Genomic DNA, 54,392 nt, shown 5'->3' with positions numbered 1-54,392 from the left:
GTCAGGCAATTGCAACAAAAAGTGTTGCTGCCGCACGCGCGCCTTGGACTCAGTCAAATCCGCGCACGCGCTCCTTGTCCATGCGCGGCAACTCCCAATGGAAGCGGATCGCCAGCAGGCGCACCGCAAAGCCCAGCAGCAGCGAAGCGAGCGTGGCGATACGGCCATCGATCTGCCAGTGCAGGATCAGGACGTACATCGTGCCCGTCAGCAGGGACACGCTGGCATAGATTTCACGCCGCAGGACCAGCGGAATCTCGTTGCAGAGCACATCGCGCAGCAGTCCACCGAAAACGCCGGTGACCATGCCCAGCATCACCACGATGGCCGGATGGAAGTTGTCGAAGCTGCGCGCGATGTCGCAGCCGATAATGGTAAAGGCCACCAAGCCCAGCGCATCGACCACCAGGAATGCAGACTTGAAATGATGCAGGGCACGCGCGGCCACCGCTGCGACGATGGCCGCGCAGATGGTGAAGGCCAGATATTCCGGATGGGCTACCCAGCCCAGCGGATAGTGGCCGATCAGGATGTCGCGCACGGTTCCGCCACCCAGTGCCGCCACCGTCCCGATGAGGCAGATGCCGAAAATATCCATGTCCTTGCGGATGCCCATGAGCGCGCCCGAAATGGCTTCGGCGCAGATGGCGATGAGGTAGATGGTATGCAGCAGCATGGCAGGGTCCGGGCTGGGCGGTAGTGGCGAAGCCCGGATTATTGCATGGCGCGTACCCGACACCATGCTGCGGCACACCAGGTCAGGCTGTGGTATCGATGATGTTGCCGATGGCCTTCACGCCCGAACTCACGCTGTCGGCCACCGAGTGCGCGGCCGAGGAAACGGCATCGACCGTGGTGTCGTAGGCGCTTTCAATTTCGTCACCGACTTCGGAGGCCACGTTCTTGATCGGCTGGATGATGGTGTTGTAGAAGCTGCTGTTGCCGGAGGAGACCGAAGACACGCTCATGTGAAACTCCCTTGTAGTGGTAGGCAGCCGGCATCCCCCTCTGCTGAGGAGGATGCGGACAGGAGTTCATCATAGGCAAGCGCGCCACCCGTGCAAAGATGCTGGCACCTGCGCAACGGGTAAAGAAATGCAATGCCTTGTAAAGCGGTGTAGGCGCACATATGGGCGGCCACGCCGCACCTTCTTACCGGGCCAATGCCAGCGCTGTTTCCTTCTGGTGTGTGGCGCTGATCGCTGTGGCCGAAGCAGGCGAGCGCGGGCCGCCATGGGTGATCTTGAACACCGACATGGCCTGGCTCAGTTTGATCGACTGGTCGCGCAGGTTCTCGGCAGCGGCGGCGGCCTGTTCCACCAGCGCCGCATTCTGCTGGGTGGTTTCGTCGATGGCGTTGACGGCCTGGTTCAACTGTTCGATGCCGCCGCTCTGCTCGTTGCTGGCGACCGTGATTTCGGCCATGGTCACCGCCATGTTTTCCACCGCGCCACCGAGGTCGCCCATGGCTTGTGCGGTTTCCCGCACCAGCTGGTTGCCGCTCTCGACTTTCGCACGCGAGTCGTCGATGAGGCCCTTGATGTCCTTGGCGGCAGCCGCCGAGCGTTGGGCCAGCGTACGCACTTCCGAGGCCACCACGGCAAAGCCGCGTCCCTGCTCGCCGGCACGCGCGGCTTCCACCGCGGCGTTGAGCGCCAGGATGTTGGTCTGGAAGGAGATGCCGTCGATCAGCCCGATGATGTCCACGATCTTGTGCGAAGCTGCATCGATTTCTTCCATGGTCTTGCCCATGCGCTTGACCGACTGGCTACCGCGTTGCGCGATGGCCGAGGCCGATTGCGCCTGGCGGTCGGCGTTGGCCGCCGAGTCGGCATTCTGGCGTACGGTGGCAGCGAACTGCTCCACGCTGGAGGCCGTCTCTTCCAGCGCCGAGGCTTGCGATTCGGTGCGGCCGGACAGGTCCATGTTGCCGCTGGCGATCTCGCCGGTGGAGATGGTCATCGATTCGACGTTGCGGCGCACGTCGCCGATGATGGCGCGCAGGTTCACGTTCAGTTGCTGCAGGGCTTGCAGCAGCAAGCCCATGTCACCGCGCGCATTGGTATCGATATGCAGGTCAAGGTCGCCGCCGGCCAGGCCATGGACGGACTTGATGGCACGCTGCAAGGGCGCCACGATGCTCGCATGCAGCACCGCCCACGATCCCAGCAGCAGGGCGGCACCAGCGAGGGTGCCCAGCCATACTGCATAGGGGCTGCCCCCGGCCGATTGCACGGCACTGCCGGCCACCGTCCCCCCGAGGATGAACATGAGCGTGAGTGCACTCATCATCCACCCCAGCCGCTTGGCCACCGGGAGATCGCGCAGGCCTTGCAGCCAGCCCATCAAGCCGGTCCGCGCCACTGCGCCGCGACGGATGCGCAGGCCGCGCGCCTGCCCGGCGACGAAGGTGCGATAGGCGCTGTCGGCCGCCTGTACCTGTTCCCGCGAGGGGCGCGTGCGCACCGACATGTAGCCGACCGCGCGGCCGTTCTCGCGCACCGGCGTGACGTTGGCCTGGACCCAGTAGTAGTCGCCGTTCTTGCAGCGGTTCTTGACCAGGCCGTTCCAGGGCAGGCCTTCCTTCAGCGTGGCCCACATGTCGGCGAAGGCCTCGCGCGGCATCTCGGGATGGCGCACGATGTTCTGCGGGGCCCCGATCAGTTCGGCTTCGTCGAAACCGCTGATTTCCACGAAGTAAGGATTGACGTAGGTGATGTTGCCCTGCAGGTCAGTCTTGGAAACGATGGACTTGCCATCCTCCAGCAGCCGTTCGGTGGTGGTGATCGGTAGATTCGTGCGCATCCTGGTCCCCCATTGCCCTGACCGTTGCTGACCTTGCGAGGTCACGGTCCTGCCTCTGTTGTAGAAAGCCGCCGCGCTTCGTCCCCCGGGCGTGGCGACCCCGTTTTCATGCCGGGCCGCTTGCAGCCTGGCGTGCAATTGCGAGTCGGTGTCATGGCGTTCCATGGCATTTCCGCAGGAGATGCACGACGCGAGCCTGTATCCGGCTTGGGCGGCGCGACACGGAAACCACGATGACCAGAATCTAAACGCTGTACTTCGCTTTCAATCGGTCAAAAAGGCGGGGCTTTCCACGGGTGAACCGGAAACAGGTCCGGCATTCCTGCCGGGCGGGGCAGGGGCGATGATGGAGGGAAATTGTTTCCGCCCATCATCGGCCCGGCAATACCGTGGACGCTTATTGGCGGGGCTGTACCTGGAACAGCACGCCTTGGGGTACCAGTTCTACCGAGAGCAATTGGTCGGCCACGACCTCGGTCATGCGCTGGCCGGGGTTGTCCAGGGCGACCGTGGTGAGGCGGGTAATGAGGGGCAGCAGCTTGTCCTCGCTGCCGGAGATGAAACTGCGCGCGGCACTGGAGGCGCAGATCAGGAATTCGTCACGGGCACCGGGGACCTTGTTGGTCATCATCACGCCCACGTTGCGCAGTTCGCCCTTCTTGTTGAGCGTGCCGATGAGCGTGGTCTGGGCCGGGCCGACCTGGGTGTCGAGCACGTATTCATATTTGCCCGGATGCAGGCGCGACGGGTCCAGCATGTAGAGGTGGGCCATGTGCTCGGGCTCTTCCACTTTCATGTCCTTGAGCACGTCGGCCAGCCGATTGTTGAAGCGATCGGCGAACTGCTTGGGGGTGAGGCCCAGCGTGGTCTGCGCCGCTTCGTGGGCCGCCAGTTCCTGGTCGATGTGGCGGTCACAGCCGGCGGCCAACAAGGAAGTGGCCAGCAGGGTGCAGGACAAGAGACGCAGCGGGGATCGTAAAAGTGTCAGCATGTTCGTCAGAATGTCGCGTGTTTCGCTACATTGTGCATCATTTACGGGGCGCTTGGACCTGTCGCAGATCAAGCGTGGAGGCCGGTTTGTGTGTGTTGGTGATAAAGTACCTTGCCGACAACAAGGCAATACGACAACATCCGAACCGACGCCAAGCCATGACAGCTTCCCCTTCCGGCCAGCCCCCAGTCGCCGTCCAGTCCGATCTGCACGAACTGCGTGAGATCATCCGCCACTTCTCCAGCGAGCGCGACTGGCTGCGGTTCCATACGCCCAAGAATCTCGCCATGGCCCTCTCGGTGGAGGTGGCCGAGCTGGTGGAGCACTTCCAGTGGCTGCCTACCGGCGCCGATCATGAGCTCGACGATGCCGCCCGCGAAGGCATCCGCCATGAGATGGCCGATGTGCTGGTCTACCTGATCCAGCTGGCCGACCACACCGGCGTGGACCTGCGCAGCGCCGTCCTGGAAAAGATGGAACTGAACCGCCGCAAGTACCCGGTCGAACTGGCCCGGGGCAACGCGCGCAAATACAGCGCCCTGGCCGGTTCCGCCGCCGATGCAGACGCAGACGCCGGGTCCGGCGACCGCTGACGCAGGCCTCATCCTTGCTTGTCCTCCTCACACGTTCGCTGCCCGGAGCCTGCCGTGACCAACTGGAATGACGGTTACGTCGTCGACATCGCCTACACCTATGGCTACTACCCCGGCATGAATCCGGCGCGCCTGCCGCTGGCCTTTGCCTTCCACGGCCTGCAGGCGCCGGCCATCCAGACCGCCTGCGAACTGGGTTTCGGGCAGGGCCTGTCGACCAACTTTCACGCGGCAGCGTCCACCACGCGCTGGTGGGGCAATGATTTCAATCCACTGCAGGCGGCCTTTGCCCAGGAACTGGCGGCTGCCAGTGGCAGTGGCGCGCAGCTGGAGGATTCCAGCTTCTCGCATTTCTGCCGGCGTGACGACCTGCCCGATTTCGATTTCATCGCCCTGCATGGCATCTGGAGCTGGGTCTCCGAAGACAACCGCCAGATCATCCTCGATTTCATTGATCGCAAGCTCAAGCCCGGCGGCGTGCTCTACCTGAGCTACAACACCCAGCCAGGCTGGTCGGCCTTCATGCCGCTGCGCGACCTGCTGGTGCAGCACACGCAACTGGCCGGCAACGAGGAGCGCGGCCTGCCTACCGCCGCCCGCATCGAAGCCGCGCTGGCCTTTGCCACGCGTCTCTTCGAGACCGATCCGGTGTATGCGCAGGCCAACCCCTTCATGCGTGATCGCCTCAAGATGCTGCTGCAACAGCCCCGCAGCTACCTCGCGCACGAATACTTCAACCGTGACTGGCATGCCGAGCCCTTCGCCGAGATCCATCGCCGCTTCTCGCAAGCGGGCCTGCAGTTCGCCTGCCCGGCGCACTACATCGACCATCTCGACATGGCCAACTTCACGCCCGCGCAGCGCCAGTACCTGGCCGAGATCGAGGACCCGGTGCTGTACCAGAGCACGCGCGACTTCATGGTCAACCAGACATTCCGGCGCGACTACTGGGTACGCGGCGGCCAGGTGCTCGATGAGCGCCAGCGCGTGCAGGCCCTGGCGCTGCAAAGCGTGGTGCTGTTGACCGAACCGGACAAGGTGCCGCTGACAATCCAGAACGTGGCCTCCGAAATCACGCTCAACCGCCTCATCTATGAGCCCATCCTGCAAGCCCTCTCGGACTACCAGCCGCACACGCTGGTGGACCTGGCGGCCTCGCTGGCACATCGCAACCTGAACCTGTCGCAGGTGATCGACTCGGCCCTGATGCTCATCGGTACCGGCCACGCCGCCCCGCTGCCGCCCGAGCCCGATGCCGCCACCTTCGCCCAGATCGCCGGCCGCACCGCCGACCTCAATGCCTACCTGCTGCAACTCGCGGCCATGGTGCTGCCGGACAGCCAGGAGGGCGACATCAGCCACCTGGCCAGTCCCCTGACCGGGGGCGGGGTGAAGGTGGAGCGGGTGGAGCAGTTGTTCCTGCTGGCGCGCGAGATCTGCGGCGACGATGTGGAAGCCTGGCCGGCCCAGGCCTGGCAGCATATTGCCGCCCAGGGCAAGCGGCTGGTGCGCGATGGCGTGCGCCTGGAAGGGGAGGCCGAGAACCTGGCCGAACTGGCGACCCAGGCACGGCTCTTCGCGCGCACCCGGCTGCCCTTGCTGCGGGCCTTGCAGGTTGCCTGAACCTGCTGCGCTGCGCCACGGATGAGCTTGCAGTGCATGATTTTTGGGGAATCCTCACGCCCGGCCTGACAGCCGCGTGACAGCGCCCTGACAAGGCAGCGGGATCGCACTGCCTGGCTGCAATCGCGTTGCATCGCAGCGCACTAGCCTGTAGCATTTCGCGTGGCCGTATTGCCGGCCATCACTGCCGTGCCTCTCTTTAAGGAAAGTCGGTCTCCAGCTTATGCCCCTGTCTCGTCAACTCCAAACGCGCCTGACCGTGTCCGGCACCGCTGCCGCGCTCCTCACCGCCGTCGTGCTCACCGCCATGGCCCTCAATGGCAGCACGCAGGGCCTGGTCATGGCCGCCGTGGTGCTGGTGCTGTTGTCGGCCTTGCTGTCCTGGCTGCTGGCCCGGCAATGGCTGCAACCGCTCGCGGCAGTGGAGGCAGGCATGCAGCAACTGCAGGAAGAACACAAGCAGCTCGTGGAGCAGCGCGACGACGCCCGCACGCACCTGGAAGAAATGGAAAAGACGCTGGCCCGCGTCGGCCTGGAAGATGCACTCACGGGCCTGGCCAATCGCCGCCAGTTCGAGCGCGGCCTGCTGGAAGAATTCAACCGTGCCGCGCGCACCAACCTGTCGCTGGCCATCATCATGATCGACATCGATCTCTTCGATGAGTACAACGCCAGCTATGGCCGCATGGCCGGTGACAAGGTCTTGCGCCGTGTCGGCAGCGCCATCCGCGATACCAACGTGCGTCCGGAAGACCTGCTCTCGCGCTTCGGTACCCAGGAGATCGCCGTGCTGCTGCCCGGCTCGCGCCTGGACGGCGCGCTGATCGTGGCCGAACGCATCCGCAAGTCGATCGAGCAGCTCAACATCGAACACAGCGCCAGCCCGACCGGGCGCGTGACCATCAGCATCGGCATCGCGGCAGTTGCCCCGCAGCGCCAGGTCGACGAACCCGAGACCGTACTGCGCGAATCGGAACAGGCCCTGGCCCTGGCCAAGGCTTCCGGCCGCGATTGCATCCGCACCGCCGAGGACCTCAAGCAGGCCTGAGCCGCTGTCCCCCCAACGCAGTGCTGCAACGACAAATGCCGCCCGGTGCTCACCCACCGCGCGGCATTTTTCATGGTTCTACAGGTCGCTGCCGGACTCAGGGTTGCTCGGGCCCCGGCACGAGGAACTTGGACTTGGCGCAATACATCTTGGCGTTGGTATCGTTGTAGACGATCTTGCTGCCGGCCTGCGATTGCCGCACCGGATAGGCCGAGTCGTCCTCGGGCGTGAAGCGGATGCCCAGCGCGCCCTTGATGGCATCGGTCAGCTTGACCGGGGTGGTATTGAAATAGGCACTGATGAAATCGGCCTGGCTGTTGCTGTCATTGACCAGGAAATCGGTGGCCTGCATGCCCCACAGCGAGACATTGGTGGCCTTGAACCAGTAGGCTCCGCCCTCGGTCTTGTAGGGCGGCCCGAAGGCAGCCACCAGGTAATCGTAGAAATACTTGCTGTTGAGCTGGTTCAGGCACAGCAAGGCATTGCCGACCTCGATGCCAAAACTGGGTTGCGGCGCGGCCTGCGCAGCGGGTGCGGCGGCCACGGCACCGGCCAGCGTCAGCACCAGCGCGCGCAGGCGCGGGCGCAGGCGAGTGCACAGGCGAAATGCGATCTTCAAACGGACTCCCGGAAATTGCCTCTTGGCATGTTATCGGTACGGCACGCGGGGCGGGCCGGGGAGTCGATTGTAGGGGGGATTTGGGATTTTTTCCAAACAGCAGTCTTTTTTGCCGCCCGGCGGGAGGCCCTAGCGCTTGCCGCGCAACACCCGGTCGCCGCGCGCCGAGCGGCCTTCCTGCGGCGCTGCGCTGGCGGCCAGGTGTCCCAGGCCATCGAGGAAGGACGCGATGCCGGTGCCCTTGACCAGGACGCAAGGTTTGCCCAGCTTCTTGCAGGTGCTCTTGACCAGGTGATAGGCGTTGTGGCTGATGTTGCCGGAGGCGCAGATGACGATATCAGCCGCTGCCAGCATGGGCGTGAGCCGGTGCAGGTTGTCTTCGCGGCCGCCGTCGTGATGCAGGAAGCGCCCGGCGCGGGTTTCGATCTCGGCCCGGTAGTGATTGCGCGCGCCGGTCAGGCCGCCTACGCAGAGCACACAGCGGTCGCCAAGCGACAAGGCGATGGGGGCAGCCGTGGAGGCGGAAGCGGAGGCAGCAGCACGCATGGGGGGACTCGCAGGAAGTGAGTGACGGTCCCAGCCTAACTGCTGTCTTGCCGCTTGCGAACGAATCAATCCGCAGCAGCATATGCGCTTTGCGTTGGCGCCAGCCGGGTGCGGATCAGGCCGCAGGCGGCACGGCGGCGCCCGGCGGCGTGGCCGGGATCGCCGAGGTTTGTTGTGCGCGCACCTGGCGCTGCATGGCCCGCACGAAGTCCGGCAGGCGGCGACCATTGCGGTCCGGATAATGGCCGTGTTCGCTCATCTGGCGGACACGGTCCAGGCGGAAGGAACGGAAATCGTCACGGGTTTCGCACCAGGCGGCCAGCAGCCAGGTGCCGCCGAAGAAGGCCAGCGCCAGTGGCCACACCACGCGCTGGCTGCTGCGCTGCTGGGCATCGGTGTAGTGCAGCAGCAGCTTGTGGCGGCTGTTGATGGCCTGGCGGATGGCTTCCAGCCGTTCGCCCTGGCCGCAGTCGTCCTGCATGGCGGGGGCAAAGAGCGGTGTGGCCTCGACGAAATCACGCTTTTCCTTGGGCAGGGCCAGCACTACCTTGGCCAGTGCCGAAGCCGCCGAGGCACCCAATTGCGGGCCGCCCCAGGCCTGCACCATGCGCATGCCGATCACCAGCGCATCGATTTCATCGGCATTGAACATCAGCGGCGGCAGGTCATAGCCGGGCTTGATGCGGTAGCCGACCCCGGCTTCGCCATCCACCGGCACGCCCGACAGCGACAGGTCGCGGATGTCGCGATAGACCGTGCGTTCCGATACCGACAGCCATTGCGCCAGCTGGCGCGCCGTGGTGAGACGGCGTCCGCGCAGGTACTGGGTGATCTGGAACAGGCGATCGGCTCGACGCATGGCAGGGACGGTAAAAAATGATGCGGGCCATTCTGGCACGCATGCTCCCGGCCCGCCACGAACTTCGATGCTGCTGTGCAAGATGCGGCCATGGCATTGCCTGGCGAGCCGATCCGACTCGTTCAGTGCATCGCGTGCAAGGCGAGGCGATTGCCTTCGCTGTCGATGAACTGGGCGATGTAGCCGATATCGTTGGGCAGCTGGAAGCGTTCCATGGTGACCTCACCACCGGCGGCCTTGACGCGGTCGAGCACGGCCTGGATCGAGGGGCCGGCATCGAGGTAGATCAGCGTGCCCTGGCGAGCGGGTTCCAGCCAGCCGGGGCCGGTCAGGCAGCCGATGGACTGGCCATCGTCACGCACGAAGATGGCCATCGGACCTTCTTCGGACAATTGCTCCTGGCGCAGCCTGGTAGCGAAGACGGCTTCGTAGAAGCGGGTGGCGCGCTGCAGGTCCTTGGTGGCGATCTCGAACCAGTTGACTTGGGTTTGCATGGTGTTCTTCCTTTTCTTGTGAGGGGAGCGTTGTCTATGCCGGCTGGCATGGAACGCATCATGCGCGGGGGCTACTGACACCGTCCTGTCAGTAGCCCTCGCGCCCCCGGGAAGAAACGGTCAGCAATCAGCGCGTGGCCGCCGCTGCAACGCCCTCCTGCTGCGGCTGCCCGCCGGTTTGTTCATCTTCGTGGCCAGCGGCATAGCGCCGCGCCAGCACCGCGCACAGCATCAGCTGCATCTGGTGGAACAGCATGATCGGCAGCAGCACCACCGCTGCACCGCTGCCGGCAAACAGCACCGACGCGATAGGGATGCCCGAGGCCAGCGACTTCTTGGAGCCGCAGAAGACCAGCACGATTTCATCGCCGCGCGGCATCTTCAGGGCGCGGGCACCATAGGTCGTCACCAGCAGCACGGTCCCCAGCAACACCGCATTGACCAGCACCAGCAAGGCCAGCTGGCCCGGCGGGAACAGGTGCCAGACGCCCTGTGCCACGGCCACGCTGAAGGCAGCATAGACCGACAGCAGGATGCCGCCGCGATCAACCACATTGACGATGACCTTGTGGCGATTGATCCAGTCGCCGATCCACGGACGCATCAGGTTGCCCAGCACGAAGGGCAGCAGCAGTTGCAGCAGGATGCTCAGCACCTGCGACATGCCGTTGGCTTCGTGATGACGATGTAGCAGCAGCGTGACCAGGAGCGGCGTGATGACGATGCCCAGCAGGTTGGAGGCCGTGGCACCGCAGATCGCTGCCGGCACGTTGCCGCGTGCGATGGAGGTAAAGCCGATCGAGGATTGCACGGTGGAGGAGAGCGTACAGACGAACAGCACGCCCATCCACAGTTGCGGCGTCAGCAGGTCGGGCACGGCGCTCTTCAAGGCCAGGCCCAGCAGCGGGAACAGCAGGAAGGTCGAGGCCAGCGTGAGCAAATGCAGGCGCGGCTGCTTCAGTCCGGACAGGGCCGCCTCGCGCGAGAGCTTGGCACCATGCAGGAAGAACAGCAGCGAGATGGCCGCATTGCTGGCGATGTGCATGAAGTGCTCGAAGCTGCCGGTGGCCGGGAAGAAGGTGGCCAGCAGCACGGTGCCGATGAGCAACTGGGTGAAGCGGTCGGGGAGAAAGCGGTTCATGGCGCGCTCGCGGAGAAAATGAAGGGACGATGAAGGAAAGATTCGGGTTTGCCCTCATGATAGGAAAGCGCACGGCCATCGGGAACCCCTCTGATCGCGTTGACTGTCATCGGAAAGTCCGATGATAATGACCGCATGCTCAATCCCCTCTGGCTCCAGACCTTCGCCACCGCTGCGGCTTCGTCCAGCTTCACCGAGGCGGGGCGCCAGCTCGGGCTGACGCAATCAACCGTCAGCGACCACATCCGCCGCCTGGAAGAGAGCCTGGGCCGTCGCCTCTTCGTGCGCGATACGCATTCCCTGGCGCTGACCGCCGATGGCGAAAGCCTGCTGGTCCATGCGCGCCTGATCCTGCAGGCGCATGCGCGCGCCGAGGCCCAGTTCAGTGCTCCGCGCCTGCGTGGACGGGTTCGCTTCGGTACTTCTGACGACCTCGCCATGGGTCCGCTGCCGGACATGCTGGCCGCCTTTCGCAGTCAGCATCCGGAGGTCGAACTGGAAATCACCATCGGTCTCACCAGCGAGCTCTATGCCTCGCTGGACCAGGGCAAGCTGGACTTGCTGGTGGGCAAACGGCGCGCCGGTGAATCACGCGGCCACAGCATGTTCTCCACGCCCATGCAGTGGCTCACCCGGCCCGATACCCTGGTCGACCTCACCGAACCCTTGCCCCTGATCCTGCTGCCCGAGCCCAGCATCACCCGGGCGGCGACCTTGCAGGCGCTGGGCAAGTCGGGTCATCACTGGCGCATCGTCTGCACCAGCGGCAGTCATGCGGGCTGCATGGCAGCGGCGCGTGGCGGGCTGGGGCTGGCGGCGTTGCCGCAGCATCTGGCCTCACGTGACCTGGTGGTGCCGTTGAATCATGCGGCGCTGCCGCGGCTGCCGGATGTGGAATATGTGGCGCTCACCGCGCGGCGGCTGTCGCGGCCGGCCGATACGCTGTACCAGATCCTGATGGCCAGCCGCTTGAGTCGCGGCTGAACGGTCAAGCGCGAGCGGGTTTCAGGCAGCCTCGACGATCAGCGCCGGGGCATTCAGGGAACGGATGCGGCGGTCCACGAAATAGCCGCCGGCTTCCATGTAGCGCAGGTAGTGGCGTGCGCACTGCGTGCAGCGAGCGATATTGCAGCGGTTGTACGGATACCAGGCCGGCGCGACAGGCGCCTCGGGCGAGGCGTAGCGCGTGCCCTGGGGATGGTATTCGGTGAAGGTGGGTTCGTCGTAGGGATCGGCAATGAGCGTGGCCACGTCCACCAATTGCGTTTCCGGCAGCGACAGCGGCAGGCTGATCCAGCCGCTGCTGTCGGCCGCGCGGCAATTGCACTCCACGGTGATGGCCGCACTGTCGGCTGCCAGGGCGCGCAGTTGCGCCAGGTCCGGATGGGGGAGCAGGTCTTGCATGAGCGGGACCGGTCAGTGCGCCAAGGCGCAATGCCCTGTGGATAAGCGAAGCGTAAATGCTATAAACGATTTATCCACAGGCTGTTTGAAAATGAAAAAAGAAAAGAACAAAAAATAAAAACGGCGAACACTATTTTTTCGGGTTGTAGCGGATATCGCCTTCAAACAGCTGTGCGGTGCCGCCGCCCAGGTCCGATTGCACCGGCCACACTTCATGCCCGATGCGCAATTCCGTGCCTTCGTGAACGGCCTTGGCCACGATGATGCGTGCGTCTTCGGCGGCCACCATGCCTTCCTTCATCTGGCTCACTTCTTCCAGCAGCACCTTGACCTCGTAGGCCAGCGCCTTGCGCTTGTCGCTGGTCTCATGCAGCAGTTCGGGGGTGGCTTTTTCGGGATTGAGCTTGTAGTAGCTCTGCTGCTTGATGGTGCGATCGAGCTCGGCCACCTTGCGGGTGTATTCCTGTTCCTTGATGGCGATCTTCTCTTCCAGATACGGATCGAGGCCGACCTGGATGCGCGTATGCGTGGTGGTGGAAGCACCGATCACGTTGGCGCGGATCACGTTGGTGGCTTCCACGCGGCCGCCGATGATGTGGCCGGTACGTGGATTGCCCTTGCCGACGGTGATCTCGTTGCCCGCCAGCAGTTCGCAGTGACGGGCGTTGCCCAGGACCAGGATGTCCTCGGCCGCTTCGATGTGGGCACTCTCGGCAAACATCACCTGCACCGATTTTTGCGAACTGATGCGCGAGGCAATGGCGGTGGTGCCGGCCTGCGCGGTCACCCCTTCGCTGTGGCCGATCACGCCGCCCTTGACCGTGACACTGCCACCGGCCACGATCTCGGCCGCTTCGACGGTGCCATTGATCACCACGTCGCCGCCCACATTCATCTTCATGCCGGTGAGCACGTCACCCGAGACGCGCACCGTGCCTTCGAAGCTCAGGTTGCCGGTGGAGAGGTCGACGTTTTCCACATCCAGCACCGGATTGACCTTCACGCCGTTCTTGATGACCGTAGGCTGGCCCGGCACGATGGCCACCAGCAGGTTGGGATCTTCTTCACTCGGTTCTGCACCGATGCATTCCTTGGCGAAAGGCACATCGGCAATCGGCCGTGCCGGCACCTTGCCGCCACGGATGTCGATGCCATCCTGGCCCGGCACCGGCGGCGTGCGGCGCATCAGCGGGTCCCCGACCTTGACCAGCAGGATGTGGCCCATGTCGGCATAGGAGACCACGGCATCTTCGTCGATGTCGGCCAGCTCTTCTTCCTTTTCTTCCAGCAGGCTCTCGAAACGGGCCGGCTCGGCAGGCGTGGGCATGAGGCCCTGCGCCACCACCAGCTTGTTGCAGAAACCGGCCGAGAGCGCCCCGCGCAGTTGCTCGTGCAGGATGCCGTAAGTGATGCCGGCGGCGCGGATGGCGTTGACCACTTCCACGCTCTTGGCGCGGCCACCGTAGGGCGGCACCAGGGTCAGCGAGGCCATCATCAGGTCATCGGACACATCGAGCGAGAATTCGCCATCGCGCCGTTCGGCGATGACCTGGGTGACGGGTTCCTTGGCATCCTCGGCCTTGCGCACGAAGCCATTGAGGACCGAATCCTGGAAAAACAGTTTGGTCAGCCCATGGTCTGTCATGGCCTGTTTCAGGAAGGCCAGCGTCAGCGGCGGGAAGCCCTGCACGGGTTGCCAGGTGGCGCTCAGTTCGCCGCTGGCCCTGTCGAACGCAAATGACAGCGGTTGCGGGGTTGCTTGGTTCATGCTGTTCCTCGATGTAAGGCTGCACCCGGTCTGTCTCGGATCGCTCGCGTGTCATGGCAACAGCCATGGACGCGGGGATGTCTGGTCCTGCTATGGAGGTGCGGGCCGTGATCCGGCGCGTTGCTGACCGCACCGGCAAAAAGGCGGCGGCAGTCCCCCTGACGCAATACGGATGACATTGTAATGTGGCAAGATGATCCAGTAATTTGTTCGATAGCACAAGTTTTGCCAATTTTGGCTCTAGATTAGGCTCTTATCGTTGGTTTTATGTTAAGTACCCAAATAGAAGACTTCAAGGGGGAAGATCCTCGCGATGATGCCTTGAGTGCGGCCCGTTATCGGGCCGGCCGCACCAGTACGCTGGTGAGCATCGTGGTCAATATCGCGCTGGTGATGCTGCAGGTGACGGCGGGCGTGTTTTCCGGATCGCAGGCCCTGATTGCGGACGGCATTCATTCGCTCTCCGATCTCATTTCCGATTTCGTGGTGCTGCTGGCGGGCCATCACAGCCGCAAGCAGGCCGACGACGATCACCAATATGGTCACCAGCGTTACGAAACGGCGGCCTCGCTGGCACTGGGTGCATTGCTGCTGGCCGTGGGCCTGGGCATGCTGGTGTCGGCTGCGCAGAAGATCCAGCACTACGGCCATACGCCGCCGGTGCACGTGGCGGCCTTGTGGGTAGCGCTGGCGGCCTTGCTGGCCAAGGAACTGCTGTTCCGCTACATGCTGCGCATCGCTGAGCGTGTGCGCTCCAGCATGCTGGTGGCCAATGCCTGGCACGCGCGTTCGGATGCGGCCTCCTCCTTGGTGGTGGCGCTGGGCATCGTGGGCAGCCTGGCTGGCTTCACCTTGCTCGATCCGGTAGCGGCGGCAGTGGTGGGGTTGATGGTGGTGCGCACCGGCTGGGGATTTTTCTGGAGCGCGCTGCATGACCTGATGGACCGCGCCGTGTCGGCAGAAGAAGCCGAAGCCATTCGCACCACCATCCTCGCCACGCCCGGGGTGCAGGGACTGCATGACCTGCGTACGCGGCGCATGGGCGATCTCACGCTGGTGGATGTGCACCTGGAAATCGATGGAGGCATCACGGTCACCGAAGGCCATGCCATTGCCATCGAGGCGCGGCGCCGGGTGCTGGCGGCGCATCATGTGCTGGATGTGATGACGCATGTGGATCCGGTGGGGCAGGGTGGAGCGCACTGATCGTCACAATATCTGCCTGGCAATACATTGTGTAGCGTACGCCGCATCATTCTGACGAAGCCGGCACGACAACTTGTCTAGCGCGGCCGTCTTCGTTTAAAATCCGGGCTTCTCTTTGGGGAGTAGCCAGCTTTCGGGTCATCCGGAAGAGCCCGTGTCAACATTCTCGGCAGCATCGATGCCGTGGCGCGGGTAGCCATCCAGGTAGGCGAGACCATAGACGTATCCTGCGGCCAGGCTGGGCGCGCAGGCGCGTCCATGGACTTTTCGCCCGGCCAAGGAATCCCCGCTCATGAATTTCCCCGCTCTCCTTCTCCTCGCGCTGGCGATGTCCACCGACGCTTTTGCGGCCGCCATCGGCAAGGGTGCCGCCATGCAGAAGCCCCGCTTCCTGCAGGCATTGCGCATCGGCCTGCTGTTCGGCGTAATCGAAGCCATCACGCCCTTGATCGGCTGGTTCGCCGGTTCCGTCGCGACCAAGTGGGTCTCGCAATGGGATCACTGGATCGCCTTCGTGCTGCTGCTGGTACTGGGCGCGCGCATGATCCACGAAGGCTTGAGCGACGACGATGAGGAAGAAGACGCCGGCATCGCCCCGCAGAAGCAATCAGTGGTCATGCTGGCCCTCACCGCGGTGGCCACCAGCATCGACGCCATGGCCGTGGGCGTGGGCCTGGCCTTCATCGACGTCAACATCCTCGAAGCCGCGCTCCTGATCGGCCTGGCCACCACCACCATGGTCACCATCGGCGTAATGGTCGGCCGCGTGCTGGGCCACCTGATCGGCAAGCGTGCCGAGATCATCGGTGGCGTGGTGTTGATTGGCGTGGGGGCGGCGATCCTCTATGAACACATGAGCCGCGTCGGATAAGCCAATTGGCCTGATCGCAAGAGGCAGGGTTTGACTGCGCCAAGCTCAGGCTACGTTTGCAGAATTCTTTTCAAGCCAAGCGAAGCGCTCCTGCCCAGTTGCGGAAACCCGGTACTCGTCAAGTGCGGAAGAAACCGACTTGACGATGAGGTTCATGTCTTCCATCAGCATAAGATGATAGGCAATTTTGCGTCGATGCCCCTCCTCAGTTTTGGTGATCGACATTATCGAGTTGATGTTATGAAAGACGTTTTCATCTAGGACCAGAGCCTTGAGAATACTGTCTTGGAATGTAATGTCCTGCTTCATCAAATGGCTCTCTGTGAATTGTTTTCAATTTGCCGCAGTCCAGCGCTCTAGTGCGCAATTCCGGTTGTATTGAATCCTTGAATTTTCCGCGAGCACGAAGGTCCGATAGCTTCGCTCTTTGGCCATTGCGGCAACCAGCATCTGGTAAGGCTGATTTGTCAGTCCTGTAAAGCTTATTTGAATCACTGCCGATGCGTTGGCACCAAACTTGTAGTGCTCAGGCCAAGGAGCGGCGACGAAATTCACGTCGCGGAATCGGGCGCTCGGGTGATAGCAATGAAGCGTTTCCTTCGCGAAGTCCGCCAGGCTCGACTCGATATTGGCGGTATTGACCGTACCGGGCGTATTGTAGCTTCGCGCCGCCTGATCTACCGCCTGAGGATGTTGTAACGCAAGACTAAGTATCAGCGACAGTGGTTCCACTTCTTCCCCCAAGAAAATCATATTTATTTTCTTGGAATGTAGCAGCGATGAAGTCGCGGTGGAAAGCAAAAAATGCTTAGTTTTTGCGATGTTGCCGTCGATCGTAAATTTCGTTCCGCGCGGAAATTTTATTGTGCAAATTTTTAGTGACGTTGTTTCTAAGCTCTATCAACTGTTTGATATAAGGCGCGCTATTAATATTCAATAGATATTAATAGCCATCGAATTATATATTGGACAAACACTCCCCCCGAAGGCACTCTTGTGCTCCCTTTTTCCCTAAGCAGCCCTGAGGAGACACCCATCATGCCGACCTACCGTTCCTATACCACCACCCAAGGCCGCAACATGGCCGGCGCGCGTGCGCTGTGGCGTGCCACCGGCATGAAGGATGGCGATTTCAGCAAGCCCATCATTGCGGTCGTGAACTCCTTCACCCAGTTCGTGCCCGGCCACGTGCACCTGAAGGACCTGGGCCAGCTGGTGGCGCGCGAGATCGAGGCGGCCGGTGGCGTGGCCAAGGAATTCAACACCATCGCCGTGGATGACGGCATCGCCATGGGCCACGACGGCATGCTGTACTCGCTGCCTTCGCGCGACCTGATCGCCGACTCGGTCGAATACATGGTCAACGCCCACTGTGCCGACGCCATGGTCTGCATCTCCAACTGCGACAAGATCACCCCGGGCATGCTCATGGCCGCCATGCGCCTGAACATCCCCGTGGTCTTCGTCTCCGGTGGCCCGATGGAAGCCGGCAAGTTCATCAAGACCGTCAACACCGACAAGAAGGTCATCAAGCTGGACCTGGTCGACGCCATGATCCAGGCCGGCGACAAGAACATCTCGGATGCCGACGTGGCCGAAGTGGAACGCTCGGCCTGTCCGACCTGCGGTTCCTGCTCGGGCATGTTTACCGCCAACTCGATGAACTGCCTGACCGAAGTACTGGGCCTGTCGCTGCCGGGCAATGGCACCGTGCTCGCCACGCACGCCGACCGCAAGGAACTGTTCCTGCGCGCCGGCCGCCTGATCGTCGAACTGGCCAAGCGCCACTACGAACAGGACGACTACAGCATCCTGCCGCGCAACATCTGCACCAAGGAAACCTGGGAAAACGCCATGGCCCTGGACGTCTCCATGGGCGGCTCCACCAACACCGTGCTGCACCTGCTGGCCGCAGCCCACGAAGCCAAGGTGGAATTCACCATGGCCGACATCGACCGCATCTCGCGCAAGGTCCCCTGCCTGTGCAAGGTGGCGCCGATGACCAACAAGTACCACATCGAAGACGTGCACCGCGCCGGCGGCATCATCGCCATCCTGGGTGAGCTGGCCCGCGCCGGCCTGCTGGACACCTCGCGTCCGACCGTGCACAGCAAGTCCCTGGGTGAAGCCATCGAGAAATTCGACATCCGCGTCACCAGCGACCCGGCCGTGCACAAGCTGTTCCGTGCCGCCCCCGGTGGCGTGCCCACGCAAACGGCCTTCTCGCAGGAAGAGCGTTTTGAAGACAGCGACCTGGACCGCGCCAACGGCTGCATCCGCGATCGTGAACACGCCTACTCGCAAGACGGCGGCCTGGCCGTCCTGTACGGCAACATCGCCGAGAAGGGTTGCATCGTCAAGACCGCAGGCGTGGATGAAAGCATCCTGAAGTTCTCCGGCACGGCGCGCGTATTCGAAAGCCAGGACGCAGCCGTCGAAGGCATCCTGGGCGACAAGGTCAAGGCCGGTGACGTGGTCATCGTGCGTTACGAAGGTCCCAAGGGCGGTCCCGGCATGCAGGAAATGCTGTACCCGACCTCGTACATCAAGTCCAAGGGCCTGGGCAAGGCGTGCGCACTGTTTACCGATGGCCGCTTCTCCGGCGGTTCCTCGGGCCTGGTGATCGGCCACGCTTCGCCGGAAGCGGCCGAAGGCGGTGCCATCGGCCTGGTGGAAGAGGGTGACATGATCGATATCGACATCCCCAACCGCACCATCAACCTGCGCATCTCCGGTGAAGAACTGGCCAAGCGCCGGACCGAGATGGAAGCCCGTGGCGATGCCGCGTGGCAGCCGGGCAACCGCCAGCGCGTGGTATCGCAGGCACTGCAGGCTTATGCGGCGCTGACCACGTCGGCCGATCGCGGCGCCGTGCGTGACCTGTCGCAGTTGAAGCGTTAATTCCCGTGGCCGTCACTGACGGTGACGCAACGATGTAGCAAAAGAAAAACCGCCCGGTGCAAGCCGGGCGGTTTTTTTTCGTGCGTCGTTGAGCCTGCTTGGGCTCATGCCTTGATGGCCGGCCGCATATGCGTAGACGCAAACGCCAGCCCTTCTTCGAAGGACGACAGCACCATGTCCACCTGTTCCTTCACGGTCGCGGCCTCCACTTCCTCGTTGAAGAAGGAGGGGCGGATGGTGACCAGCAGCGCATGCGGCAAGTTCTCGCGCAGGTCATGTACCACCGCCATCCACGCTTCCAGCTTCTCGCGCACCGGATAGACCAGGAACACGATGGACACCAGTTCCGCCTTGCTGGTATCGGGCTGTTCTTCTTCGGACTGGTCCAGCGTGATGCTGCGGGCATCGATGCCGGTCACGCGCAGGGCATGCACCAGCAGTTCGGAGAGCAGGTCATCGCGCTCACCGCGCAAGCCGCCGCACAGCACCACCGATCCCTGCGGCACATCCAGCGAACCCTGCCAGCGGCCCAGCCGCGCCTGGCGCAATTCGCGCAGGTGCGCGCCGACGCCGCTGTTGAGCAGCGGCACCTCGCGCCGGCGGCGCAGGCTGCGTGGCGCACCCGGGCTTTGGGTGAGCACTTCGGTGAGCTGCGAGACCGAGTGCAGCAGCCGTTCCTGCTGCGCGCCTTCGATACGGCCATGGCGCAGATCCAATGCCGCCAAGGCCAGGCCGGGCAGCAGGATCTGGTCGCAATACTTGGCGAAGCTCTGCTTTTGCAGATGGCCGCGTGCATCGCGGATGATGGCCTCCGATTCACCGGCCAGGGCACGCTGGTAGAAGCGCTCGGCGTGGGTCATGTCGGGCGCTTCGCCCAGCAGGATGGTGATCGGTTCCAGCGCGGCCACGTGACGTCCGGCCACCACCAGGCACAGCGTCAAGGGAGTGGAGAGCAGCAGGCCGATGGGCCCCCACAGCGTGCCCCAGAACAGCGCCGAGACGATCACCGCCAGCGGGGAGAGGCCGGAGCTGTGGCCATAGACGCGCGGCTCGATGAAGTTGGCCACGATCACTTCCAGTCCCACATAGAAGGCCAGGAAGGACAGTGCCAGCCACCAGCCGGGATCGATGGCGGCGATGAACACCGAAATCATCAGCCCGGAAGCCAGCGCCCCCAGGTAGGGTACGAAGCGCAGCACCCCGGCCAGCGCGCCCCACAGCACCGCATGTGGCACGCCACCGGCGGCCAGTACCGCGCCCATGATGAGTCCGAACACCAGGTTGACGATGAACTGCGAGAAGAAGAAGCGCGACACGCCCTCGGCGGCATCGCCCAGCGCCTGCATGGTGCGGCTCATCTCGGTCAGCCCGGCCAGGCGAATCAGGCGTTCGCGCAGGGATTCCTGTTCCAGCAGGATGAAGACCAGCAGCACCAGCACGATGCCGGCCTGGCCGATCGGCCCCCAGGCCAGCGCAAAGAGGCGCCGCAAGGCACCGCGCACCGACATGCGGGTATCGGCTTCGGGCGTGGCGGCTGCTGCAGCGGCGGCGGCAGCGGTGCGGCTATTCTTCTTGCCGCTGCGTGCGCTCTCCGGCAGCGGCTGCGGGATCACTGCGCTCAGTTCGGCTTCGAGCCGGGCGAAGGGGCGCTCGGCCATGGTGCGCACGCTTTCCACCTTGTCCTGGATGGCGTCGCGGTACTGCGGCAGGTCGCTGGTGACGCTCACCAGCTGGAAGGTCAGCACCACCGCCAGCGCCACCAGGCAGCCACCGACCAGCAGCACCGAGACCATCGCGGCCGCCGCCCGGTTCAGGCCGAGGGCATCGAGCTTCCTCACCAGCGGCAGGATGATCAGGCTGGCGATCCCGGCCACCGCCAGCGGGGCCAGGATGTCGCGACCGAAGTAGAGCATGCCCAGCACCACGGCAGCTCCCAGCAGGGTGGTGGAACTCAGGCGCGAGAAGGCGGAAGACTTGAGGTTTTGCATGGCGTGGATGTAGGCAGGAAGGCAGGCCGGTCAGGAATGCAGCGCGAGTATAGCCGTTGCCCTTGGCCTGTGCGCATGGCGCCTTGACGTTTTCTGCACCATGCCCCGCAAGCGCACGGCGGGCGCGGCTTGCGGACGGGCGGGGTCAGCGCATCACTTCATACAGTTCCAGCGGCAGCCCATCCGGGTCGGCGAAGAAGGTGAAGCGCCGACCCGTGTATTCATCCACGCGGATCTCTTCCACGGCCACCCCCTTGGCCTCCAGCTCAGCCTTGCAGGCCGCGACGTCGGCCACCGCAAATGACAGGTGCCGCAGGCCGCAGGCCTCGGGACGCGAGGGACGGGCCGGCGGAGACGGGAAGGAGAACAGCTCGACCTGGGTGCCATCGGGCAGGCCCAGGTCCAGCTTCCACGAGTCGCGCGCTTCACGGTAATGCTCGGCGATCACGCGCAGGCCCAGCAGGTCCACATAGAAAGCCTTGGAAACGGCGTAGTCGGAACAGATGATGGCCACATGATGGATGCCTTGCAGTTGCATGGAGTGCTTTCAGGAAAAGGGTTCAGCCGGGACGCCCTTTGGTACCCGGACCTTGCTGCGCCAGTCCGGCGCAGACCGCGCGCACCTTGTCGCGCAGCCAGCGATGCGCCGGGTCCAGCTCCACGCGGGGATGCCACATCAGCGAGACGATGATGGGGGCGGTCGCGATGGGCAGTTCGAACAGATGGATGCCGGAAGCACTGCCATCCTTGCGCGGCGCGCCGGCCGTGGTCAGGAAGGAGCGCGGCACCATGGCCACCAGGTCGGAGGTGCGCACGACGGCCAGCGCACCGGGAAAGCTCGGCACCACCGCCACCACCTTGCGCACCAGGCCGCGCTCGGCCAGTGCGGCATCGAGCGGACTGGCGCGGTCGCCGCGCGGGGACGCGCTCACGTGGTCATAGGCGCAATAGCGCTCGGCACTCACGCGCCGCAGGGCCGCCAGCGGATGGCCGACCCGGACCGCGCCCACGAAGCGGTCCCGGAACAGGGTCTGCAGGCGCACTTCCGGTCCCATCTCGCTGGCCACGCCGATCTCGATATCGGCACTGCCTTCGCGCAAGGGCAGGGGACTGCGCTCCACCTTGGGCGCGAAGCGCAAGCGCACCAGCGGGGCCTCGCTGGTGACGGCACTGATGAGCGCGGCACCGCAGGCTTCGATGAAGCCCTCGTTGGCGCGGATGGTGAAGTCGCGCGCCAGCCGCGCCACATCCAGTTCCGGTACCGAAGGTCGCAACACGGAGCGGGCCTCATGTACCACGTTGCGCACGCGCTCCTGCAGGGCTTCCGCGCAGGGGGTGAGCACCATCTGTCGCCCGGCCCGCACCAGCAACTGGTCGCCGGTGGCCTGGCGCAAGCGCGTGAGGGTACGGCTCATGGCCGAGGCGCTCAGGCCCAGGCGGCGCGCAGCCCCGGCCACACTGGCTTCGGCGATGAGGGCATCCAGGGCGATCAGGAGATTGAGGTCGGTATCGGGCATGGCGGCATCCTAGCATGCGACCGATGACATGGCGTCCCATGCAATGATCCAATGCAAGCCATGCGTCTTCCGCCTTGTCTCGCGGCTGGCTATAGTGAAGGCCTGATCCGATCTTCCCTGGCGATTTCCATGTCACTCTTTTCCGACCTGCCCGGCGACGAAGGCCTGCCGGGCGTGCAGCGGCGCCGCGCCATGCTGGCTGTCATGACGGCCACCACCATGGCGGTGTTCGACGGCACCATCATCAACGTCGCGCTGCCACAGATCAGCCTGGCGCTGCAGACCTCGGCCGCTGCTTCCGTGTGGGTAGCCAACGCCTACCTGCTGGCTACGGCGATGACGCTGGCCGCATTTGCGGCGCTGTCCTCAAGGCTGGGCTTTCGCACCCAGTTCACGGCCGGGCTGGCGGTCTTCACGCTGGCTTCGCTGGGTTGCGCACTGTCGCACTCAGTGGATCTGCTCATTGCCATGCGCGTGCTGCAAGGGCTGGGTGGCGCGGCCATGCTGAGCATTGCGCCAGCCATCCATCGCACCGTCTTTCCCAACCGCCTGCTGGGCCGCATCCTCGGCTTGAATGCCGTGCTGGTGGCTGCCAGCACGGCCGTCGGTCCGGTACTGGGCGGCACCTTGCTGGCAGCGCTGGGCTGGGAGTGGATTTTCCTCATCAACGTGCCGCTGGGCATCGTCGCCGTGCTGCTGTCGTGGAGCGCCATTCCGGAAACACGCAAGCCGGTGCAGGCGCCCTTCGACGTGGCCGGTGCGCTGTGGTCGGCGCTGGCCATGGGCGCCATCATCATGGCGGCCGATACCTGTGCACGCTTCGCCGAACCGGGCCAGGGGACCCACGCCAGGCTGGAGGCGGCAGCCTACGCCCTGGTGGCGCTGCTGGCCGGTGCCGCCTTCGTGCGCGGCCAGCGCCGTGTACCGGAGCCGCTGTTGCCGCTGGACATCTTTGCCAATGCACGTTTCTCGCTGGCCGCACTGACCTCGCTGGCGTCCTTCGTGGGGCAGGGCATCGCTTTCGTGGCCTTGCCCTTCCTGTTCCAGAACGGCTATGGATACACCGCGTTTGAGTCGGCCGCACTGTTCACACCCTGGCCGCTGGGCATCGTGCTGGTGGCGCCGCATGCAGGCAAGCTGGCTGACCGTCATTCACCGGCGTTGCTGTCGAGCCTGGGCCTGGCGCTCTTTACGGTCGGGCTGGGCTTGCTGGCCTTGCTGCCTGATCACGCCCAGGCCTGGGACATTGGCTGGCGCGCATTGGTATGCGGCATGGGCTTCGGTTTCTTCCAGAGTCCCAACAACCGCGAGATGCTTTCCAATGTCGCCCGCGAACGCAGCGGCAATGCCTCGGGCGTGCTGGCCATCATGCGTACCTTCGGCCAGTGCCTGGGCGCCGCCTTGCTGGGGACGATCCTGGCGATCTACACCGCCGGTGCGGTGGCGCAAGGGGAGCTCAAGATGAGTGCGGCCCAGGATGGCGACGCGATCCGTCTCGCACTGTGGGTGGCGGTCCTGGCCACGGCACTGGCCACCGCAGTCAGTGCCAGCCGCTTGCGGCGCAAGGCGCAATCGCCCGCCTGATCTGCCTTGGCGGGCCATGGTGCAGAAAACGTCAACACCCGCCGAGCTCATCATTGACTGAAATGTACCCAAATTGGTAACTTTTTAGTGAGCCGATAAATCCTCGCTGATTCTCGCTTTGTCCCGGCAGGCGGGAGCATAGACTGCTCTTGCTTGCCGGCGTACTGACTGCACCAGGGCGAACCACAATCACAACAGCGTCCCGCTTCACCCTCCTCGCCCCACTCAAGCGTTCAGGTCCCGCAGTCCTTCCCGGGCAAGCTCCGTCAAACTCTCCCCGGCCTCACCTTCCGTCGGCCGGGGGATACCGCAAAAGGGGGCAATACCATGGGCAAGTTGAAAGTCGTGACCAGGCTGGCGTTGGGCTTCGGCCTGATTCTCGTGTTTCTGTTGGGCATTTCCGTACTGGGCATGGCAGGCATGGCGCGCATCAATGACGCGCTCACCGACATCACCGCCGTCAACAATGCCGAAACCAAGCTGGTCAGCGCCTTGCGCAACGCCTTGAGCCAGCGCGCCATCGCCATTCGCAACATCGCCCTGCTGGACGATCAGGAAGGCATGCGGGTGGAATCGCAGACGCTGGCGCGCCAGGAGAAGATCTATGCGGATGCACTGGTCACGCTGGACAAGATGTTCAATACCGAAGCGGCCACGACCGAGCGCGAAAAGCAGTTGCTGGCGCAGATCAAGGCCGATGAAGCGGCCACCGTGCCGTTGATGGCCAAGGCGCTGCAACTGGGGCTGGACAACAAGCCAGCCGATGCGGTGAAAGTGCTCATCACCGAAGTGCGTCCAAGGCAGCAGGCCTGGATCAAATCGCTCACCGAACTGGCCGACTTTGAAGATCAACTCAACGAAGAAGCCGCGAGCAGCGCGCGCAGCACCTATGCATGGCTGCGCACCATCATGCTCAGTGCCGTGGCCTTGGCGTTGCTCATCGGCGTGGCCGCCTCGGCCATGATTGCGCGCAGCATCCTGCGCCAGCTTGGTGCCGAGCCGTCGGAAGCGCAAGCCATCGCCCGCGAGATCGCCGCCGGCGATCTCACCGCCACCGTGCGACTGCGGGATGGCGATGGCAACAGCCTGATGGCTTCCATCGAGCAGATGCGTTATCAATTGAACGTGATCGCGCACGGCATCAAGTCGGCGGCCGAGACCATTTCGGTGGCCAGTGGCCAGATCGCACAGGGCAATTTCGACCTCTCGCAACGCACCGAAGAACAAGCCGCCTCGCTGGAAGAAACCGCCGCCAGCATGGAAGAACTGACCACCACCGTGCGCCAGAACACCAGCCACGCCGCCGAGGCGCTGCGCCTGTCAGGTGGCGCAGCGCAGACCGCCGCCAGTGGCAGCGAGGCCTTTGATCGCGTGGTCTCGACCATGGACAAGATCTCGGCCAGCTCGGGCAAGATGGCCGACATCATCGGCGTGATCGAAGGCATCGCCTTCCAGACCAATATCCTCGCGCTCAACGCCGCAGTGGAAGCCGCCCGCGCCGGCGAGCAGGGACGCGGCTTTGCGGTGGTGGCCTCGGAAGTGCGCTCGCTGGCGCAGCGCAGCGCGGTGGCGTCCAAGGAAATCAAGGACCTCATCGGCGAATCGATGGCGCATGTGGGCGCAGGCTCGCAACTGGTGGCCAGCGCCGGCCAGCAGATGAACGGCATCGTGGCATCGGTGCAGCGCTTTGGCGAGATCATGAACGAAATCGCTACCGCTACCCAGGAGCAAGGCAGCGGCATCGAACAGATCAATACCGCCATCGTGCAGATGGATCAGGTGACCCAGCAGAATGCGGCGCTGGTGGAAGAAGCCAGTGCGGCAGCGCAGTCGCTGTCACAGCAGGCGATGGGCTTGCTGAAGGTGGTATCGATCTTCAAGATCCGCCAGGATGCCTCGGTCACGCCCGGCAGTGGCCATGCCACCCCTGCTGCACCGGGCTTGCCGGGCGCGCCGCTGGCGGCCCTGCACTGAGACTGGCACTGCCAGGCAAGCACGGCGGGCCGGCGTGGGCCGGCCCTGCGTGCATCAGCCCTGGGCGCCGTCGTCCTCGTCTTCGTCCTTGGGCACGAAGACCATGCCGGTCTTGGCGTTGTAGTCCATGAGACCGGCATAGCGGCCCCAGGCGATCATGGTCTCGAAGGTCTTTTCGGGATTGTCGTAGGGCAGGGCGCTGCCGATGTCCTTCAATACGCGCTCTGCCTCGATTTCTTCGGCCTCGCCCAGCACCGCCAAGATGATGTGGAAGATGCGCAGCTTGTAGACCTGCTCGGCGAAGATGGCGCGCTGGCCCTGGCGGTCGGCGGCCACGAAGCGGCGGCCCAGGTCGGTCAGGTAGACCTCCTGCTTGGGCGTATCCACTAGTTCCAGGATCTCGGCGGCTTTCACGGTGGCGATGGTCTCGCCGAATTCCTTGCCGATCTCGTCCGAAATATCATAGATGTTGTTCAGTTCCGGTTCGTCGTGCAGCAGGCTCATCAGGCCCAGGATCTGGCCCACCGGGATCAGCGGGATGGATTCCATGCGCTTGCGTCCGCGCGAGATCGGCTCGCCCGGCACGTGCGCCTCCGGCGGCAGGTCGGGCAGCGAGAGCGTGGTGATCGCTTCGTGGATGATGTTGACCAGGCGCTGGAATTCCGGGCTCTTGGAGTCGCGCGGATAGGGCAGGGGATTGTCCAGCACCAGGCCCAGGCGGCCCGGGCGCGGGAACACCACGACGATGCGGGTGGCCATTTCCACCGCTTCCTCGATGTTGTGGGTGACCATGAAGATCGAGGTCAGGCCGCTGTCGGGGGCACCCCACAGGCTGATCAGTTCCTGGCGCAGGTTCTCTGCGGTCAGTACGTCCAGGGCGCTGAAGGCTTCGTCCAGGCACAGGAGCTTGGGCTTGGAGACCAGCGCACGCGCAATGCCCACGCGCTGGCGCATGCCACCGGAGAGCTCACGCGGATAGGCGCTGTGGTAGTTGCCCAGGCCGATCAGTTCGATGGCGCGGTCTACTGCGGCATCGCGTTCCTCGCGGGTCGGGTTGTGCGACATCAGCCCCACGGCCACGTTCTGTTCCACCGTCAGCCACGGGTAGAGCGCGAAGGTCTGGAACACCACCGAGGCATCGCGATTGACGCCATAGAGTGGCTTGCCGGCGGCCATGGTGTGGCCCGAGCTGGGTTCGACCAGGCCGGTCAGGCAGCGCAGGATGGTCGACTTGCCCGAGCCCGACTGGCCCAGGAGGGCCAGCAGTTCGCCTTCGTGGACGGCCAGGTCGATGTTGTCCAATACCTTGAGCTCGTGGCCGCCGGCGGTGTTGTAGGATTTGCTGACAGCGCACAGTTCAGCGACGGCGGGACGTTGTTGCGGAGAATTCATGGTCATGGCGTGGCTCAAGATCAATCGAGGCGGAAACGGCGTTCGGCGAAGGCATACAGGCGACGCCAGACAAACTTGTTCATCAACACGACGAACATCGACATCACGCCGATGCTGGCGATGATGAGCGGCGTGTCACCGGATTTGGTGACTGCCGAAATATAGGCACCCAGGCCATCGGCCTTGAGCGAGACATCGCCCCAGCTGGCCAGCTCGGCCACGATGGAGGCATTCCATGCGCCACCGGCTGCGGTACATGCGCCGGTCACCCAGAACGGGAAGATGGCCGGCAGGATCAGCGTCTTCCATAAATTCCAGCGCGACAGGCCATACATGCGGGCGGCTTCCTTCAAGTCATTGGGAATGGCCATGGCACCGGCGATGACGTTGAAGAGGATGTACCACTGCGTGCCCATGGCGATCAACAGGATGCTGCCCCAGTTCATGCTCACGTTGGCGGCCACGAACCAGCCCACCACCAGCGGGAAGGTCATGTTGACCGGGAAGGACGCACCGATCTGCGCCAGGGGCTGGGCGAAACGGGCAATGTGCGGCTTGGAGCCGATCCACACGCCCACCGGGGTCCAGATCAGCGTGGCAATCACGGTCATGGCCAGCACCCGCAGCATGGTCAGGAAACCCAGCCAGACGATGTGGCCGAACAGGCTCCAGCTCATGGCGCCGTGCAAGGCATCGATGGCTGCCACCAGCCCGCGCAGGGCTTCGAAGATCAGCAGGCCGCAGATCAGGCCGGTGATGACGCGCTTGGTCCAGCGTTCACGGGTGATGCGGGCCGGGGTCGGTGCGGCTGACGTGGCGGGCCGCTGGCGCGCCAGCCAGTCGCCCAGCGGCAGCCACAGTTTTTCATCGAGCCAGGTAAAGACGTAGGAACCACGCAGCAGGTCATACACCCAGGAGGTCGGCGGCGAGCTCGATTCGGTCAGTTCGATCTTGAACTTGTCGGCCCAGGCCAAGAGCGGCCGCCAGACCAGCTGGTCGCTCACCAGGATCAGCGCCAGCATGGCAATCACCGCCCACAGTGCCGCAGTATGGTCGCCCTGGTCGATGGCTTGCGCCATGTAGGAACCGAGGCCAGGCAGCTTCAGGTCCTTGTTCATGACGCTGATGGCTTCGCTTTGCGCCACGAAAAACCAGCCGCCGCCGAAGGACATCATCGAGTTCCAGATCAGGCTGTGCGCCGAGGCCGGCAGCTCGACCGTGCGGAAGCGCTGCCAGGCGGTCAGGCGATAGGTGGTGGCGGCTTCCTGCATGTCGGTCGGGATGGTGACCATGGAGTGGTAGAAGCCGAATGCCATGTTCCACACCTGGCCGGTGAAGATGGCGAAGATGGCCGCGCATTCCACGCCCATCAAGCTACCCGGGAACAGCGCCATGAAGCCGGCCACGGTGGGCGAGAGGAAACCCAGCACCGGCACCGATTGCAGGATGTCCAGCGCCGGCAGGATCAGGGCGCGCGCGCGGCGGCTCTTGGCGGCCAGGTAGCCGGTGCCGATGGCGAAGAAGAGCGAGAAAGCGAAGGCGATCCACATGCGCAGCAGCGTGCGGCCGGCGTAATAGGGGATCATGGCGGGCGAGCTGTCCACCTCCAGCTGGTCGGACGGATCGAAGTGCACCAGCATGCCTTTACCGAAGTGCAGGGCGCTCCACAGCAGGCCGAACAGCACCGCCAGCACCAGCGCATCGATCCAGCCGAAGCCAGGCTTGACTTCTTCATAGGCCGTCAGTTGCGGCGAGGTGGTCTTCATTGTCATGGCGGTGAGGCTGGATGGCGGTAATGGCGGTGTTGGCGATGGTGGCCGGGGAAGGCGTTCAGGTGCTCCCGGATCGATCGTGTGCGATCAATCCGATCGGTCAACGGTCTGGTTCCGTGCAACACGCGGCCCCGAGACCGGCGGCGCAACTGTAGCAAGGTATTCTGACAGTTTCTTGACCAGCTTGTCGCGCAGAACGGTATTCAAAAAAAGAGCCACGATTGGGTTGTTGCAAAGTAGATACTTTGTAGATACGTGGTCATTGACTTGAAAAGGGAGGTTTATACAATGTATCTACATCTTGGAGAGTGAATATGGAGTTATCCATTCAGAAATGGGGCAATAGTGCAGCCGTTCGCCTGTCGACCGAATTCCTGAGCTTGCTCAACGTCAAGCTTGGCGACAAGTTGACAGTTGATATCCGTCCGGAAGGAGCGCTGCTCAAGCCCAAGCGGCATGTCTACGCGCTGGAGGATCTCGTGAATCAATGCGATCTGAATGCTGGCGAGCCGGAGGATATGGCGACCTGGCGCAAACTGAAGCCAGTGGGACGGGAAAAATGGTGAGGCGCGTCAAGTTTGACCGCGGCGATATCGTGGTCGTCAATCTTGAGCCTACAGAGGGCCGGGAGCAAAGAGGCGAGCATCGCCCCGCTTTGGTGTTATCGACCTCGGTATTCAATGTGATGGGAACCGTATTGGTTGCTCCGATTACACAAGGCGGAGACTTCGCACGTCATGCCGGCTTTGCCGTCACACTGAGCGGTGCAGCGACCAAGACGCAAGGGGCGGCACTGGTCAATCAGATTCGCATGCTCGATCTGGAGGCGCGCGGCGCAAAGAGGGTCGAAAGTGCGCCGGATTTCGTCATCGACGACGCACTGGCGCGCTTGCAGGCCATTCTCGACTGAACGGAAAGCGGTTCATGCTGGTCGCATGAACCGCTTCAGTTTCTAAATTCAGTTTTTAATCTCTATTGCCGATTTCGAGATGTATTGGTTCAGTGGTGATGTTTCTTGCGTGGAATCATCGTCCACATCGTCAACCCGCTGAGCAACAGCAAGCCCGCCAGGATATACAGGGCAATGTCGATATTGCCGGTACGAGTCTTGACCAGCCCGATCAGCCAGGGGCTGACGATGCCGCTGGTGATGCCCACGCTGGAGATGAAGGCGATGCCCGGCGCGATGGTCTGGGCCGGCAGCAGGCCCGGCGGCAGCGACCAGAAGATCGGCAGGGCCGCAAAGATCAGCACCGCCGCGATCGACAGCAAGCCCAGCGACACCGCCAGGCTGGACGGATGCAAGGTCAGCGCCGCCAGCGCCAGCGCGCCCCCGGTGGTGCACACCAGGAAGTGGCCGTGACGCTCGTTGCGGCGATCCGAGCGGCGCGCAATGAGGATCAGTCCGATGGCGCCGATGGCGTTGGGAATGACGGTATAGAGCGAGACCTGCACCACATCCTTGATGCCGAAGTCGCGGATCATCAGCGGCATCCAGAAGTTCAGCGTGAGCGAGCCGCAGGTCAGCGCAAAGTAGATGAAGGCGAACAGGTAGGTTGGCCGATGCGACAGCGCCTGCTTGAGCGCCGCCAGCGAGTGGGCGCTCACGTGATGGGTGCGCAGCGCTTCCTGGCTCTGGCGGTTCAGCAGGAAGCTGCGCTCCTCGGGCGTCAGCCAGGTGGCCTGCGCCGGTCCGTCGGCCAGCAGGAAGATCACCAGCAAGCCAAGTACCACTGCCGGTGCCCCTTCGATGGCGAACATCCACTGCCAGCCATAGAGGCCCATGACCCCCGCCATGTCGCGCATGATCCAGCCCGAGACCAGTCCGCCCAGCACCCCGGCCACCGCGACCCCGGCAAAGAAGATCGCCATCACCGCCGCGCGGCGCCGCGCCGGGAACCAGTAGCTGAGATAGAGCACGATGCCGGGGAAGAAGCCCGCCTCGAAGACCCCCAGCAGGAAGCGCAGCACATAGAAGTGCGTCGCATCGCTCACGGCCATCATCCCCACCGAGGCCAGTCCCCACAGCACCATGATGCGCGAGAACGTGCGGCGTGCGCCAAAGCGTGCCAGCAGCATGTTGCTGGGGACTTCGCAGAGCACGTAGCCGACATAGAAGACAGCCGCGCCCAGGCCATACATGGCGTCGCTGAAGCCAAGGTCCTGCTTCATCTGCAACTGGGCGAAGCCGATATTGATGCGGTCCAGGAAGGAGACCACGTAGCAGATGAAAAGAAAGGGAATGATGCGCAGCCAGACCTTGCGATAGATCGCGTCTTCGGCCGCCACGCTGAGATCGGGTGAGGAAGGGACAGCCAGCGTGCCGGCGCCCTGGGATGGGGTCATCATGAATGTCTCCGTTGTGTAGGCGCCTCGGGTGGCGCTCTTGTTGACGTGGATGTGGGTGAAGGGGGCCTGGCTCAGGCCGCTTCGGCAAGGGCGGCTGGCGCGACGGTTGCGCGCGCGCGCTGCATGGCCTCGATCAACAGCGCATGCCCGCCGATGTGATTGCACAGCAGCAGGATCAGGCGCGCATTGACTTCCTGGCTGGCGGCGTCGTCCAGGCCGCGATGCATGTCGATCAGGGCTTCATAGAAATCGTCCGGACGGTCCAGGTTGGGTGCGGTGTTCAGGTTCACGGGAGTCTCCTTGATATCGGGTTTGTTCAGCGCGAGGCTTGTCAGGCCGCATCCAGTACCGGCGCGGCCAGTGCACCCTGGCGGTGCCCGGTCGCCCGCAGCAGGGCCTCGGCCAGTGCCGCGGCGTCGACCTTGCGCCAGGCGGCGCAGATGTGCTGGTCGGGACGGATCAGGTAGCAGGTCTGCGGCTGCGCGTCGTAGCGTTGCGCAGCCAGGCCGTCGATGTCCTGCACCTGGCGCGCGTCCTGCCCCAAAGCCGAAAGCGCGGCGCGATCCTCGGCCGTGGCGTCGGCACTGCTGACGAAGAGCAGGCGCAGCGGTGCGCTGCCTTCGCACAGTGATTGCAGGGCTTGTCGCTGTGCCTCGGACAGTTCGGCGGGCGCGGCGAACATCATGGCCACGAACTGGTCGCCCAGCTGGGGCAGCAGCCAACCTGGACCGGTACTGGTCAGCACCGGCGCATCGGTGCAGGGCGCACCCGCCTGCATGGCCCCGCTGAAGGGCGCACTGGCGGGAGTGTTCAGGGGCGAGCCATGCAGCGTAGCCGGCAGGGACAGGCGGCCGCTGTTGACCAGGCGGCGTGCAAAGTCATGTTCGCGCGCCAGGGCCAGTACGGCATCGCGGAAGCATTTGCTCACCGCACTCTTGGGAGTGATGAAGTCGGTGGCGCGGGTGGAGTTGAGCAGGTTTTCGTCGGCGGCAACTTCGCGCTCGCTGGCGTAGCTGTCCAGCAGGCTTTCCGGTGCCTTGCCCTGCAGGACGTAGGCCAGCTTCCAGGCCAGGTTCTCCGCATCCTGCACGCCACTGTTGGCGCCGCGCGCACCGAAGGGCGAAACGCAATGCGCGGCATCGCCCACGAACAGCACGCGGCCATGGCGGAAGCGATCCATGCGCACGCAGGAGAAGGTGTAGACGCTGACCCACTCCAGCGAGAATTTCACATCCTTGCCCAGCAGCGCCTGCACGCGCGGGATCACGCGTTCGGGCGTCTTCTCCAGCACCGGGTCGGCATCCCAGCCGAGCTGGAAATCGATGCGCCACACATCGTCAGGCTGGCGATGCAGCAGCACCGACTGGTTGGGATGGAAGGGCGGATCGAACCAGAACCAGCGTTCGGCCGGGAAGGGGGCTTCCATCTTGACGTCGGCGATGAGGAAGCGATCGCGGAAGGTGTGGCCCACGCTCTCCAGTCCCATCATCTTGCGCAGGGGACTGCGCGAGCCGTCGGCGGCCACCACGTAGCGCGCCTTGAGGGTATAGCTGCCGGCGGGGGTGTCGACCGTCAGCGCTTCATGATCGCCCTGGTGGGTGATGCCGCTGACCTTGCTCTTCCAGCGCAGTTCGATCTGCGGGTACTGGCTGGCTTCTTCCAGCAGGTAGCCTTCCAGGTAGTACTGCTGCAGGTTGATGAAGGCAGGACGGGCATGGCCGGCTTCCGGCAGCAGGTCGAATTCGTAGATGGCCTGGTCGCGCAGGAAGACTTTGCCGCGATTCCATCCCACCCCTTTGTCCACCATGCGCTGGCCGCAGCCGATGCGGTCAAGGATGTCCAGTGTGCGCTTGGCAAAGCAGATCGCGCGCGATCCGACGGAAAGCATGTCGTCGTCGTCCACCACCACGACGGGGATGCCTTGTCGCGCCAGGTCGATGGCGCTGACCAGGCCGACCGGCCCGGCGCCGATGACGACCACCGGATGCACGGGAGCAGCGTCGCTGCGGGTTTGTTCCAGGCAGGGCTGGAAGGAGAAGCGCTGCTGCTGGTAATCGATGGCTGGGTTTTCGTTCATGGGTTGTCTCCTCGCTATCCTCTATGGGGTTGTTGGGATCAGGCTTGCAATGCGGCCCACATTTCCTTGTCGCGCTCGGCGGTCCAGATGCGCGGATGGGCGATGCCGGAGGCTTCGTCGTAGGCGCGCGTGACGTCGAAGGGCAGGCAGTGCTCGTAGATGAAGACCTGGCCGAACTTGGGATCCATCAACTGCCGGGTATGGGCCATGGCTTCCTTCAGGCCCATCCTGGCGGCGACCGCTTCGCGTCCGGCACGCAGCAGGGTGGACACGAAATCCTTGGTGTAGGCGATGCCTTGCTCGACTTGCGCGCGTCCGCGCAGCGCCGGTCCGCGACCCGGTACCAGGGCTTCGGGCTGCAGGGCGGCCAGGGCGTCGAGGGTGGCCGGCCAGGGTTCGAGCTGGGCATCGCCGCAGTAGCAGGCGGCGTCGTATTCCACCAGGTCGCCCGAGAACAGGACCTTCTGGCCGGGTAGCCACACCACCGTATCGCCCTTGGTGTGGCCGGCGCCCAGGTGGGCGATCTTCACTTCCAGCTTGCCCATGAACAGCGTCATTTCCTTCTCGAACACCAGGGTCGGCCAGGTCAGGCCGGGCACCGTCTCCACCCCGGCAAACAGACGCGGGAAGCGTTCGATCTCGGACTTCATGTCAGCCTCGCCGCGCTCGACGATCATCTCGTAGGTGCCGCGGCTGGCGATGACCTGCTCGCCGCCCTCCTTGAAATAAGCCGACGCGCCCAGCACGCGCACCGCGTGATAGTGGGTCAGCACCACGTACTTGATGGGCAGGTCGGTGACGCTGCGGATGCGCGCGATGAGGTCCTGCGCCATGGCCGGGGTGGCGGTGGTATCGATGACCATCACGCTGTCGTCGCCGATGATGACGCCGGAATTGGGATCGCCCTCGGCGGTGTACGCGTAGGCGTTTTCCGAGATGCGTTCAAAGGTGATCTTCTTGGCGTCGAGATCCGCCTGGGATGCAAAAGCCTTGGCCATGTCTGCCTCGTTCAGTAACAGTTTGGGTGGGGACGCGGCTGGACATGGCTTGCGCCATCGGGGGAGGTCTCCGTCCAACCCGTCATGGATCAATGCGGGTCAAATCTTGTTGTTGATACCTGCCGTGAGCAGGTTGATGGCATCTTAGTGAGCGTCTTTTGATTAGTCAATGGCAAAGATGTTTGTCATGGATTAATTGACGTTTTCTGCACCAAGGCCAGTTCTTGCTGCGCTGCAAGCCAGTTCGATTAGAATCCGGGTGTGACGCCGCATGCCGCATGCGCATGCGGCACTGCTGCTGTGCATAGTCAGCAGCCCAAATCATCAATCTTGGAATTCCCGGATGAGCGCATCTCCCGCAAAGACACAACGTGGCATCCAGAGCGTGGAAGTGGCCGGCCGCCTGTTGCAGGCCCTGGCCCTGGCGCGCCAGCCCTTGCCGCTGGTGGCGCTGGCGGCCGCGGCCGAATTGTCCTCGGCGCAAGCCCACACCTACCTGGTGAGCCTGCTGCGGCTGGGCCTGATCAAGCGCACCCCCGGCGATGGCCACTACGAGCCCGGTCCGCTGGCCTTGCGCCTGGGGATGGCGCGCCTGGCCCAGGAGCCCGCCTACCGCCTGGCCCTGCCGCAGGTGCAGCAGCTGAGCCAGGATACGGGCCTGAGCGTGGCGATCAGCTTGCCCACGCCGGCCGGACCGACCATCGTGCACTATGCCCATGCCGGCAAGCCGCTGCATGTGAACTTGCACGTGGGCACCGTGATGGCCTTGTCCGATACCGCCACCGGGCGCGCTTATTGCGCCTATGTCCCTTTCGCTGCCTGGCAGGGTGTGTGGGAGGTGCAGCATCCGGGAGTCGCCAAAAGCCAGCTCAGGCATTTCCAAGAAGAACTCGATGCCATCCGCAAGCGCGGCATGGAGCGGGCGGTCGACTTGCCCAGTCCGGGTGTGACCAGCCTGTGCATGCCCCTGCTCGATGCGCAGCAGCAGTTGTTATTGCTGGTCACCGTCATCGGCAGCAGCGGCGTGATCGATGCCGGCTGGCGCGGCACGGTCGCGCGCCAGTTGCGCGGCTGCATCGAGGCCATCGCGGCCACCCTGCCCGACACCGAAGAGGAGGCCGCATGAAGACTTCCACCCCCTTGCCCATGCCCGAAGACGACCAGGACGGCACGCGCAGCCAGCGCGGCATCCAGTCGCTCGACAGCACGGGCGCACTGCTGGAAGCCTTGCTGGAGGCCGGCCGGCCACTCCCGCTGGGCGACCTGGCGCGACTGGCCGGCATGCCGGCGGCCAAGGCCTTCCCGCACCTGGTGAGCCTGCAGAAGATCGGTTTGCTCTCGCGTGACGCCCAGGGCAATTTCTTCCCCGGTGCACTCAGTCTCGACCTGGGCCTGGCCGCCTTGCAACGGCTCTCGCCGCTGCGCGAGGCCGAGGCCGAAGTGGCGACCCTGGCGCAGGCGACCGGCCTGTCGGTGGCGCTGGCCGTGATCGGTCCGCTGGGGCCGACCGTGGTGCGGCTGGAGGAATCCTCCCGGCCGCAGCATGTGAGCCTGCGCATCGGGACTGTGCTATCGATGGTGCATACCGCCATCGGCCGTGTCTGCGCGGCGCATTTGCCGCCGGACATGCTGGCCGGGGCCCTGGCCATGGATGCGATCCGCATGGAAGGCGCGCAGCCCGACAGCGTCGCCCATGCCGATGGCAGCCTGCGCCACGACTACGCCGAACGACTGCGCCAGATCCGCGAGCAGGCGATGGACCAGGCCTTGGGCCGACCTGTACCGGGCATCCACACCTTGGCCGCACCGGTGTTCAATCACGCGGGACAGCTGGCGCTGGTGATGGCCATCATGGGCAGCAGCGGCAGTTTCGATACTGCCCTGGAGGGAGATGCGGCACTGCTGCTGCGGGCAGCTGCGCAATCGGTGTCGTGGCGACTTGGCGCAGTCGAGCCGGCCATGGCGGCCATGCGCGGGTGAGCGCTCAACTCGTTTATATCGCTTATATCGCTTATATCGTTTATATCGTTTGCAGGATATTCAGCTTGCCGTAGTGCGGCTCTCCAGGATGGCCTGGACCCGTTGCATTAGGCCATCCATCTTGAACGGCTTGGTCAGCAACTGCATGCCCGCCGGCAGGTGGCCGTTGCCGAAGGCGGCGTTTTCCGCATAGCCGGTGATGAAGAGCACCTGCAGTTCCGGTCGCGCAGCGCGCGCTGCATCGGCCACCTGGCGGCCATTGAGTCCGCCCGGCAATCCCACATCGGTGATGAGCAGGTCGATGCGCGCGGCCGAATGCAGCAGGCGCAGCGCAGTCGGCCCATCCTCGGCCTGCAGGGCCGTATAGCCGGCCTCGGTGAGGACTTCGGCCACCAGCAGGCGAATCGGCGCTTCGTCGTCTACCACCAGCACCACTTCGCCCCTGCCGGCGGCCCCTGGCGCACTGGCCGGTTCAATTTCCTCCGCTCGTGCCTCCTGCAGGTGGCGCGGCAGGTAGAGCGACACCGTGCTGCCCCGGCCCACTTCCGAATAGAGCCTCACCTGGCCGCCCGACTGGCGCGCAAAGCCATACACCATGGACAGGCCCAAACCGGTGCCTTCGCCGATGGGCTTGGTGGTGAAGAAGGGATCGAAGGCCCGTGCCAAAACATCGGGTGGCATGCCGGTTCCGTTATCGGTCACCGAGATACAGACATACTCCCCGGCCGGGAGATCGCGTTCCTGCGCCCATTTGTCGTCCAGCCATTTGTTGGCGGTTTCGATGGTCAGGCGGCCGCCATCGGGCATGGCGTCGCGCGCATTGATGCACAGGTTCAGCAGGGCGCTTTCCAGTTGCGGGCCATCGACGAAGGTCGGCCACAGCGCTACTGCGGTCACCACTTCCAGCGTGATGGCCGGGCCGATGGTACGGCGGATCAGTTCTTCCATGCCGCTGATCAAGACGTTGACGTTGGTGGGGCTCGGTGCCAGCGTCTGCCGGCGCGCGAAGGCCAGCAGCCGTTGCGTGAGGGAGGCCGCACGCTGCGCGCTGCGCGCAGCCAGGTCGATGTAGCGGAACAGTTCGTCGCCGCGTCCCTGCACCAGCCGCACCCGCATCAGGTCCAGGCTGCCGGTGATGCCGCCCAGCAGGTTGTTGAAGTCATGCGCCAGGCCGCCGGTGAGCTGGCCGATGGCTTCGATCTTCTGCGAATGGCGCAGCGCTTCTTCCGTGGCCATCAGCTCTTTGGTGCGTGCGCTGACCTCGGCTTCCAGCGACTCGTTGATCTCGCGCAGGCGCGCCTCGCTGGCGGCCAGCGCCTGCTGGTTGCGGATGCGTTCAAAGGCCGCGCGCGCCTGCTCGCTCACATCGCGCACGATGGCCAGTTCATTGTCGGTCCACGTGCGGGGCACGTTGCTGCTGACGTGCACGACGCCGACCAGTTCGCCGCCCTCGATGAGCGGTACGTCCATATAGGAAGCCACGCCGCAGGCACGGTGCTGCTCTTTCACGCTGGCTGCGCGGGCGTCGTGATCGATATGGCCGACCAGGACCACGCTACCGCTGCGCAGGGTTTGCGACAGGCGCCGCTCATCGTGCAAGGCCAGTGCGGCCGCACCGTTCTCATCAGGATGGAAACTCCACTGGCCCAGTTCCTGTACCTGCAGCTGCGGTCCCAGTGTCTTGTAGCTGACCCAGCGCGCGGTGAGGGCATCGCCGATGACGTGGGCAGCTGCGCGGGCCACGTCGGTCAGCGAACCGGCTGCGCGGATCGCTTCGGCCAGGCGGAACAGGGCATGCTGGCGTGCCTCGCTGTTCTTGCGCTCGGTGACGTCGCGGGTGGTGCCGGCCACGGCCTCGACTTCGCCATCCGGGCCGAGGACGGGGAAGATGATGTAGTCATAGATGCGTCGGCCGAAGGTGCCGTTGAAAGGGACATCGCCACGCACCGGGCGCTTGGTGGCACGCACCTGTTCGATTTCGCGGCTGTGCATCTCGGCATGCCAGGGCTCGTAGCCCAGTTCCAGGCAATTCTTGCCGATGGCTTCCTCCCAGGTCTTGCCCCACATCTGCAGCAGCACGCGGTTGGCGTAGGTGAAGCGGTGATTCAGGTCCCAGGCATAGGCCAGGTCAGGTGTCGTGGAAAGGAAGGTTTCATAGAATCGCCGTCGCTGTTCGTGCAGCGTGCGCTCCGAGGGAGGCTCCGGGTCCGGCGCACAGGCAGGCAAGCACTCGCGCAGGCTGGCCGAGACGCCCTGCGCTTGCGGGCTGCAGATCACTTCAAAGGAAATCGCCAGGCCTGGCGGTGAATAAACGCACTGTCGGCATTGGCCGTCGGCCAGAGTGGCGCGCAGTTGCGCCTCCAGCAAGCTGCCGGCCAGGCCAGGAAAAGCCTCCCACAGCATTGCGCCCGGGAGTGTGTGCGTCCCATCCTGGCGCCGGCCCAGCACGCTCGCAGCGGCATCATCCAAGTAGACCAGTTGCCAGCGGGCATCGACGGCGAAATACGCGGCCACAGGGACTGCGGGAACGGCTGATCCGGCGGTGGGCGGCGAGAGATCAGCACGACGGGAAAACTCGGACATGGCGGACCTTGATTTCTGATGTCGCCTGATTGTAGATGAGCCTTTGTGAGGAAGCTGTAGGACAAGGACGCAATTTGGGTGTTTGCGCAGGCAGATGTTGCCCGAGCTCATCCTTTCCTGCCCGATGCGGCAAGCCAGGCTGAACGTTACGTTCCGGCTGCTTGCGGTTGAGCACCTGATCGCCCGGAAAGCGGCAATACATCAGGCTTTTCCTGAGTTTGGGAAGGCCCGCACGCGCCTATAATCGAAGCCGTCACAACAAATGCTTGCATAGGGTGATGCCGGCCCTCATGGCTCCCTGGCTGCGGCGTAAAAGTAGAAAAGGCACAGAGCACAGGATGTCTGCTTCCTCATTGATGAGCATGGTGCGCCGTTACTGGCGCGTGGACTATGATCAGCCCGAGCTGCTCATCGCGCAGTACCGTGCGTTCTCCGGCAAGATGCCGATGATGTACCTGATCCTGCTGATCAACAGCTGGGCACTGGCACAGACCTATTACCCGCTGGCACCTTATTGGCTCAGCCTGTATTTCCCGGCGATGCTCACGGTGCTGTGCGTGACGCGCCTGACCTTCTGGTGGCGCGGCCGCCTCGTCGATCCCACCCCTGGCATGGCCGCCAATGCGCTCAAGCGCACCAGTTTCCTGGCGGCGCCCATTGCGCTCAGTTTCTCGCTGTGGTCGGTGATGCTGTTTCCCTACGGCGACAGTTATGCCCAGGCCCATGTCGCTTTCTACATGGGCATCACCGTCATCTGCTGCATCTTCTGTTTGATGTACCTGCGCTCGGCGGCCTTGTCGGTGGCGTTGATCGTCAATGGCATCTTCACGGTCTTCTTCCTCTCCACCCATATTCCGACCTTTGTGGCAGCGGCACTGAACGTGGTGCTGGTGACCATCGGCATGCTGGCCATCGTCAACAGCCATTACAGCGATTTCGTCCGGCTCATCGATGCCCAGGTCAAGACGACCTTGCTGGGCAACGAGAACCTGCGCCTGGCCAACCTCGATTCGCTCACGCAGATTCCCAACCGGCGCAAGTTCTTCGCCCAGCTCAACGAGATCTGTACCCGGGCTACCGCGAGCGGCCAGCGTTTTGCGGTTGCCATCCTCGACCTCGACGGGTTCAAAGCCGTCAATGACCTCTATGGTCATACCCATGGTGACCAGCTGCTGGTGGAAGTGGGCCAACGCCTCACCGCCGTCTGCCAGGACGATCATTTCCACCTGGCGCGCCTGGGCGGCGACGAGTTTTCCATCATCATCGATGCCGACCTCAGCGATGAGGCCCTGCAGCAATTCGGCGGCCGCATCTGCGATGCCTTGCGCCGGCCCTTCGTGCTCTACAAGGCGACGGTACAGATTGCCGCTTCGGTGGGCGTGGCCACTTTTCCCGACATGGCCGTGGACGCCAGTTCGCTCTATGAGCACGCCGACTATGCGCTGTACCAGGGCAAGCGCGAGCGGCGCGGGACCGTGACGCTTTTTTCCGAAAAGGACAAGGCCCAGATCCAGCGCAATGCCAATATCGAACAAGCCTTGCGCCTGGCCGACTTCGATCGCGAACTGTCGGTGTTCTTCCAGCCCATCGTGCGCCTGGAGGATTGCCAGCCGATCGCCTTCGAAGCCCTGGCGCGCTGGCACAGTGCCGTCAAGGGGACGGTGGCCCCCATGGAGTTCATCCCGGCGGCCGAGCGCATGGGCATCATCAACCAGTTGAGCGTGATCCTGCTGAAGAAGGCGCTGCAGGCTGCTGCAACCTGGCCGCCCGACATCCGCCTGTCGTTCAACCTGTCGGCCAATGACATCAATACCAGCGAAGGGATGGCGCAGATCGTGCAGGTGATTACCCACTCGGGGATGTGTCCTTCGCGGCTCGACCTGGAGATCACTGAAACGGCGGTGCTGCAGGACCTGGAAAAATCCAGCCAATTGGTGAGTACCCTGCGCCAGCTGGGCTGCGGCATCACGCTCGATGATTTCGGCACCGGCTATGCCAGCCTGAGTCACTTGCACGCACTGCCGCTCACACGCATCAAGATCGACAAGAGCTTCGTGGCCGACATCGAGCACAATGCGGTGAGCCACAAGATCGTCAAATCCTTGCTCGCGCTCACGCATGACATGCAACTGGCCTGTGTGGTGGAAGGGGTGGAAACGCCGGCGCACCTGCAGAGCCTGCGCGAGCTTGGCGCGCTGTACGGGCAGGGCTACCTGTTCTCGGTGCCGCTGGCAGCCGGGCAGGTGCAGGCGTGGATGGAGGCCCGGCAAGCCGGTTCCCTTCAGCGCGAGCCGTCCTTGCGCTGACGCGCCGCATCGAAGTCCATGCCGCTGGCGCGATAGACTTCCTGCAAGGCGTTGAGGATGTGCGGATCGCGTGTGCTCACCAGCAGCAGCGCTTCGCAAGACCAGAAAACTTCCTGCCTGCCTGCTCCCACGTTGGGATCGTCGCGGCTGCCCAGCATGTCCATCCAGCTGCTGTCGAAATGCACATCAGTTTCCTTGTATTCAAGGATGAAGTTGCCGCTGGACGGTCCGGCCTCATCATCCATCACCCGCAATTCCATCTGCTCCCTGGTGAGGCCCCGTTCGCGCAGGGCGTCATAGGCGCGTTGTGCGCTGGCCAGCGTAGGGAAGGGAAAGGCGGCCACGGTCGGTTCCTGCGTCGTCATCGGATTCTCCTTGGGCTGCTGTTGCGGATGCGAAGCCGGAGCGGTCGCAGCGCGTCCGGCCAACGCGCTACACCTTGGCCTTTTGGCCCGGTGTGGCCGAGCGCACCAGGAAATCACGGGTGACCGTGGGCAGGTGGTTGAGCATCCAGCTGCTCATGGCTTTTTCCTGTTCCAGGATCGCCTGGCAGATGCGCTCGGTCTCGCTGTCACCCGCTTCGCGCGCCGCCGCGATGAGTGAGGTGTAGCAGGCGATTTCAAGATTCTCGAACACATAGCCTGCAATGGCCCCCTTGACGATCTCATCGTGCTGGGTTATGCCGCCTGCCGCTTGGGCGAAGGCGGTCATGCGCCCCGCCATGTCCTTGAAGAGGGAGGCGCTGCCGTTGAGCCGCTTGATGCATCCCTCCACCAGTTCCTGCTGGCCGAGGGTTTCCTGCAGGTGCGACTCCAGCCGCGCTTTCAGTTCGGGATAGTGATCGATGCGGCTGGCCTGGGCCTTGAGCATGTGTTCAGCCTGCTGTTCCATGGCGTGGGCATCCTTGAGCCAGGCCAGCAGGTTTTCGTTGACGTCGGTAGTCATCGCGTTCTCCTTGTCGGGTTCCGGGGCAGGTGGCGCGTTGCCTGTGCAACGCGCCACCTCTGCAGGAGCGGGGCTCAGGGCTTCTTGGCTTTGAGGTTCATCTCCGGATCGGCCGAGCCAATCTCGGCGCCGGTCAGCGGTTCACCATCCTGTGCGGAGGCGGTGCGGGCCGCCATCTGGTCCAGCATGGCCTGCTCCTCGGCACCGAGTTCCACCGTGGCCTGACCGTCGCCGCCATCGACCGGGGTCAAAGCATCGGCGCCATCCAGGCGCTCCCACTGCTTGCCGTCATTCCATGGACCAGTCTGTTCGCCCAGCCCTTGCGAGAGATTGACGTAGACCTTGGAGAAGCGCGGATCGCCAGGCATTTTTCCCGGCGGGAAGTTTGGGCGAATCGAATAGAGCGCTTTTTCAAACGACTTCTGGTGGGCGATCTCGCGCGTCATCAGGAAGCCCAGCGCTTCTTTCACGCCCGGATCGTCGGTGAGGTTGATCAGGCGTTCATAGACGATCTTGGCGCGCGCCTCGGCGGCAATGTTGGAGCGCAGGTCGGCAGTGGGCTCGCCGATGGTGTCGATGTAGGCAGCGCTCCAGGGTACGCCGGCTGAATTGACCAGCGGTGCGCCGGCCCCATAGAGGACCTGGGTGATGTGGCTGTCGTTGCCGGCACCGGTGATTTCCTTGTAGAGGATGCCTTCTTCTTCCACGCCTTCGGCCAGCTTGCCCTTGGCGCCCTTGTTGAGCATGACCACGATGTTGCCGATCACTTCCAGGTGGCTCAGTTCTTCGGTGGCGATGTCGAAGAGCATGTCCTTGCGGCCTGGATCATCTTCTGCGATGGCCTGGGTAAAGTAGCGGCAGGCAGCGGCCAGTTCGCCTTGCGGGCCGCCGAATTGTTCCAGCATCAGATTGGCCAGCCCGGGATTGGGGCCGGCGACGCGTACCGTGTATTGCAGGCGTTTGTTGTGAGCGAACATGTCGGACTCCTTGTCGAGGTCGAGGGATTGAACGGGGAGAAAGCTGGACGTGAATGCGTCACCGTGTGGCGAGCGAGCCATTCGTCCAGCAGAGACTTCATGCTAGGAGGCGAGTGCTCAGCCATACCATCGGCATGAGCGGAAAACATGCGGTGATCGGTAACGATGAAACGTGTCGGAGATCGTTAGCGCGGCAGCAGCCGCCGTCGGACGACCACAGGTCCGACTATCAGTGTTAGTCCGATGGAGCGCAGGCGGGCTCCCCGCTAGACTCGGAGACTTGCATGCCCGTGCAGGTTGGACGTGCGCGCTGCAGGCTGAATGCCGCCGCGCAAGCTTGATTGCGGTCGCCCTTTTCGATTTCCATTTCCGCTCACGCAAGGACAACATGCTCAAGAAAGTCGAGCCCTCCGTGACCACGCTCACGCTGACGCCGCGGCAGCCAGCCGGCGCCACGGCCACTCCTGCCGAGGCCGCGTCCACATCGACGGCGGCCCCCGATGCCATGCGGCTGAGCTGGCCCATGGTCGCCCTCGGCGTGGTCCTGCTGGCCGCTGCCATCGGCTGGTGGAGCGCCCACGATGAGCGTATCTGGCGCGCCTACGTGGGCGGCATGGCCGCCGCTGCAGCCACTGCGGCGGGGACGCTGCCGCTGTTTTTCTCGCGCCGTTTCTCGCCCCGCATGGCCGATTGCTGCACCGGTTTCGGTGCAGGGGTGATGCTGGCAGCCTCCGTCTTTTCGCTCATCCTGCCGGCCCTGGAGAGCCTGGAGCAAGGCGGCAGCACCAAGCAGATGGCCAGCCTCATCACCGGGGCCAGCGTACTGTGCGGTGCGCTGCTGGTGCTGGCGCTGCAGCGTGCCGGGGAGGGCCATGACGAACTGGTGCGCCAGGCGGCGCTGCGCCGCGTGTGGCTGTTCGTGCTGACGGTCGGGTTGCACAACTTGCCTGAAGGATTGGCGGTCGGCGTGGCCTATGGTGGCGTGGCGCCAGAGCAGGCTTCCGTGCTCACCTTCGGTATCGCCTTGCAGGACATCCCCGAAGGCATGATCGTGGCCACCGCCCTGCGCGGCATCGGCTATTCACGTGCTGACGCCATCGGCTGCGGCATCCTGTCGGGATTGGTGGAGCCGCTGGCTGCGGTGGGCGGCGCGGCGCTGGTGTCGCTGTCGGCGGCGATGTTGCCGTGGGCCCTGGGTGGCGCGGCCGGGGCCATGCTCTTCGTGCTGGCCCATGAAGTGATCCCGGACCCGCATCGCCGTCGCGATGCGCTGGCGGCGACCTGCTGCCTCATCATCGGCTTCGTGCTCATGATGGTGATGGATACCGCACTGTCATGAGGGAAGCGATCATGACCCGTCCCGCGCCTGATGAGGATCCGGCCATCGCGCCATCAGCGCTGACCTACGTGGAACTGTGGCGCGGGGCCGAGCTGCTCACCAGGAAGGCGGGGGAAGAGCAGTCCGGCTCGCGCTGGGTGTTCCTGTCGGTGCTGATGCTGCTCTCATTCTGTCTGGAAGCCTATCTCAACCACGCCGGTCCCCTGCTGTTTGGCGCTGCCTGGAACGAAGGCCGGCAGCCGCACAGGGACAAGGATGTGAAGGCCAGGCTGCGCCTGGTGTGCGCTGCCTGCGGCGTGAAACTGGAGGCGCCCTACAAGTACCGCACGGTCGCGCTGACCCTGCTGGAGTTGCGCGAGAGTCTTGGCCAGGCCAGCCAGGTACGGCTGGCGCCGCCGGGCGTGACATCCGCGCGGCGCCCTGCGTTACCCGACAGCGCATCGGACCCCGCCGAGCTGGCGCTCGACCCGGCATGGAGCCCTTATTGCGAGCGCAGCGTGGTGCTGGAGTACCGGACCCAGCTGCGCAGCCTGCTGGCCAAGCTGCATGCGGGATTGCCGCAGCAGGGACGCAGCCCGCTGTCGATCTGAAGCGTAGCCATCCGGTCCGTGCCGGCCCGAGACAACCCTTATTTTTTCTTCACTACAGGAGTCCACATGTTCAATCCGCTTTCCCGTCCTGCCCTGTTGCGTGCTGCGTGCAGTGCCCTGGTGGTGCTGTCCATGCATGCGCTGCCGGCCCACGCCGATGAGCCCACGGTGAGCATCCTCGAACCCAAGACCGGGCAGACCGTGACCAGCCCCTTCCGCGTGCGCCTGGCCGCGCATGCCATGACAACCCGCCCGGCGGGCAAGGTGGTGGAAGGAACCGGTCATCACCACCTGCTCATCAATCACGGTGCCGTGGGCAAGGGGGAAGTCATTCCCGACGATGACACCCATCTCCACCTCGACAAGGGCCAGACCGAAGTCATGGTCACGCTGCCACCGGGCAAATACAAGCTCACGGACCAGTTCGCCGATGGCGAGCATCGTTCCTACGGACACATGATGGCGCACGGTATCAACATCATCGTGAAATGATCCTCCCACGGGGCGCCGATAGTACACAGCAGGCAGCAAAAAGGGCCCCGGGGGGCCCTCTGCCTTCGGCAAGCCAACGCCCTTAGCGGTTGTTGCCCTGGTTGCCGCCGCCGTGGCTGTTCTGGCCGCCCTTGCGGCCGGCTTCACGTGCTTCTTCTGAGCTGAACTCGTGCGCGCTGCCTTTTTCGTGGGCGGCCTTGCCGCCCTGGCTGGCGATTTCGCGCTGCTTGTTTTCATCCATCGAAGCGAAGCCGCGGTTGCTGGTCGAGCCTTGGTTCTGGTTTGCCATGATGTATCTCCTTGAGTCATGAGGGGGTGGAAAAATCCGCAGGGCTTTGTCTTCCCTACGAGTCTTCATCTTAGGCAGGTGCCGGCGGTCGTGATATCGGCGTGTTTCCCGATGAGGGGGCGGCGGGGACTGTCAGTCTTGCCAGCATCATTGAAGAAGAGTTGCTGCTCTGCCATGAGCTCTTCCACACCGGGTGAAGCGTGGCAGCTCATCGTTTTCATCAGTCGATCAGATCAATCGGAACCGTGCCATCTACTGTGCAGATGAATCGATGCGCCCCTTCAGGAACCAACACGGCCTGCGGGACTCCATGGCTTGTTCTGGGCATCGCATGCTCACGGCCTGCGATGCCGGTAAAACCTGGATACCACCATGAAGAAGAAACAAGCGCTGATCGAGGGAGTAAACCGGCTCAAGGCCTCGCACGAGCAGGCAGCCACCATCCTGCAGAACATCGTGCATGACGTGGTGCGGGTCAGCAAGGGAGGGGAAGGCTTGCCCGAGCGCCGCGACTTTCGCCGCTATCGCCGTGCCATCAAGGAATTGAAACTGCAGTGCCTGCAGGTGGAAATGGTACTGGCCGAATTCGACCGTGAAGATTGATCTGTGCGCTTGATCATCTGAAGTGCATTGATCTGCCGGGGCGATCAATCGAAGCTTCCCCGGCAGGAGCCTTGCCATTACAGTTGCGGACTGTTCTCCCGCATATCCTGCTCCGAATAATTGTCGCCTTCCGGTTTGTTGCGGGAGCCAGGCTTGTCGCTGTCGCCCGGCGCGTATTGCTTGCCGCGGTCGAGCATGTCGCGCTCATTGGTGCCGCTGCGCGCGTTACCCTCGGTTTGCAGGTCTTGCGGGCCGGAAGTGTCGGGGGGATGGGTGTGCTTGTTCAGGGCGTCGGTCATGATGCTCTCCTTGTCCTTGGATGAATGGATGGCGTGCCGTCATGCAAGCCGGCAGGCGCAGTGCTGCATGTGCTGGTCGATGCTACTGCGACACGCAGGCCGTGTATGTCGGCCAGCACCGCCAATGCTGGCTCCGGGCGGCTGACACGGGGCAGGGAGCGCATCATTCCTGCTTCGCCTGAGCCGCTGCGCGCGCTCATCAAGCCGCGCTGACGCGTCCGACAGCCTCGCCCCACAAAGGCAGGCGGGGGCCGCTGATGGTGGACTGTCCTCGCTCTCGTTAGTGTGGAAGCTCAGGACCTTTTCCCATTTTCCCTTTTTCCCCTCAGCTTTCCCAAGGAGAACCACATGGCCATCGAATCCAAACTGCCTACCCGCGCCAATCCCGGTCCCGCACAGTCCAGTGGCGACGCCACCAACCGCGCCGCCCGCAGCGACCACGTGGAAGCGCGCGAAACCAGCACCGACAACGCCAACAAGGAAATCGCCAAGCCCGAATTCGACATCGTCCAGGACGATGCCCGCGCGCCGCGCTGAGTCTGCCACCGAGTCTTCGACTCGGTTTGCCAGGCTTGCCGCCGATGTTCATTGACGCCAGACCAGCCCATTCAAGGAGTAACCCATGCGCGCATTGCTCTACCATTCCGCCCATGACGTGCGGGTCGAAACGGTCCCCGACCCCATCATCCAGGAAGCCGACGACATCATCCTGAAGGTCACTGCCACCGCCATCTGCGGCTCCGACCTGCACCTCTATCGCGGCAAGATTCCTGCCACCGAAGCAGGCGACATCCTCGGCCATGAATTCATGGGGGTCGTGGTGGAGACCGGGCCGGGCGTAAAGCGGCTCAAGAAGGGCGACCGTGTGGTGGTGCCCTTCGTCATCGCCTGCGGCCAATGCTTCTTCTGCGACCAGCATCTCTACGCCGCCTGTGAGACGACCAACCCGGATCGCGGTGCGATCATGAACGGCAAGGGCATCCACTCGGGAGCGGCCATGTTCGGCTACAGCCACCTCTATGGCGGCATGCCGGGCGGACAGGCCGAGTACGTGCGCGTGCCCAAGGCCGACGTCGGACCCATCCGCATCGACTCGCCGCTGGCTGATGAGCAGGTCCTGTTCCTGAGCGACATCCTGCCCACCGGCTATCAGGCGGTGAAGAATGCCGGGGTGCGTGAGGGCTCCACGGTAGCCATCTACGGTGCCGGTCCGGTGGGCCAGATGGCGGCCGCGTGCGCCCGCATGCTGGGCGCGGAAAAGATTTTCATGGTCGATCACCATGACTATCGCCTGCGCTTCGCTGCCGAGCAATACCATGCGATTCCGATCAATTTCGACCAGGTTGATCCGGGCGAGACCATCATCGCCAATACCGCCGGCCGGGGTGTGGATGCGGTGATCGATGCGGTCGGCTTTGAAGCCAAGGGCAGTGTGGTTGAAACCGCGATGACCAACCTCAAGCTCGAAGGCAGCAGCGGCCAGGCACTGCGCCACTGCATTGCCTCGGTGCGGAGGGGCGGCACGGTGAGCGTACCGGGTGTGTATGCCGGCTTCATCCACGGTTTCCTGTTCGGCGACATCTTCGAGAAGGGGCTCACCATCAAGACCGGCCAGACCCACGTGCAGCATTACATGCCAGAGCTGCTGGCCAGTATCGAGGACGGCTGGCTGCGCCCCGAGGCCATCATCACGCACCGCCTGCCGCTGGAGGAGGCCGCCGAGGGCTACCGGATCTTCAATGAAAAGCGCGAGGAATGCCGCAAGGTGGTGCTCACTGCCTGAGCATGCCGGGCATGCTGCTGGAGAGGGAAGCGACCGGGTGATGCCGGTCGCTTTTTTCTGGTCCTCACACGGGAGGGAATTTCATCCGTCCCTTCGAACGAGCGACTTCTGCTCATCTTTTTCGAGGTTCATCCGTAGTGAATAAGGGCCCAGACAAGGCTTGATAGCGCCTCAGGAGCGGGGTTTTGGTGGTCTTGGTGGAAAGGGGAGGCTGGCGAGCACTGGCTCGCATTTTTGTGGTGAAAATGTCACGCCGTGATATAAAAATCCCAATGCTGCAAGTTTCATTTGCTGGTAAGACCTTTGTGTGCGTAAATACTGCAAAATTTATGAAATATATGACATAAAGTTGGCTCAATCTCATAATTATTTGAATATTTTTCATATTTTTCGTTACGCACACCACTCGGAAAGCCAATGAAGGCCTTGTCAGACATGAAAATCGGCGTGAAGCTGAGCTTGGGGTTCGCCAGTTTGTTGGTGATGATGCTGGTCCTCGTGGGGGTGGCCATGCTCGGGATCAATGGCCTGCGCAGCTCCATCGAACGCGCCAACGAAGTCCAGAACGAAAGCCTGGCGCCCCTCTACGTGGCCCGCGAGGCGCTGGACCAGACCGGTATCGCTGCCCGCAATGCCTACGTCTTCCTCAGCGACGCCGATGCGCAATCCGAACTGAAGATCGTCGACGAACAGAAGGCGGTCTATCTCGCCGAGCTGCACAAGCTGGAATCGCGCCTGGCCGGCAATGCCCATTTCGCACCGGTGCGCACGGGCCTGCTGCAGATGGCCGATGAACTCAAGCGCCCGCGCCAATACCGCGAGAGCGGGGCGATGGAGGCTTATCGCAGTTTCCTGGTCAATGATTGCAGCCCGCTGCGCCGCAAGATCGTGGCCGACATCAACGTCCTCATCGGCGACATCGCCGGCCAGAGCACGGACGCCGGCCTGGCCGCAGAGCAGTCGGCCACTGCCGCCCTGCGGCTCATCGCCGTGCTGGCGGCCCTTGCCGTCGTTATTGCGGTGGCGGTGGCCTTCACCATCACACGAGGCTTGCTGCGCCAGCTCGGCGGCGAGCCGGCCTATGCAATGGCCATCGCCCAGCGCATCGCACATGGCGACCTGGCCGTGGAGGTCGCCACCCGCAGCGGCGACCGCAGCAGCTTGCTGCATGCCCTGCGCATGATGCGCGACAGCCTGGCCGGCATCGTCGGGCAGGTGCGCCAGGGGACCGATGCGATCGAACGCGCCTCCTCCGAGATTGCCTCCGGCAACGTCGACCTGTCGGCCCGCACCGAACGCCAGGCCAGCTCACTGGAAGAGACCGCCAGCGCCATGGAGGAGATCACCTCGGCCGTGCGCCAGAGTGCGGCCAATGCGGCGCAGGCCAATGAGCTGGCGGCCTCGGCCTCGGGGGTCGCGGTCAAGGGCGGGCACATGATGGGCGAGGTGGTGGCGACGATGGAAGACATCCATCAATCCTCGGTGAAGATCGTGGACATCATCAGCGTGATCGATGGCATCGCTTTCCAGACCAACATCCTGGCCTTGAACGCAGCCGTGGAAGCGGCGCGCGCCGGCGAGGGCGGGCGCGGCTTCGCGGTGGTGGCCTCGGAAGTGCGCACGCTGGCCCAGCGCAGCGCGGCAGCCGCCAAGGAGATCAAGGAACTGATCGGCGCCTCGGTCGCCAAGGTCGAGAGCGGCAGCGGCCAGGTCAAGGACGCCGGACAGACCATGGAAGAGATCGTGGCCAGCGTGCGCAAGGTGACCGACGTGATCGCTGAAATCAGCCTGTCCAGCCGTGAGCAAAGCGAGGGCATCGAGCAGGTCAATGACGCCATCGGCCACATGGATGAAGCGACCCAGCAGAACTCGGCGCTGGTGGAGCAGGCTGCTGCAGCGGCCGAGGCGCTGACCTCACAGGCCGGTGCGCTGGCACGGCTGGTGTCCACCTTCAAGCTGGCGCCGGCGGCGCAGGTGATGGGGTGATCCGTGCTGCTTGAAAACCCTGACAACGCCGTTCATGCAGACTTTTCCGTGCCGGCCCGATTGCCACAAGACGAAGGCGCTCGTCTGGCCGCGCTGCAGGGCTATTGCGTACTCGATACCCTGCCCGACAAGACCTGCGACCAGATCACCGAGCTGGCGCGCTCGCTCTTTGGCGTGGAGATCTCGCTGGTGTCGCTGGTGGATGAAGAGCGACAGTGGTTCAAGTCGCGCGCCGGCTTGCCTGCCCATGAAACCCCGCGCTCCATGTCTTTCTGCGCCCACGCCATCCTGTCGGGCGGTAGCCTGGTGGTGCTCGATGCCCAGCAGGATTCACGCTTTCGCGGCAACCCGCTGGTCACCGGTGCGCCGCGCATCCGCTTCTATGCGGGCGCGCCGCTGGTGTCCTCGCAAGGCCATGCGCTGGGCACGCTCTGCCTGATCGATCCGCATCCGCGCCAGCGCTTTGGTCCGGCCGAGGTGGCCAGGCTGGAACAGCTCGCCGCCATGGTCATGGAGCGCCTGGAGCAGTTGCGCAACCGCGGCTATACCGACCATGTGACGGGTTTGCCCAATCGCGCCCGCCTCATGGAAGTGCTGCGCACACGGCCGCACGCCAGGGGCGCTGCCGGGCTGCCCTGTGCGGCGCTGGGCGTGGACATCTGTTCGCGTGAATATTTGTTCGATATGGTCAAGGCGCTGGGCTGGGATTATGCCGAGGCCTTCCTGGTGCAGGTCAGCCGTGCCCTGTGCGAGGCGCTGGGCGGGCAGCCGGTGTACCGGGTCACGACCACGACCTTCGTCTTCCTCGACGAGAGCACCACCGCGCAGCGGCAGGAACACATCGCCAACGTTCGCCAGCAGTTCGTGCAGGCCCTCGAAATCCACGGCATTCCCCATCAGCTCGACATTGCCATTGGTGTGTTGCCGGCCGTGGATGACATCGCCGGTAGCGACGTGGTGCGCTCGCTGCTGACGGTCATCGATGTGGGGCGCGAGGAAGGCGTCTGTCCGCGCCAGTTCGAATCGATCCATGCGGAAAACCAGCGCCACGCTTTCTGGCTGCTCTCGGCATTGCCGATGGCCTTCAATGCGTCCAATGAACTGAGCCTGCATTACCAGCCCAAGGTCCGCTTGCGCGACGGCAGCTGTGTCGGCGCCGAAGCCCTGATTCGCTGGGTTCACCCGGTGATGGGCAACATCTCCCCGGCAATCTTCATCGCGCTGGCAGAGAAAACCGCCCAGATCCGCCAGATCACGGCCTGGGTGGTACGCCATGCGGTGGCCCAGGTCGCGGCCTGGCAGGCGCGCGGTCTGGCGGTCCCGATTGCGATCAACACCTCGGCGCGTGACTTCGAATCCGACGACATCCTGCGCCTGCTGGCCGCGCAGTTGAAGCAGCACGCGGTCTCGCCGGGATTGATCGAGATCGAATTCACCGAGAGCTCCATGGCCAGCAATCCGGAAGGGGTGCGCCAGCGCCTGGAGTCGCTGCGCGAGCTGGGGGTGAAGGTGGCCATCGATGACTTTGGCAGCGGCTTTTGCAACCTCTCCTACCTCAAGAGCATCCCGGCCGACATCATGAAGATCGACCGCTCCTTCATCCGCAGCCTGGAAGAGGACCAGGCCGACCAGGTGATCGTGCCTTCCATCATCCATCTGGCACACCAGCTGGGCTTTTGCGTGGTGGCCGAAGGGGTGGAAAGCGAGCGCACGGCCAGGATCCTGCATCACCTGGGCTGTGACATCGCCCAAGGCTATGCGATTGCGCGGCCGATGCCGGCCGACGAACTGGAGCAGTGGCTGGGGATGGAGCCATGAGGGCCGCTGGCGCCGCAGTGCTGCGGCAGGCAATCCGCGCCCTGCCCGGGGCGCGGCGCTTACGGCAGGTTCGATTCCAGCAGTTGCAGCGACAGGATATCGGTGGCCAGGGCGGCCAGTTCTTCGAGGGCCTGCCGTTCGTGGGCGCGCAGGATGCGCGGTTCGGTATCGATGACGCACAGGGAACCGAAAGCGCGGCCCTGGTACATCAGGCGGATGCCGGCATAGAAGCGGATGAACGGCGAGCCCGTGACCATGGGATTGTTGACGAAGCGCGGATCCTTGGTGGCGTCGGAGACGGTGAAGATCTCCTCCTGCATCACGGCGTAATTGCAGAAGGCCCACGAGCGCGGCGTGGAGCTGATGTTCAGGCCATGTGCCGCACGGAAGATCTGCAGCTCCGAGGTCAGGAAAGTGACCAGGGCAATGGGGACGTCCAGCAATTCGCTGGCGAGCCATGTCAGGCGATGAAAACGGGCCTCGGAATGTGTGTCTTCCATTGTCTGTTCAACGAAGCGCGCACGCTCGGCTTCATTCGCGCTGACCGGATAAGGCACTTCGATCTGGGGCACGACGGGGCCGGCCGCGGGCTCGGGTTGTTTCACTTCACGATGGCCGAGCAAGGTCATGACCGAACTCAGCCGGGTGCGTCGGTGGCCCCCGGGTGTCTTCCAGGAGGCCAGCATGCCGCTCTCCATCCACATCTGGGCGGTGGTGATCGACACGCCCAGCAGCCGGGCTGCTTCCCGCGAGGTCATCGCCGGGTCGCTGGGAGGTGTTTGGTTGTCATCAGAGGGTGCTGCGCGACCCATTTGATTGATCCTTGTAAAAGTATAACTGCGCGCGGACGAATTTTTATATTTCACATATTTAATATTTTAAAAATGGCAGAAATGCAACGAAAGTCAGTATTTTTAATATCTTTCACTTTTCGTTAGCGCTGCTCTGTGCAAAATATGAAATAGGCAGATATCCGTACGGTAGCGAGGGGAGCTTACGCCATCCTTGTTGTCGATGAATTCTCGCTATGCGGGAATGATTCATCGTTGTTTTGAAGGTGTTGACGTTGGTACCAAGCGGGCATTGTAGTGCCCATTGCGAAATGATGTCGGACAAGGTCTGTGGTTCTGACGGGAAGCTGACTTGCGTCAAGCCTTGGGGCCTGATCCGTCGCAGAAAACCCGACGCGGTCGCAGGCGGCAGGGAAAACCAGGGAAGAAATGGGCAAGCGAGAAAAACCGGCAGCGACTTCTCATCGAATGAAAATTTGTGTCGCCGGCAGGACCTACGTGGTGGAAAGCCGGCCGCTGGACGCGGCCCGCGAGCAACGCTGTTACGTGTACCGGGTCTGGAGCGACGGTGTACTGGTGAAGGATTGGACCGAGGGCAACATGGCCGACTTCTTCGGCATGCTGCCTGAGGCTGGCAAGGAATAGAACGCAACTGCTCCGGCGCACCTCCGCGCCGGATCGCTGTCCCGCCTTCTCATCCCCCCGAGAAGGCGTTAGCCCTGCTTCGCAAGAAGCAGGGCTTTTTTTGCCGCTTCGCAGCGCAGTCGGTGGCAATGTATGAACCAATCTCATTGATCAATGAGATCAAATCATTTTTATTCATGGATGGCCCGTCATAGAATTCGGCCAGAACATTGACCGACAAGGGGCGCAGACACATCATGAGCAACGACTTCTCATTCGCCATCAAGAGCATCTGTTTCGACGAGGACTACCGTCCCGCCGACAACACGCGCATCACCACCAACTTCGCCAACCTGGCCCGGGGCGCAGAGCGGCAGGCGAACCTGCGCAATACCTTCCGCATGATCAACAACCGCTTCAATGCGCTGGCGCACTGGGACAATCCCAAGGCCGACCGCTACGCCGTG

The 54,392-nt window shown here is 63.7% G+C and carries 53 protein-coding genes and 1 riboswitch (1 of these 54 only partly in view); of the genes, 24 read left to right on the top strand and 29 right to left on the bottom strand.

What is annotated here, in order from left to right; genetic code table 11:
- Nucleotides 1–49 precede the first annotated feature (49 nt).
- The 4 genes from CEJ45_RS18465 to CEJ45_RS18450 all read right to left on the bottom strand — a co-directional run bounded on the left by CEJ45_RS18465 (nt 50) and on the right by CEJ45_RS18450 (nt 3,796).
- The gene (locus CEJ45_RS18465; RefSeq protein ID WP_088756494.1) at nt 50–676 is read right to left on the bottom strand and encodes a trimeric intracellular cation channel family protein; all 627 of its coding nucleotides are present in this window, start codon (nt 674–676) and stop codon (nt 50–52) included.
- Between the two features lie 82 nt (nt 677–758).
- Nucleotides 759–968, bottom strand: a complete 210-nt coding sequence (locus CEJ45_RS18460) for a protamine P1 domain containing protein (protein ID WP_088756493.1) — start codon at nt 966–968, stop codon at nt 759–761.
- A 184-nt stretch (nt 969–1,152) separates the two neighbouring features.
- Nucleotides 1,153–2,805: a methyl-accepting chemotaxis protein gene (locus CEJ45_RS18455; protein ID WP_088756492.1), complete on the bottom strand. Its 1,653-nt coding sequence runs from the start codon at nt 2,803–2,805 to the stop codon at nt 1,153–1,155.
- 397 nt (nt 2,806–3,202) lie between these two features.
- On the bottom strand, nt 3,203–3,796 hold the full coding sequence (locus CEJ45_RS18450; RefSeq protein ID WP_088756491.1) for an attG domain containing protein: 594 nt from the start codon (nt 3,794–3,796) through the stop codon (nt 3,203–3,205).
- 158 nt (nt 3,797–3,954) lie between these two features.
- Here CEJ45_RS18450 and CEJ45_RS18445 point away from each other — a divergent pair, with 158 nt between their 5' ends.
- From CEJ45_RS18445 to CEJ45_RS18435, 3 genes are all read left to right on the top strand, one after another.
- Nucleotides 3,955–4,389 (top strand): nucleotide pyrophosphohydrolase, encoded by a 435-nt coding sequence (locus CEJ45_RS18445; protein ID WP_088756490.1) that lies wholly within the window; start codon nt 3,955–3,957, stop codon nt 4,387–4,389.
- Nucleotides 4,390–4,443: 54 nt separating this feature from the next.
- On the top strand, nt 4,444–6,012 hold the full coding sequence (locus CEJ45_RS18440) for a methyltransferase regulatory domain-containing protein (RefSeq protein ID WP_088756489.1): 1,569 nt from the start codon (nt 4,444–4,446) through the stop codon (nt 6,010–6,012).
- A 259-nt stretch (nt 6,013–6,271) separates the two neighbouring features.
- Nucleotides 6,272–7,060 (top strand): GGDEF domain-containing protein, encoded by a 789-nt coding sequence (locus tag CEJ45_RS18435; protein ID WP_241517374.1) that lies wholly within the window; start codon nt 6,272–6,274, stop codon nt 7,058–7,060.
- Between the two features lie 97 nt (nt 7,061–7,157).
- Here CEJ45_RS18435 and CEJ45_RS18430 read toward each other — a convergent pair whose 3' ends face one another.
- The 5 genes from CEJ45_RS18430 to CEJ45_RS18410 form a co-directional block, all read right to left on the bottom strand.
- The gene (locus CEJ45_RS18430) at nt 7,158–7,679 is read right to left on the bottom strand and encodes a hypothetical protein (protein WP_088756487.1); all 522 of its coding nucleotides are present in this window, start codon (nt 7,677–7,679) and stop codon (nt 7,158–7,160) included.
- Between the two features lie 129 nt (nt 7,680–7,808).
- The gene (locus tag CEJ45_RS18425) at nt 7,809–8,225 is read right to left on the bottom strand and encodes a DUF2325 domain-containing protein (protein WP_088756486.1); all 417 of its coding nucleotides are present in this window, start codon (nt 8,223–8,225) and stop codon (nt 7,809–7,811) included.
- A gap of 115 nt (nt 8,226–8,340) precedes the next feature.
- Nucleotides 8,341–9,084, bottom strand: a complete 744-nt coding sequence (locus CEJ45_RS18420) for a helix-turn-helix transcriptional regulator (protein WP_088756485.1) — start codon at nt 9,082–9,084, stop codon at nt 8,341–8,343.
- A gap of 122 nt (nt 9,085–9,206) precedes the next feature.
- Entirely contained in the window at nt 9,207–9,578 is a 372-nt protein-coding gene (locus CEJ45_RS18415; RefSeq protein ID WP_088756484.1) for a VOC family protein, read from the bottom strand.
- A gap of 127 nt (nt 9,579–9,705) precedes the next feature.
- Nucleotides 9,706–10,719, bottom strand: coding sequence for a bile acid:sodium symporter family protein (locus CEJ45_RS18410; RefSeq protein WP_088756483.1), 1,014 nt, complete (start codon nt 10,717–10,719; stop codon nt 9,706–9,708).
- A 135-nt stretch (nt 10,720–10,854) separates the two neighbouring features.
- Here CEJ45_RS18410 and CEJ45_RS18405 point away from each other — a divergent pair, with 135 nt between their 5' ends.
- Nucleotides 10,855–11,703: a LysR family transcriptional regulator gene (locus CEJ45_RS18405; RefSeq protein ID WP_088756482.1), complete on the top strand. Its 849-nt coding sequence runs from the start codon at nt 10,855–10,857 to the stop codon at nt 11,701–11,703.
- A gap of 21 nt (nt 11,704–11,724) precedes the next feature.
- Here the strand turns inward: CEJ45_RS18405 and CEJ45_RS18400 are convergent, their stop codons facing one another.
- Both CEJ45_RS18400 and CEJ45_RS18395 read right to left on the bottom strand, forming a co-directional pair.
- Complete coding sequence (locus CEJ45_RS18400) at nt 11,725–12,123, bottom strand: hypothetical protein (protein WP_088756481.1); 399 nt, start codon at nt 12,121–12,123, stop codon at nt 11,725–11,727.
- 130 nt (nt 12,124–12,253) lie between these two features.
- Nucleotides 12,254–13,891 carry a DUF342 domain-containing protein gene (locus CEJ45_RS18395; RefSeq protein ID WP_088756480.1) on the bottom strand — a complete coding sequence of 546 codons (1,638 nt, stop codon included), beginning with the start codon at nt 13,889–13,891 and terminating at the stop codon, nt 12,254–12,256.
- 267 nt (nt 13,892–14,158) lie between these two features.
- On the opposite strand from CEJ45_RS18395, the gene CEJ45_RS18390 reads away from it, so the two are divergent.
- Nucleotides 14,159–15,097, top strand: a complete 939-nt coding sequence (locus CEJ45_RS18390; RefSeq protein WP_088756479.1) for a cation diffusion facilitator family transporter — start codon at nt 14,159–14,161, stop codon at nt 15,095–15,097.
- 103 nt (nt 15,098–15,200) lie between these two features.
- A riboswitch (yybP-ykoY riboswitch) is annotated at nt 15,201–15,382 on the top strand.
- Nucleotides 15,383–15,389: 7 nt separating this feature from the next.
- Nucleotides 15,390–15,968: a manganese efflux pump MntP gene (gene mntP / locus CEJ45_RS18385; RefSeq protein ID WP_088756478.1), complete on the top strand. Its 579-nt coding sequence runs from the start codon at nt 15,390–15,392 to the stop codon at nt 15,966–15,968.
- A 45-nt stretch (nt 15,969–16,013) separates the two neighbouring features.
- Here the strand turns inward: mntP and CEJ45_RS18380 are convergent, their stop codons facing one another.
- Complete coding sequence (locus tag CEJ45_RS18380) at nt 16,014–16,277, bottom strand: hypothetical protein (protein ID WP_088756477.1); 264 nt, start codon at nt 16,275–16,277, stop codon at nt 16,014–16,016.
- A 24-nt stretch (nt 16,278–16,301) separates the two neighbouring features.
- Entirely contained in the window at nt 16,302–16,721 is a 420-nt protein-coding gene (locus CEJ45_RS18375; RefSeq protein ID WP_088756476.1) for a hypothetical protein, read from the bottom strand.
- Between the two features lie 285 nt (nt 16,722–17,006).
- Here CEJ45_RS18375 and ilvD point away from each other — a divergent pair, with 285 nt between their 5' ends.
- Nucleotides 17,007–18,869 (top strand): dihydroxy-acid dehydratase, encoded by a 1,863-nt coding sequence (gene ilvD / locus CEJ45_RS18370; protein WP_088756475.1) that lies wholly within the window; start codon nt 17,007–17,009, stop codon nt 18,867–18,869.
- A gap of 104 nt (nt 18,870–18,973) precedes the next feature.
- Here the strand turns inward: ilvD and CEJ45_RS18365 are convergent, their stop codons facing one another.
- The 3 genes from CEJ45_RS18365 to CEJ45_RS18355 all read right to left on the bottom strand — a co-directional run bounded on the left by CEJ45_RS18365 (nt 18,974) and on the right by CEJ45_RS18355 (nt 22,374).
- Nucleotides 18,974–20,857 carry an AI-2E family transporter gene (locus CEJ45_RS18365; RefSeq protein ID WP_088756474.1) on the bottom strand — a complete coding sequence of 628 codons (1,884 nt, stop codon included), beginning with the start codon at nt 20,855–20,857 and terminating at the stop codon, nt 18,974–18,976.
- Between the two features lie 145 nt (nt 20,858–21,002).
- Nucleotides 21,003–21,395, bottom strand: coding sequence for an SMU1112c/YaeR family gloxylase I-like metalloprotein (gloA2, locus tag CEJ45_RS18360; protein WP_088756473.1), 393 nt, complete (start codon nt 21,393–21,395; stop codon nt 21,003–21,005).
- 22 nt (nt 21,396–21,417) lie between these two features.
- Nucleotides 21,418–22,374, bottom strand: a complete 957-nt coding sequence (locus CEJ45_RS18355; protein ID WP_088756472.1) for a LysR family transcriptional regulator — start codon at nt 22,372–22,374, stop codon at nt 21,418–21,420.
- A gap of 129 nt (nt 22,375–22,503) precedes the next feature.
- On the opposite strand from CEJ45_RS18355, the gene CEJ45_RS18350 reads away from it, so the two are divergent.
- Nucleotides 22,504–23,958: an MFS transporter gene (locus CEJ45_RS18350; protein WP_088756471.1), complete on the top strand. Its 1,455-nt coding sequence runs from the start codon at nt 22,504–22,506 to the stop codon at nt 23,956–23,958.
- Between the two features lie 327 nt (nt 23,959–24,285).
- Nucleotides 24,286–25,932 (top strand): methyl-accepting chemotaxis protein, encoded by a 1,647-nt coding sequence (locus CEJ45_RS18345; protein WP_088756470.1) that lies wholly within the window; start codon nt 24,286–24,288, stop codon nt 25,930–25,932.
- Between the two features lie 54 nt (nt 25,933–25,986).
- Here CEJ45_RS18345 and CEJ45_RS18340 read toward each other — a convergent pair whose 3' ends face one another.
- Nucleotides 25,987–27,330 (bottom strand): ABC transporter ATP-binding protein, encoded by a 1,344-nt coding sequence (locus CEJ45_RS18340; protein ID WP_088756469.1) that lies wholly within the window; start codon nt 27,328–27,330, stop codon nt 25,987–25,989.
- A gap of 14 nt (nt 27,331–27,344) precedes the next feature.
- Nucleotides 27,345–29,090 carry an ABC transporter permease gene (locus CEJ45_RS18335; RefSeq protein ID WP_088756468.1) on the bottom strand — a complete coding sequence of 582 codons (1,746 nt, stop codon included), beginning with the start codon at nt 29,088–29,090 and terminating at the stop codon, nt 27,345–27,347.
- 320 nt (nt 29,091–29,410) lie between these two features.
- Here CEJ45_RS18335 and CEJ45_RS18330 point away from each other — a divergent pair, with 320 nt between their 5' ends.
- Together CEJ45_RS18330 and CEJ45_RS18325 are read left to right on the top strand one after the other, a co-directional pair.
- Entirely contained in the window at nt 29,411–29,662 is a 252-nt protein-coding gene (locus tag CEJ45_RS18330; protein WP_088756467.1) for an AbrB/MazE/SpoVT family DNA-binding domain-containing protein, read from the top strand.
- Nucleotides 29,656–30,006 carry a type II toxin-antitoxin system ChpB family toxin gene (locus CEJ45_RS18325; protein WP_088756466.1) on the top strand — a complete coding sequence of 117 codons (351 nt, stop codon included), beginning with the start codon at nt 29,656–29,658 and terminating at the stop codon, nt 30,004–30,006. The genes CEJ45_RS18330 and CEJ45_RS18325 overlap by 7 nt, the downstream gene beginning before the upstream one ends.
- 89 nt (nt 30,007–30,095) lie before the next feature.
- On the opposite strand, the gene CEJ45_RS18320 is transcribed toward CEJ45_RS18325, so the two are convergent.
- The 4 genes from CEJ45_RS18320 to CEJ45_RS18305 form a co-directional block, all read right to left on the bottom strand.
- Nucleotides 30,096–31,445 carry an MFS transporter gene (locus CEJ45_RS18320; protein WP_088756465.1) on the bottom strand — a complete coding sequence of 450 codons (1,350 nt, stop codon included), beginning with the start codon at nt 31,443–31,445 and terminating at the stop codon, nt 30,096–30,098.
- Between the two features lie 71 nt (nt 31,446–31,516).
- Nucleotides 31,517–31,735: a DUF2783 domain-containing protein gene (locus tag CEJ45_RS18315; RefSeq protein ID WP_088756464.1), complete on the bottom strand. Its 219-nt coding sequence runs from the start codon at nt 31,733–31,735 to the stop codon at nt 31,517–31,519.
- A 41-nt stretch (nt 31,736–31,776) separates the two neighbouring features.
- Nucleotides 31,777–33,522: an FAD-dependent oxidoreductase gene (locus CEJ45_RS18310; RefSeq protein WP_088756463.1), complete on the bottom strand. Its 1,746-nt coding sequence runs from the start codon at nt 33,520–33,522 to the stop codon at nt 31,777–31,779.
- A 38-nt stretch (nt 33,523–33,560) separates the two neighbouring features.
- A complete protein-coding gene (locus CEJ45_RS18305; protein WP_088756462.1) occupies nt 33,561–34,520 on the bottom strand; it encodes an MBL fold metallo-hydrolase in 960 nt (319 codons plus the stop codon).
- A gap of 343 nt (nt 34,521–34,863) precedes the next feature.
- On the opposite strand from CEJ45_RS18305, the gene CEJ45_RS18300 reads away from it, so the two are divergent.
- Both CEJ45_RS18300 and CEJ45_RS18295 read left to right on the top strand, forming a co-directional pair.
- A complete protein-coding gene (locus tag CEJ45_RS18300; protein WP_088756461.1) occupies nt 34,864–35,646 on the top strand; it encodes an IclR family transcriptional regulator in 783 nt (260 codons plus the stop codon).
- Entirely contained in the window at nt 35,643–36,500 is an 858-nt protein-coding gene (locus CEJ45_RS18295; RefSeq protein ID WP_088756460.1) for an IclR family transcriptional regulator, read from the top strand. Before CEJ45_RS18300 ends, CEJ45_RS18295 begins: the two co-directional genes overlap by 4 nt.
- 60 nt (nt 36,501–36,560) lie before the next feature.
- Here CEJ45_RS18295 and CEJ45_RS18290 read toward each other — a convergent pair whose 3' ends face one another.
- Nucleotides 36,561–39,083: an ATP-binding protein gene (locus CEJ45_RS18290; protein ID WP_088756459.1), complete on the bottom strand. Its 2,523-nt coding sequence runs from the start codon at nt 39,081–39,083 to the stop codon at nt 36,561–36,563.
- A 338-nt stretch (nt 39,084–39,421) separates the two neighbouring features.
- On the opposite strand from CEJ45_RS18290, the gene CEJ45_RS18285 reads away from it, so the two are divergent.
- Nucleotides 39,422–41,389, top strand: coding sequence for a putative bifunctional diguanylate cyclase/phosphodiesterase (locus tag CEJ45_RS18285; RefSeq protein ID WP_088756458.1), 1,968 nt, complete (start codon nt 39,422–39,424; stop codon nt 41,387–41,389).
- Here CEJ45_RS18285 and CEJ45_RS18280 read toward each other — a convergent pair.
- The 3 genes from CEJ45_RS18280 to CEJ45_RS18270 all read right to left on the bottom strand — a co-directional run bounded on the left by CEJ45_RS18280 (nt 41,365) and on the right by CEJ45_RS18270 (nt 43,311).
- A complete protein-coding gene (locus CEJ45_RS18280; protein WP_088756457.1) occupies nt 41,365–41,754 on the bottom strand; it encodes a hypothetical protein in 390 nt (129 codons plus the stop codon). The genes CEJ45_RS18285 and CEJ45_RS18280 overlap by 25 nt on opposite strands.
- 67 nt (nt 41,755–41,821) lie before the next feature.
- A complete protein-coding gene (locus CEJ45_RS18275) occupies nt 41,822–42,334 on the bottom strand; it encodes a ferritin-like domain-containing protein (RefSeq protein WP_088756456.1) in 513 nt (170 codons plus the stop codon).
- A 74-nt stretch (nt 42,335–42,408) separates the two neighbouring features.
- Complete coding sequence (locus tag CEJ45_RS18270) at nt 42,409–43,311, bottom strand: manganese catalase family protein (protein WP_088756455.1); 903 nt, start codon at nt 43,309–43,311, stop codon at nt 42,409–42,411.
- A 505-nt stretch (nt 43,312–43,816) separates the two neighbouring features.
- Here CEJ45_RS18270 and CEJ45_RS18265 point away from each other — a divergent pair.
- The 3 genes from CEJ45_RS18265 to CEJ45_RS18255 all read left to right on the top strand — a co-directional run bounded on the left by CEJ45_RS18265 (nt 43,817) and on the right by CEJ45_RS18255 (nt 45,732).
- On the top strand, nt 43,817–44,650 hold the full coding sequence (locus CEJ45_RS18265) for a ZIP family metal transporter (RefSeq protein ID WP_420913310.1): 834 nt from the start codon (nt 43,817–43,819) through the stop codon (nt 44,648–44,650).
- Between the two features lie 11 nt (nt 44,651–44,661).
- Complete coding sequence (locus CEJ45_RS18260) at nt 44,662–45,240, top strand: hypothetical protein (RefSeq protein WP_088756454.1); 579 nt, start codon at nt 44,662–44,664, stop codon at nt 45,238–45,240.
- A gap of 66 nt (nt 45,241–45,306) precedes the next feature.
- Nucleotides 45,307–45,732, top strand: coding sequence for a DUF4399 domain-containing protein (locus tag CEJ45_RS18255; RefSeq protein WP_241517372.1), 426 nt, complete (start codon nt 45,307–45,309; stop codon nt 45,730–45,732).
- 82 nt (nt 45,733–45,814) lie between these two features.
- Here the strand turns inward: CEJ45_RS18255 and CEJ45_RS18250 are convergent, their stop codons facing one another.
- Nucleotides 45,815–46,021 (bottom strand): KGG domain-containing protein, encoded by a 207-nt coding sequence (locus CEJ45_RS18250; protein ID WP_088756453.1) that lies wholly within the window; start codon nt 46,019–46,021, stop codon nt 45,815–45,817.
- A gap of 372 nt (nt 46,022–46,393) precedes the next feature.
- Between CEJ45_RS18250 and CEJ45_RS18245 the strand changes: the two genes are divergently transcribed.
- Nucleotides 46,394–46,624: a hypothetical protein gene (locus CEJ45_RS18245; protein ID WP_088756452.1), complete on the top strand. Its 231-nt coding sequence runs from the start codon at nt 46,394–46,396 to the stop codon at nt 46,622–46,624.
- A gap of 77 nt (nt 46,625–46,701) precedes the next feature.
- Here the strand turns inward: CEJ45_RS18245 and CEJ45_RS18240 are convergent, their stop codons facing one another.
- On the bottom strand, nt 46,702–46,923 hold the full coding sequence (locus CEJ45_RS18240; protein ID WP_088756451.1) for a hypothetical protein: 222 nt from the start codon (nt 46,921–46,923) through the stop codon (nt 46,702–46,704).
- Between the two features lie 348 nt (nt 46,924–47,271).
- Here CEJ45_RS18240 and CEJ45_RS18235 point away from each other — a divergent pair, with 348 nt between their 5' ends.
- The 4 genes from CEJ45_RS18235 to CEJ45_RS18220 all read left to right on the top strand — a co-directional run bounded on the left by CEJ45_RS18235 (nt 47,272) and on the right by CEJ45_RS18220 (nt 52,510).
- Nucleotides 47,272–47,460, top strand: a complete 189-nt coding sequence (locus CEJ45_RS18235) for a hypothetical protein (RefSeq protein WP_088756450.1) — start codon at nt 47,272–47,274, stop codon at nt 47,458–47,460.
- Nucleotides 47,461–47,545: 85 nt separating this feature from the next.
- Nucleotides 47,546–48,706, top strand: a complete 1,161-nt coding sequence (locus tag CEJ45_RS18230) for a zinc-dependent alcohol dehydrogenase (RefSeq protein ID WP_088756449.1) — start codon at nt 47,546–47,548, stop codon at nt 48,704–48,706.
- Nucleotides 48,707–49,123: 417 nt separating this feature from the next.
- Nucleotides 49,124–50,692, top strand: a complete 1,569-nt coding sequence (locus tag CEJ45_RS18225; RefSeq protein WP_088756448.1) for a methyl-accepting chemotaxis protein — start codon at nt 49,124–49,126, stop codon at nt 50,690–50,692.
- A 48-nt stretch (nt 50,693–50,740) separates the two neighbouring features.
- Nucleotides 50,741–52,510, top strand: coding sequence for a sensor domain-containing phosphodiesterase (locus CEJ45_RS18220; RefSeq protein WP_241517371.1), 1,770 nt, complete (start codon nt 50,741–50,743; stop codon nt 52,508–52,510).
- A gap of 59 nt (nt 52,511–52,569) precedes the next feature.
- Here CEJ45_RS18220 and CEJ45_RS18215 read toward each other — a convergent pair whose 3' ends face one another.
- Nucleotides 52,570–53,322 carry a GAF domain-containing protein gene (locus CEJ45_RS18215; RefSeq protein WP_088756446.1) on the bottom strand — a complete coding sequence of 251 codons (753 nt, stop codon included), beginning with the start codon at nt 53,320–53,322 and terminating at the stop codon, nt 52,570–52,572.
- A 447-nt stretch (nt 53,323–53,769) separates the two neighbouring features.
- Here CEJ45_RS18215 and CEJ45_RS18210 point away from each other — a divergent pair, with 447 nt between their 5' ends.
- Both CEJ45_RS18210 and CEJ45_RS18200 read left to right on the top strand, forming a co-directional pair.
- Nucleotides 53,770–53,946 carry a hypothetical protein gene (locus tag CEJ45_RS18210; RefSeq protein WP_229296907.1) on the top strand — a complete coding sequence of 59 codons (177 nt, stop codon included), beginning with the start codon at nt 53,770–53,772 and terminating at the stop codon, nt 53,944–53,946.
- A gap of 236 nt (nt 53,947–54,182) precedes the next feature.
- Nucleotides 54,183–54,392: the 5' end (the start) of a DUF1852 domain-containing protein gene (locus CEJ45_RS18200; protein ID WP_088756443.1), read on the top strand. It continues 774 nt past the right edge of the window; the window shows 210 of its 984 coding nt (coding positions 1–210); its start codon is at nt 54,183–54,185; the stop codon falls past the right edge of the window.

The sequence above is a fragment of the Herbaspirillum aquaticum genome, assembly GCF_002213425.1.
Taxonomy (GTDB): domain Bacteria; phylum Pseudomonadota; class Gammaproteobacteria; order Burkholderiales; family Burkholderiaceae_D; genus Herbaspirillum; species Herbaspirillum aquaticum.
The sequence above is the reverse complement of the archived record's forward strand: the minus strand, read 5'-3'. Positions and strand labels throughout refer to the sequence as shown.

Excerpts from the sequence above, each read along its gene's own strand:
- CEJ45_RS18425 (WP_088756486.1), bottom strand. The coding sequence starts at position 8,225 with ATGCGTGCTGCTGCCTCCGCTTCCGCCTCCACGGCTGCCCCCATCGCC.
- CEJ45_RS18230 (WP_088756449.1), top strand. The coding sequence starts at position 47,546 with ATGCGCGCATTGCTCTACCATTCCGCCCATGACGTGCGGGTCGAAACG.
- CEJ45_RS18260 (WP_088756454.1), top strand. The coding sequence starts at position 44,662 with ATGACCCGTCCCGCGCCTGATGAGGATCCGGCCATCGCGCCATCAGCG.
- CEJ45_RS18375 (WP_088756476.1), bottom strand. The coding sequence starts at position 16,721 with ATGATTTTCTTGGGGGAAGAAGTGGAACCACTGTCGCTGATACTTAGT.
- CEJ45_RS18455 (WP_088756492.1), bottom strand. The coding sequence starts at position 2,805 with ATGCGCACGAATCTACCGATCACCACCACCGAACGGCTGCTGGAGGAT.
- CEJ45_RS18345 (WP_088756470.1), top strand. The coding sequence starts at position 24,286 with ATGGGCAAGTTGAAAGTCGTGACCAGGCTGGCGTTGGGCTTCGGCCTG.
- CEJ45_RS18340 (WP_088756469.1), bottom strand. The coding sequence starts at position 27,330 with ATGACCATGAATTCTCCGCAACAACGTCCCGCCGTCGCTGAACTGTGC.
- CEJ45_RS18215 (WP_088756446.1), bottom strand. The coding sequence starts at position 53,322 with ATGGGTCGCGCAGCACCCTCTGATGACAACCAAACACCTCCCAGCGAC.
- CEJ45_RS18330 (WP_088756467.1), top strand. The coding sequence starts at position 29,411 with ATGGAGTTATCCATTCAGAAATGGGGCAATAGTGCAGCCGTTCGCCTG.
- CEJ45_RS18300 (WP_088756461.1), top strand. The coding sequence starts at position 34,864 with ATGAGCGCATCTCCCGCAAAGACACAACGTGGCATCCAGAGCGTGGAA.
- CEJ45_RS18395 (WP_088756480.1), bottom strand. The coding sequence starts at position 13,891 with ATGAACCAAGCAACCCCGCAACCGCTGTCATTTGCGTTCGACAGGGCC.
- CEJ45_RS18420 (WP_088756485.1), bottom strand. The coding sequence starts at position 9,084 with ATGCGTCGAGCCGATCGCCTGTTCCAGATCACCCAGTACCTGCGCGGA.
- CEJ45_RS18280 (WP_088756457.1), bottom strand. The coding sequence starts at position 41,754 with ATGACGACGCAGGAACCGACCGTGGCCGCCTTTCCCTTCCCTACGCTG.
- CEJ45_RS18250 (WP_088756453.1), bottom strand. The coding sequence starts at position 46,021 with ATGGCAAACCAGAACCAAGGCTCGACCAGCAACCGCGGCTTCGCTTCG.
- CEJ45_RS18415 (WP_088756484.1), bottom strand. The coding sequence starts at position 9,578 with ATGCAAACCCAAGTCAACTGGTTCGAGATCGCCACCAAGGACCTGCAG.
- CEJ45_RS18335 (WP_088756468.1), bottom strand. The coding sequence starts at position 29,090 with ATGAAGACCACCTCGCCGCAACTGACGGCCTATGAAGAAGTCAAGCCT.
- CEJ45_RS18450 (WP_088756491.1), bottom strand. The coding sequence starts at position 3,796 with ATGCTGACACTTTTACGATCCCCGCTGCGTCTCTTGTCCTGCACCCTG.
- CEJ45_RS18320 (WP_088756465.1), bottom strand. The coding sequence starts at position 31,445 with ATGATGACCCCATCCCAGGGCGCCGGCACGCTGGCTGTCCCTTCCTCA.
- CEJ45_RS18305 (WP_088756462.1), bottom strand. The coding sequence starts at position 34,520 with ATGGCCAAGGCTTTTGCATCCCAGGCGGATCTCGACGCCAAGAAGATC.
- CEJ45_RS18355 (WP_088756472.1), bottom strand. The coding sequence starts at position 22,374 with ATGCCCGATACCGACCTCAATCTCCTGATCGCCCTGGATGCCCTCATC.
- CEJ45_RS18285 (WP_088756458.1), top strand. The coding sequence starts at position 39,422 with ATGTCTGCTTCCTCATTGATGAGCATGGTGCGCCGTTACTGGCGCGTG.
- CEJ45_RS18390 (WP_088756479.1), top strand. The coding sequence starts at position 14,159 with ATGTTAAGTACCCAAATAGAAGACTTCAAGGGGGAAGATCCTCGCGAT.
- CEJ45_RS18400 (WP_088756481.1), bottom strand. The coding sequence starts at position 12,123 with ATGCAAGACCTGCTCCCCCATCCGGACCTGGCGCAACTGCGCGCCCTG.
- CEJ45_RS18210 (WP_229296907.1), top strand. The coding sequence starts at position 53,770 with ATGAAAATTTGTGTCGCCGGCAGGACCTACGTGGTGGAAAGCCGGCCG.
- gloA2 (WP_088756473.1), bottom strand. The coding sequence starts at position 21,395 with ATGCAACTGCAAGGCATCCATCATGTGGCCATCATCTGTTCCGACTAC.
- CEJ45_RS18265 (WP_420913310.1), top strand. The coding sequence starts at position 43,817 with ATGCGGCTGAGCTGGCCCATGGTCGCCCTCGGCGTGGTCCTGCTGGCC.
- CEJ45_RS18325 (WP_088756466.1), top strand. The coding sequence starts at position 29,656 with ATGGTGAGGCGCGTCAAGTTTGACCGCGGCGATATCGTGGTCGTCAAT.
- CEJ45_RS18255 (WP_241517372.1), top strand. The coding sequence starts at position 45,307 with ATGTTCAATCCGCTTTCCCGTCCTGCCCTGTTGCGTGCTGCGTGCAGT.
- CEJ45_RS18310 (WP_088756463.1), bottom strand. The coding sequence starts at position 33,522 with ATGAACGAAAACCCAGCCATCGATTACCAGCAGCAGCGCTTCTCCTTC.
- CEJ45_RS18350 (WP_088756471.1), top strand. The coding sequence starts at position 22,504 with ATGTCACTCTTTTCCGACCTGCCCGGCGACGAAGGCCTGCCGGGCGTG.
- CEJ45_RS18410 (WP_088756483.1), bottom strand. The coding sequence starts at position 10,719 with ATGAACCGCTTTCTCCCCGACCGCTTCACCCAGTTGCTCATCGGCACC.
- CEJ45_RS18225 (WP_088756448.1), top strand. The coding sequence starts at position 49,124 with ATGAAGGCCTTGTCAGACATGAAAATCGGCGTGAAGCTGAGCTTGGGG.
- CEJ45_RS18240 (WP_088756451.1), bottom strand. The coding sequence starts at position 46,923 with ATGACCGACGCCCTGAACAAGCACACCCATCCCCCCGACACTTCCGGC.
- CEJ45_RS18295 (WP_088756460.1), top strand. The coding sequence starts at position 35,643 with ATGAAGACTTCCACCCCCTTGCCCATGCCCGAAGACGACCAGGACGGC.
- ilvD (WP_088756475.1), top strand. The coding sequence starts at position 17,007 with ATGCCGACCTACCGTTCCTATACCACCACCCAAGGCCGCAACATGGCC.
- CEJ45_RS18290 (WP_088756459.1), bottom strand. The coding sequence starts at position 39,083 with ATGTCCGAGTTTTCCCGTCGTGCTGATCTCTCGCCGCCCACCGCCGGA.
- CEJ45_RS18270 (WP_088756455.1), bottom strand. The coding sequence starts at position 43,311 with ATGTTCGCTCACAACAAACGCCTGCAATACACGGTACGCGTCGCCGGC.
- CEJ45_RS18380 (WP_088756477.1), bottom strand. The coding sequence starts at position 16,277 with ATGAAGCAGGACATTACATTCCAAGACAGTATTCTCAAGGCTCTGGTC.
- CEJ45_RS18275 (WP_088756456.1), bottom strand. The coding sequence starts at position 42,334 with ATGACTACCGACGTCAACGAAAACCTGCTGGCCTGGCTCAAGGATGCC.
- CEJ45_RS18365 (WP_088756474.1), bottom strand. The coding sequence starts at position 20,857 with ATGCAAAACCTCAAGTCTTCCGCCTTCTCGCGCCTGAGTTCCACCACC.
- CEJ45_RS18405 (WP_088756482.1), top strand. The coding sequence starts at position 10,855 with ATGCTCAATCCCCTCTGGCTCCAGACCTTCGCCACCGCTGCGGCTTCG.
- CEJ45_RS18445 (WP_088756490.1), top strand. The coding sequence starts at position 3,955 with ATGACAGCTTCCCCTTCCGGCCAGCCCCCAGTCGCCGTCCAGTCCGAT.
- CEJ45_RS18460 (WP_088756493.1), bottom strand. The coding sequence starts at position 968 with ATGAGCGTGTCTTCGGTCTCCTCCGGCAACAGCAGCTTCTACAACACC.
- mntP (WP_088756478.1), top strand. The coding sequence starts at position 15,390 with ATGAATTTCCCCGCTCTCCTTCTCCTCGCGCTGGCGATGTCCACCGAC.
- CEJ45_RS18465 (WP_088756494.1), bottom strand. The coding sequence starts at position 676 with ATGCTGCTGCATACCATCTACCTCATCGCCATCTGCGCCGAAGCCATT.
- CEJ45_RS18245 (WP_088756452.1), top strand. The coding sequence starts at position 46,394 with ATGAAGAAGAAACAAGCGCTGATCGAGGGAGTAAACCGGCTCAAGGCC.
- CEJ45_RS18235 (WP_088756450.1), top strand. The coding sequence starts at position 47,272 with ATGGCCATCGAATCCAAACTGCCTACCCGCGCCAATCCCGGTCCCGCA.